This is a genomic window from Embleya sp. NPDC025285 (assembly GCF_055558835.1).
In genome coordinates, this window is record NZ_JBVHLU010000012.1 from 1 (window position 1) to 55822 (window position 55822).

At 71.3% G+C, this 55822-nt stretch carries 54 protein-coding genes and 2 pseudogenes; 27 read left to right on the forward strand and 29 right to left on the reverse strand.

All coding sequences use genetic code 11. From position 1 onward, the window contains the following. Positions 1-97: 97 nt before the first annotated feature. Positions 98-1657: a purine-cytosine permease family protein gene (locus tag ACZ4FV_RS10195; RefSeq protein ID WP_465322376.1), complete on the reverse strand. Its 1560-nt coding sequence runs from the start codon at positions 1655-1657 to the stop codon at positions 98-100. 125 nt (positions 1658-1782) lie between these two features. Between ACZ4FV_RS10195 and ACZ4FV_RS10200 the strand changes: the two genes are divergently transcribed. The 5 genes from ACZ4FV_RS10200 to ACZ4FV_RS10220 all read left to right on the forward strand — a co-directional run bounded on the left by ACZ4FV_RS10200 (position 1783) and on the right by ACZ4FV_RS10220 (position 7140). Then, positions 1783-3348 (forward strand): PucR family transcriptional regulator, encoded by a 1566-nt coding sequence (locus ACZ4FV_RS10200; RefSeq protein ID WP_465322377.1) that lies wholly within the window; start codon positions 1783-1785, stop codon positions 3346-3348. A gap of 113 nt (positions 3349-3461) precedes the next feature. Further along, positions 3462-4130, forward strand: a complete 669-nt coding sequence (locus tag ACZ4FV_RS10205) for a DUF1989 domain-containing protein (RefSeq protein ID WP_395861345.1) — start codon at positions 3462-3464, stop codon at positions 4128-4130. A 13-nt stretch (positions 4131-4143) separates the two neighbouring features. Beyond that, positions 4144-5301 (forward strand): oxidoreductase, encoded by a 1158-nt coding sequence (locus ACZ4FV_RS10210; RefSeq protein WP_465322378.1) that lies wholly within the window; start codon positions 4144-4146, stop codon positions 5299-5301. A 161-nt stretch (positions 5302-5462) separates the two neighbouring features. After that, entirely contained in the window at positions 5463-6341 is an 879-nt protein-coding gene (locus ACZ4FV_RS10215) for a polysaccharide deacetylase family protein (protein WP_465322379.1), read from the forward strand. Positions 6342-6393: 52 nt separating this feature from the next. Beyond that, a complete protein-coding gene (locus ACZ4FV_RS10220; RefSeq protein ID WP_395861340.1) occupies positions 6394-7140 on the forward strand; it encodes a class I SAM-dependent methyltransferase in 747 nt (248 codons plus the stop codon). A 528-nt stretch (positions 7141-7668) separates the two neighbouring features. Here ACZ4FV_RS10220 and ACZ4FV_RS10225 read toward each other — a convergent pair. Both ACZ4FV_RS10225 and ACZ4FV_RS10230 read right to left on the reverse strand, forming a co-directional pair. Further along, a complete protein-coding gene (locus ACZ4FV_RS10225; protein ID WP_465322381.1) occupies positions 7669-9717 on the reverse strand; it encodes a DUF6596 domain-containing protein in 2049 nt (682 codons plus the stop codon). Beyond that, complete coding sequence (locus ACZ4FV_RS10230) at positions 9714-10043, reverse strand: YciI family protein (protein WP_465322382.1); 330 nt, start codon at positions 10041-10043, stop codon at positions 9714-9716. Before ACZ4FV_RS10230 ends, ACZ4FV_RS10225 begins: the two co-directional genes overlap by 4 nt. 179 nt (positions 10044-10222) lie before the next feature. Between ACZ4FV_RS10230 and ACZ4FV_RS10235 the strand changes: the two genes are divergently transcribed. Together ACZ4FV_RS10235 and ACZ4FV_RS10240 are read left to right on the forward strand one after the other, a co-directional pair. Beyond that, on the forward strand, positions 10223-10819 hold the full coding sequence (locus tag ACZ4FV_RS10235) for a dihydrofolate reductase family protein (protein ID WP_395861334.1): 597 nt from the start codon (positions 10223-10225) through the stop codon (positions 10817-10819). A gap of 317 nt (positions 10820-11136) precedes the next feature. Then, complete coding sequence (locus tag ACZ4FV_RS10240) at positions 11137-11481, forward strand: STAS domain-containing protein (RefSeq protein WP_465322384.1); 345 nt, start codon at positions 11137-11139, stop codon at positions 11479-11481. Positions 11482-12092: 611 nt separating this feature from the next. On the opposite strand, the gene ACZ4FV_RS10245 is transcribed toward ACZ4FV_RS10240, so the two are convergent. Beyond that, positions 12093-13097 (reverse strand): SDR family NAD(P)-dependent oxidoreductase, encoded by a 1005-nt coding sequence (locus ACZ4FV_RS10245; RefSeq protein WP_465322385.1) that lies wholly within the window; start codon positions 13095-13097, stop codon positions 12093-12095. 404 nt (positions 13098-13501) lie between these two features. Between ACZ4FV_RS10245 and ACZ4FV_RS10250 the strand changes: the two genes are divergently transcribed. Then, positions 13502-13912, forward strand: a complete 411-nt coding sequence (locus ACZ4FV_RS10250) for a hypothetical protein (RefSeq protein WP_402236404.1) — start codon at positions 13502-13504, stop codon at positions 13910-13912. 66 nt (positions 13913-13978) lie between these two features. Here ACZ4FV_RS10250 and ACZ4FV_RS10255 read toward each other — a convergent pair whose 3' ends face one another. Beyond that, positions 13979-14293, reverse strand: coding sequence for a DUF6479 family protein (locus ACZ4FV_RS10255; protein WP_402236403.1), 315 nt, complete (start codon positions 14291-14293; stop codon positions 13979-13981). A gap of 348 nt (positions 14294-14641) precedes the next feature. On the opposite strand from ACZ4FV_RS10255, the gene ACZ4FV_RS10260 reads away from it, so the two are divergent. The 3 genes from ACZ4FV_RS10260 (at position 14642) to ACZ4FV_RS10270 (ending at position 16927) form a co-directional block, all read left to right on the forward strand. Further along, positions 14642-15823, forward strand: a complete 1182-nt coding sequence (locus tag ACZ4FV_RS10260) for a zinc-dependent alcohol dehydrogenase (protein WP_465322479.1) — start codon at positions 14642-14644, stop codon at positions 15821-15823. A gap of 257 nt (positions 15824-16080) precedes the next feature. Beyond that, a complete protein-coding gene (locus ACZ4FV_RS10265) occupies positions 16081-16449 on the forward strand; it encodes a hypothetical protein (RefSeq protein ID WP_395861326.1) in 369 nt (122 codons plus the stop codon). 145 nt (positions 16450-16594) lie between these two features. Beyond that, a complete protein-coding gene (locus ACZ4FV_RS10270; protein WP_465322388.1) occupies positions 16595-16927 on the forward strand; it encodes a hypothetical protein in 333 nt (110 codons plus the stop codon). A gap of 120 nt (positions 16928-17047) precedes the next feature. On the opposite strand, the gene ACZ4FV_RS10275 is transcribed toward ACZ4FV_RS10270, so the two are convergent. Continuing rightward, positions 17048-19696: a serine/threonine-protein kinase gene (locus ACZ4FV_RS10275; RefSeq protein WP_465322390.1), complete on the reverse strand. Its 2649-nt coding sequence runs from the start codon at positions 19694-19696 to the stop codon at positions 17048-17050. A 294-nt stretch (positions 19697-19990) separates the two neighbouring features. Here ACZ4FV_RS10275 and ACZ4FV_RS10280 point away from each other — a divergent pair, with 294 nt between their 5' ends. Both ACZ4FV_RS10280 and ACZ4FV_RS10285 read left to right on the forward strand, forming a co-directional pair. Next, positions 19991-20485, forward strand: a complete 495-nt coding sequence (locus ACZ4FV_RS10280; RefSeq protein ID WP_465322392.1) for a hypothetical protein — start codon at positions 19991-19993, stop codon at positions 20483-20485. A 297-nt stretch (positions 20486-20782) separates the two neighbouring features. Beyond that, a complete protein-coding gene (locus ACZ4FV_RS10285) occupies positions 20783-21097 on the forward strand; it encodes a GNAT family N-acetyltransferase (protein ID WP_465322394.1) in 315 nt (104 codons plus the stop codon). A gap of 326 nt (positions 21098-21423) precedes the next feature. Here the strand turns inward: ACZ4FV_RS10285 and ACZ4FV_RS10290 are convergent, their stop codons facing one another. Beyond that, positions 21424-21702, reverse strand: coding sequence for a hypothetical protein (locus tag ACZ4FV_RS10290; protein ID WP_465322395.1), 279 nt, complete (start codon positions 21700-21702; stop codon positions 21424-21426). A gap of 260 nt (positions 21703-21962) precedes the next feature. On the opposite strand from ACZ4FV_RS10290, the gene ACZ4FV_RS10295 reads away from it, so the two are divergent. After that, positions 21963-22451: a hypothetical protein gene (locus tag ACZ4FV_RS10295; protein WP_395861312.1), complete on the forward strand. Its 489-nt coding sequence runs from the start codon at positions 21963-21965 to the stop codon at positions 22449-22451. Between the two features lie 424 nt (positions 22452-22875). Here the strand turns inward: ACZ4FV_RS10295 and ACZ4FV_RS10300 are convergent, their stop codons facing one another. After that, on the reverse strand, positions 22876-23538 hold the full coding sequence (locus tag ACZ4FV_RS10300) for a response regulator (protein WP_465322396.1): 663 nt from the start codon (positions 23536-23538) through the stop codon (positions 22876-22878). Next, positions 23535-24659, reverse strand: coding sequence for a sensor histidine kinase (locus tag ACZ4FV_RS10305; RefSeq protein WP_402236386.1), 1125 nt, complete (start codon positions 24657-24659; stop codon positions 23535-23537). Before ACZ4FV_RS10305 ends, ACZ4FV_RS10300 begins: the two co-directional genes overlap by 4 nt. Positions 24660-24924: 265 nt before the next feature. On the opposite strand from ACZ4FV_RS10305, the gene ACZ4FV_RS10310 reads away from it, so the two are divergent. Next, the gene (locus tag ACZ4FV_RS10310; protein ID WP_465322397.1) at positions 24925-25323 is read left to right on the forward strand and encodes a DUF6223 family protein; all 399 of its coding nucleotides are present in this window, start codon (positions 24925-24927) and stop codon (positions 25321-25323) included. Between the two features lie 717 nt (positions 25324-26040). Here the strand turns inward: ACZ4FV_RS10310 and ACZ4FV_RS10315 are convergent. The 11 genes and pseudogenes from ACZ4FV_RS10315 to ACZ4FV_RS10365 all read right to left on the reverse strand — a co-directional run. Continuing rightward, the gene (locus ACZ4FV_RS10315) at positions 26041-26544 is read right to left on the reverse strand and encodes a dihydrofolate reductase (RefSeq protein WP_395861305.1); all 504 of its coding nucleotides are present in this window, start codon (positions 26542-26544) and stop codon (positions 26041-26043) included. Beyond that, positions 26541-27338, reverse strand: coding sequence for a thymidylate synthase (locus ACZ4FV_RS10320; protein WP_465322399.1), 798 nt, complete (start codon positions 27336-27338; stop codon positions 26541-26543). Before ACZ4FV_RS10320 ends, ACZ4FV_RS10315 begins: the two co-directional genes overlap by 4 nt. A gap of 11 nt (positions 27339-27349) precedes the next feature. Continuing rightward, positions 27350-27640, reverse strand: coding sequence for a hypothetical protein (locus ACZ4FV_RS10325; protein WP_465322400.1), 291 nt, complete (start codon positions 27638-27640; stop codon positions 27350-27352). Positions 27641-27697: 57 nt separating this feature from the next. Further along, positions 27698-27943 carry a TauD/TfdA family dioxygenase gene (locus ACZ4FV_RS10330; RefSeq protein WP_465322402.1) on the reverse strand — a complete coding sequence of 82 codons (246 nt, stop codon included), beginning with the start codon at positions 27941-27943 and terminating at the stop codon, positions 27698-27700. A gap of 214 nt (positions 27944-28157) precedes the next feature. After that, entirely contained in the window at positions 28158-28652 is a 495-nt protein-coding gene (locus ACZ4FV_RS10335; protein WP_465322403.1) for a type II toxin-antitoxin system RatA family toxin, read from the reverse strand. 235 nt (positions 28653-28887) lie between these two features. Further along, positions 28888-29841 (reverse strand): SDR family NAD(P)-dependent oxidoreductase, encoded by a 954-nt coding sequence (locus ACZ4FV_RS10340; RefSeq protein WP_465322404.1) that lies wholly within the window; start codon positions 29839-29841, stop codon positions 28888-28890. Between the two features lie 69 nt (positions 29842-29910). Continuing rightward, positions 29911-30666: an SDR family NAD(P)-dependent oxidoreductase gene (locus ACZ4FV_RS10345; RefSeq protein WP_395861296.1), complete on the reverse strand. Its 756-nt coding sequence runs from the start codon at positions 30664-30666 to the stop codon at positions 29911-29913. Continuing rightward, a complete protein-coding gene (locus tag ACZ4FV_RS10350; RefSeq protein WP_395861294.1) occupies positions 30663-31178 on the reverse strand; it encodes a MarR family winged helix-turn-helix transcriptional regulator in 516 nt (171 codons plus the stop codon). Before ACZ4FV_RS10350 ends, ACZ4FV_RS10345 begins: the two co-directional genes overlap by 4 nt. A 628-nt stretch (positions 31179-31806) precedes the next feature. Next, entirely contained in the window at positions 31807-32631 is an 825-nt protein-coding gene (locus ACZ4FV_RS10355) for an alpha/beta fold hydrolase (RefSeq protein WP_395861829.1), read from the reverse strand. A 445-nt stretch (positions 32632-33076) separates the two neighbouring features. Next, a complete protein-coding gene (locus ACZ4FV_RS10360) occupies positions 33077-34000 on the reverse strand; it encodes an MFS transporter (protein ID WP_465322406.1) in 924 nt (307 codons plus the stop codon). Positions 34001-34061: 61 nt separating this feature from the next. Then, positions 34062-34538 (reverse strand): annotated as a pseudogene (locus ACZ4FV_RS10365) (MFS transporter); the annotation flags it as partial. Positions 34539-34771: 233 nt separating this feature from the next. Here ACZ4FV_RS10365 and ACZ4FV_RS10370 point away from each other — a divergent pair. Beyond that, entirely contained in the window at positions 34772-35713 is a 942-nt protein-coding gene (locus tag ACZ4FV_RS10370) for a helix-turn-helix domain-containing protein (protein WP_465322407.1), read from the forward strand. Between the two features lie 271 nt (positions 35714-35984). Here the strand turns inward: ACZ4FV_RS10370 and ACZ4FV_RS10375 are convergent. The 3 genes and pseudogenes from ACZ4FV_RS10375 to ACZ4FV_RS10385 all read right to left on the reverse strand — a co-directional run. Next, a pseudogene (locus ACZ4FV_RS10375) lies at positions 35985-36143 on the reverse strand (alpha/beta hydrolase); the annotation flags it as partial. A 231-nt stretch (positions 36144-36374) separates the two neighbouring features. Further along, a complete protein-coding gene (locus ACZ4FV_RS10380) occupies positions 36375-36596 on the reverse strand; it encodes an NAD(P)-dependent oxidoreductase (RefSeq protein ID WP_465322409.1) in 222 nt (73 codons plus the stop codon). Beyond that, complete coding sequence (locus ACZ4FV_RS10385; protein ID WP_465322411.1) at positions 36587-37183, reverse strand: MFS transporter; 597 nt, start codon at positions 37181-37183, stop codon at positions 36587-36589. The genes ACZ4FV_RS10380 and ACZ4FV_RS10385 overlap by 10 nt, the downstream gene beginning before the upstream one ends. Here ACZ4FV_RS10385 and ACZ4FV_RS10390 point away from each other — a divergent pair. Next, positions 37164-37865 (forward strand): TetR/AcrR family transcriptional regulator C-terminal domain-containing protein, encoded by a 702-nt coding sequence (locus ACZ4FV_RS10390; protein WP_465322412.1) that lies wholly within the window; start codon positions 37164-37166, stop codon positions 37863-37865. The genes ACZ4FV_RS10385 and ACZ4FV_RS10390 overlap by 20 nt on opposite strands. Before the next feature lie 72 nt (positions 37866-37937). Then, positions 37938-38573, forward strand: coding sequence for an MmyB family transcriptional regulator (locus ACZ4FV_RS10395; protein WP_465322413.1), 636 nt, complete (start codon positions 37938-37940; stop codon positions 38571-38573). A gap of 55 nt (positions 38574-38628) precedes the next feature. Here ACZ4FV_RS10395 and ACZ4FV_RS10400 read toward each other — a convergent pair whose 3' ends face one another. Then, complete coding sequence (locus tag ACZ4FV_RS10400; protein ID WP_465322414.1) at positions 38629-39264, reverse strand: hypothetical protein; 636 nt, start codon at positions 39262-39264, stop codon at positions 38629-38631. A gap of 591 nt (positions 39265-39855) precedes the next feature. Between ACZ4FV_RS10400 and argJ the strand changes: the two genes are divergently transcribed. The 3 genes from argJ (at position 39856) to ACZ4FV_RS10415 (ending at position 42342) form a co-directional block, all read left to right on the forward strand. Further along, the gene (argJ, locus tag ACZ4FV_RS10405; RefSeq protein ID WP_465322416.1) at positions 39856-41052 is read left to right on the forward strand and encodes a bifunctional glutamate N-acetyltransferase/amino-acid acetyltransferase ArgJ; all 1197 of its coding nucleotides are present in this window, start codon (positions 39856-39858) and stop codon (positions 41050-41052) included. Positions 41053-41197: 145 nt separating this feature from the next. After that, complete coding sequence (locus ACZ4FV_RS10410; RefSeq protein ID WP_465322418.1) at positions 41198-41344, forward strand: hypothetical protein; 147 nt, start codon at positions 41198-41200, stop codon at positions 41342-41344. Positions 41345-41499: 155 nt separating this feature from the next. Continuing rightward, a complete protein-coding gene (locus ACZ4FV_RS10415) occupies positions 41500-42342 on the forward strand; it encodes an alpha/beta fold hydrolase (RefSeq protein WP_465322419.1) in 843 nt (280 codons plus the stop codon). Between the two features lie 147 nt (positions 42343-42489). On the opposite strand, the gene ACZ4FV_RS10420 is transcribed toward ACZ4FV_RS10415, so the two are convergent. After that, positions 42490-43311, reverse strand: a complete 822-nt coding sequence (locus tag ACZ4FV_RS10420; protein WP_465322421.1) for a MerR family transcriptional regulator — start codon at positions 43309-43311, stop codon at positions 42490-42492. A 100-nt stretch (positions 43312-43411) separates the two neighbouring features. Between ACZ4FV_RS10420 and ACZ4FV_RS10425 the strand changes: the two genes are divergently transcribed. The 3 genes from ACZ4FV_RS10425 (at position 43412) to ACZ4FV_RS10435 (ending at position 47503) form a co-directional block, all read left to right on the forward strand. Further along, positions 43412-43552 carry a hypothetical protein gene (locus ACZ4FV_RS10425; protein WP_465322422.1) on the forward strand — a complete coding sequence of 47 codons (141 nt, stop codon included), beginning with the start codon at positions 43412-43414 and terminating at the stop codon, positions 43550-43552. Between the two features lie 98 nt (positions 43553-43650). Further along, complete coding sequence (locus ACZ4FV_RS10430; RefSeq protein WP_465322423.1) at positions 43651-44685, forward strand: hypothetical protein; 1035 nt, start codon at positions 43651-43653, stop codon at positions 44683-44685. A gap of 556 nt (positions 44686-45241) precedes the next feature. Beyond that, the gene (locus tag ACZ4FV_RS10435; protein ID WP_402236354.1) at positions 45242-47503 is read left to right on the forward strand and encodes a catalase; all 2262 of its coding nucleotides are present in this window, start codon (positions 45242-45244) and stop codon (positions 47501-47503) included. Positions 47504-47650: 147 nt separating this feature from the next. Here the strand turns inward: ACZ4FV_RS10435 and ACZ4FV_RS10440 are convergent, their stop codons facing one another. Next, positions 47651-48616: an LLM class F420-dependent oxidoreductase gene (locus tag ACZ4FV_RS10440; RefSeq protein WP_395861263.1), complete on the reverse strand. Its 966-nt coding sequence runs from the start codon at positions 48614-48616 to the stop codon at positions 47651-47653. Between the two features lie 157 nt (positions 48617-48773). Continuing rightward, positions 48774-50510, reverse strand: coding sequence for an amidase (locus tag ACZ4FV_RS10445; RefSeq protein ID WP_465322425.1), 1737 nt, complete (start codon positions 50508-50510; stop codon positions 48774-48776). 222 nt (positions 50511-50732) lie between these two features. Between ACZ4FV_RS10445 and ACZ4FV_RS10450 the strand changes: the two genes are divergently transcribed. Beyond that, positions 50733-51734: a LacI family DNA-binding transcriptional regulator gene (locus ACZ4FV_RS10450; RefSeq protein WP_402236347.1), complete on the forward strand. Its 1002-nt coding sequence runs from the start codon at positions 50733-50735 to the stop codon at positions 51732-51734. A 353-nt stretch (positions 51735-52087) separates the two neighbouring features. On the opposite strand, the gene ACZ4FV_RS10455 is transcribed toward ACZ4FV_RS10450, so the two are convergent. Further along, positions 52088-53464 carry a phosphoribosyltransferase family protein gene (locus ACZ4FV_RS10455; RefSeq protein ID WP_402236345.1) on the reverse strand — a complete coding sequence of 459 codons (1377 nt, stop codon included), beginning with the start codon at positions 53462-53464 and terminating at the stop codon, positions 52088-52090. A gap of 337 nt (positions 53465-53801) precedes the next feature. Continuing rightward, on the reverse strand, positions 53802-54293 hold the full coding sequence (locus tag ACZ4FV_RS10460; protein ID WP_402236342.1) for a MarR family transcriptional regulator: 492 nt from the start codon (positions 54291-54293) through the stop codon (positions 53802-53804). A gap of 85 nt (positions 54294-54378) precedes the next feature. Between ACZ4FV_RS10460 and ACZ4FV_RS10465 the strand changes: the two genes are divergently transcribed. Together ACZ4FV_RS10465 and ACZ4FV_RS10470 are read left to right on the forward strand one after the other, a co-directional pair. Beyond that, entirely contained in the window at positions 54379-55260 is an 882-nt protein-coding gene (locus ACZ4FV_RS10465; protein ID WP_465322426.1) for an NAD(P)H-binding protein, read from the forward strand. Beyond that, positions 55257-55757: an anthrone oxygenase family protein gene (locus tag ACZ4FV_RS10470; RefSeq protein ID WP_395861252.1), complete on the forward strand. Its 501-nt coding sequence runs from the start codon at positions 55257-55259 to the stop codon at positions 55755-55757. The genes ACZ4FV_RS10465 and ACZ4FV_RS10470 overlap by 4 nt, the downstream gene beginning before the upstream one ends. The last annotated feature ends 65 nt before the right edge of the window (positions 55758-55822 follow it).

Sequence of the window (55822 nt, forward strand, 5' to 3'; positions counted from 1 at the left end):
TTGTTTTTTGTGGTCTTTGTGTGGTTTTTTCCCCCCCCTTCCCCCCCCCCCCCGTCCCCCCCCCCCCCCCCCCCCCCCCCCCCCCCGGGACGGTCGATCACCGGACGGTCGCCACGTTCGGCGTGTCCGTGCTCCCATCCGCCGGCGTGGCGGACGCGGCCGAGCCCGTGGCCGGCCCACCGTCCCCGACGGGTTCCCCCGCGCTCGGAGCCGGGTCCATCCGAGCGGGAGCGGTGGACTCTTCGACCTTTCGCCCCGCCGCCGCGCGCGAGAGCAGATAGTAGAACCCGCCGGCCACGCCGAGTCCGGCGAGCCAGGACAGGTCGATGTCGCCGAGCGCCCGGGCGACGGGCCCGCGCATGACCGGAACCAGACCGTACTGGCAACTCCACGCCGCGACGACGCCGAGTCCCAGGCTGATCAGACCGGGCCGGTTGAACGCGGGGTAACGCGAGGCGGGCCCGGTCTCGTACAGCGAGACGACGTCCGGCCGGCCGCGGCGCACCACGAAGAAGTCGACGACGACCACGCCTGCCCAGGGGCTGATCCACACCAGGATCGATGTCATCCAGTTGTCGAAGGCGTGCGCGAAACTGTCGGAGCGCAGGAAGACCAGCAGCACCAGCGTGGCCACGGCACCGGACGCCAGGGTGATCTTCCATCGGGCCGCTCGCAGACCCACCGACAGTGCGGCCAGCGAACACGAGTACAGGTTGAGGATGTTGGTGGCGATCGGGCCGTGCATGACGAGCAACAGCACCGGCAGCGCCAATCCTCCGAAGGCGCCGATCACCAGTTGCGACGGGTCACCACTTTCACCGGAACTCGCCAGACAGGCGCCCAGCGCGGCCAGCCACACCGTGGGCACGTACATCCCCAGCGCCGTGGCCCACACGACCTTGCGACCGGACGTACCGGGTCTGACGAAGCGGCTGTAGTCGCCCGAGTACGGGAGCCAGCTGACCGCCCAGCCGACGCCGATCGCGGTGACCAACTGGGTCACGGCGGTGAACTTGGCACCGGGGGACGTGGCCGTCGATCCGGTCCAGTCCAGGTCGACCTGGGTCAGCGCGACCACCGTCATGACGGCCATGACCACCACCGTCAGGGGCACGGTCCACTTCTCGAAGGTGCGGATCGCGTAGAACCCGAACAGGGCCAGCCCCAGTTGCACGGCCATGATGACGGCGGCCACCAGGTATTGCAGACCGGCCCCGCCGGTGATGCCGAGTTCGTCCAGCATCGCGATGGCGAGGTCCAGCACCACCCAGGTGTTCACGCCCACCCAGCCCATCGCGAGCAGTCCCTGCATCACGCCGGGCAGGATCGCGCCGCGACGGCCGAACGCGGAGCGGCCGAGCACCATCTGGTTGACGCCGGTGCGGTGTCCCATCAGGTTGAACACGCCGAAGACCGCGCACCCGACGATGTTGGCCACCACGACCACGAGCAGCGTCTCGACCAGGCTCAGGCCCAGCGTCACCCCCAGAGCCCCGAGCACCCAGTTGATCGGCGCGATGTTGGCGCCGGCCCAGATCCAGAACTGCTCCCACGCGGTCGAATCGCGACCCGACGCCGGAATCGGATCGATCCCGTGCGGGTCGAAGACCGCCTTCGTCGGGGTCCCGTCTGTCTCGTGTGGTGCGTTGGGCGACATGACTTCCTCCGGGGGTCGGCGACATACGTCGGCTGTGAGTGACTTCACGGAACCACCGGAGCGCCACTGCCGGAGAGTGGAGAGAAAGTGCCTTTTCGGGGTCGATCGATGGTTGAATCCACACCATGTTCACGTTGCGTTCGCTGGCCGAGTCGGAAGAGTTGCGGCTGACGGTCCTCGTGGCCGGCGCGCCGGGGGCACTGGACGCGGACGTGGCCTGGGTGCACAACACCGAGCTGCCCGACCCCTCGCCATACGTCGGCCACAGCGAATTGGTGATGACCAACGGCCTGTGGGCCGAGCACGCCGAGGCCGCGGACTTCGTCGCGAACGTGCGTCGGTCGCACGCCGCCGGGGTGGTGTTCGGACTGCGCAGGTCGGTTCGCCGGACACCGTCCGACCTGGTCGCCGCGTGCCGCGAGGCAGACCTGCCGCTGCTCGAACTGGCGGTCGAGGTGCCTTTCACCGCGCTCTCCCACGCCGCGGCCGCCGCCTACGCGCGCCGGCGGCACGACAGCCTGGAGGCGTCCGTACGCAGAGGCGACGCGCTGGCCGAGGCCATCTCCCGGGGAGCGGGCACCGAGGGGGCGCTGCACGTCCTGCGCCGGGAGGTGGATCTGCCGCTGGCGGTGGTCGAGCGCTCGGGACGGCGTCTCGCCGAGGCCGGCATGCACTTGGGCGACGACGAGGCGACCGCCGTCGCCGCGGCTCTGTCCCGACGTCCGCCCCCGCTGGAGGTGAACATCGGGAACGACCGGACCGTGACCCTGTTCCTGGTCGGCGCCTTCGGCGAACCCGACGCCGCACTCGTGTGCCCGGGCCCGCCGTCGGCGATCGGCGAGTTCGAGCAGACGGCCCTCCAGCAGTGCGCGCACTTCCTGAGCCTGGAGACCGCCCGGCGGCGCGCCGAACGGGCCATCGAGTCGCGGTTCGCCGCCGAACTCGTCGACATGATCATGTCGGGCCTCGGCGCCTCCCGGGAACTCGCGCACCGACTCGAGGGGTTCGGCCTCGACACGGGCGGGCCGACCGCGATGTGTGCCATCGCCCCCGCGCACGGCGACCATGCCGTCCTCGACGAACTCGCCGAGGCCGCACAGGTGGCATTCGCGGCCGCCGGCCTCCCGGCAGTCATCGCGCCGGGGGGCCGCGACATCATCTGCCTGTTCACCTGGCGGGACGACGAGGAGGATCTCGGCGCCTGGCTCGCCGGCCTCGTCGCGCGACTGGGCGGACGCGTCCCCGATCGCCGCGTCGTCCTCGGCTACAGCGGCGTCACCACGCCCGGCGCGCCCTTGCGTACCCCGCTGGTGGAGGCACGCGAGGCCTGTCGCATCCTGGCCCGACAGGCTTCCGGGCCGAGCGTCGCGACGTTCGCCGAACTGCCCTCGTACTCCGCGTTGTTGGGCCAGATCGACCCCGCCGTTCTGCGCCGCATGGCCGACACGCTACTCGGCCCGTTGCGCGAGCAGGACGCCTCCCGCAATACCCAGTTGGAGATCACGCTGCGCACGTTCCTGGATCGCGGTGCGCAGTTCTCCGCGACCGCGGAGGCTCTGTTCATCCACGTCAACACGCTGCGCAAACGACTGGCCCGAATCCGTGAGTTGACCGGTCGCGACCCGCTCCTCATCGACGGCCGGGTGGACCTCTTTCTCGCGCTGCAGGCGGACGCGATGACGGGGCCGTGAGCACCCTCGGAGGGGTCCTCTCCAGAGGGGGGGATGATCCGACACCGTATGGCCCCATCCAGTGTCGAATCCTCCCCTGTCGTGCGCGCACCGTGCGTGTTTGAGTAGGCGACATGGAACTCACCTTCCGGGTACACCGGATCGAGGTGCCGGCCCGCGAGGGGCGCGCACTACGCGTCGCCGCCGGACAGCGGCTGCGGGTGGTCGACGTCGAAGGCCGCCAGGTCGGAGACGTATTCGCGTTCACCGACGACGACTCCGGCGAACATCTGAGCGCGTCGCACACCCGCGCGCACCTGAGCAAACTCTTCCCCGACGTCGGCGAGCACTTCGTCACCAACCATCGCCGCCCGATCCTGCGTCTCGCCGCGGACACCTCCCCCGGACGCCACGACATGCTCATCGCGGCGTGCGACGCCGCGCGATACGCGGCACTCGGGGCACCCGATCACGCGTCCTGCGCGGACAACCTGCGCACCGCCATGGCCGAGATCGGCCGCCCGGTGTCCCACATCCCACAGCCGGTCAACGTCTTCATGGACATCCCGGTGCGCGTGGGCGGCGGACTCGACTGGGTCAGCGCCTCCACCGGCGCCGGCGACAGCATCACCTTCGAAGCTCTCATCGACTGCGTCGTCGCGGTCTCCGCCTGCCCACAGGACCTCGTCGACATCAACGACGGGACACCCACCGCGCTCGAACTGCAATTGATCGACCACTCCCCCGGCATCACCGACCCGTTCGGCGAAACACCCGCCGACCCGGCCGACACCCGACTCTAGAACGGAACTTGCGATGACCACGCCTGCTACGACCACGCCTGCCGCAACCACCCCTGTCGCGGGCCATCCGGCCACCGAGCCCCTCTCGTTCGCCGGGCTACGCCTGACCAACCGCTTCGCGGTCGCGCCGATGACCCGGGTATCCGCCACCGAGGACGGCGTCCCGACCCCGGAAATGGCCGACTACTACGCCGAGTTTGCCAAGGGCGGCTTCGGACTGGTGATCACCGAGGGCACCTACACGGACACCACGTTCAGCCAGGGTTACGCCCGCCAGCCGGGCATCGTCGCCGGGCGGCACGTATCCGCCTGGACGTCGATCGTCGACCGGGTCAAGGCCGCCGGGACACCGATCGTCCTGCAACTGATGCACGCCGGGGCACTGTCCCAAGGCAACCACTACCGCACCGAGACCCTGGGGCCCTCCGCCGTCCGGCCCCGCGGGGAGAAGATGCCCGAGTACGGCGGCTCGGGACCGTGGGACGTCCCCCGCGCGATGACACCCGACGACATCGAGGAGGCCGTCGAAGGCTTCGTCGCGTCGGCGGTCAACGCCCGCAGGGCGGGGTTCCAGGGCGTCGAGGTACACGCGGCCAACGGCTACCTCCTGGACCAGTTCCTCACCGACTACACCAACGAGCGGACCGACCGGTTCGGCGGCGACGCGCACAACCGCGTCCGCCTGACCGCCACGGTGCTCAATCGCATTCGGGTGGCGCTGGGACCGGACTTCGTGGTCGGCGTACGCCTGTCGCAAACCAAGGTCAACGACTTCACACACCGCTGGTCGGGCCCCGCGGAAGCGGAGACCATCTTCCGGGCGGTGGCCGAGGCGGGAGCGTCGTACCTGCACGTGGCCAGTGAGGGACGCGACTGGCTGGAGACCGCGAAGCTGGAGGGCGGGGAGACGATCACCGCGTTGGCCCGCCGCGTGACCGGCCTCCCGGTGATCGCCAACGGCGGCATGCACAAGCTCGACCAGGCCGGACGACTGCTCACCGAGGGACACGCGGACGTCCTGTCCATCGGCCGCAGTGCGCTGGCCAACCCGGACCTGCCGTACCGCGTCACCAAGGGCGAAGCGCTGGACCGCTTCGACCACACGATGGTGCAGCCGATGGCCACTCTGGAGAACGCGCGCCTATGGCGAGAGAAGCGCGACGCCGTGTGATCTCCTGGCGATCTCCTTCCCGACAGCACCTGCGATGCGGTGGCGCGGGTACGATTCCCGCGCCGCCGCGGGACCCGTCGAGGCGCGAACGCGGCGACCGCACACCGCGACGCAACTCGCGCGACAACGACACGACATCAACACGACCAGCCGAGGTACACATGAGCGACAAGTGGCGAAACGGTGCCGGGGCTGTGGCCACCCTCACCTTCGATGTGGACGCCGAGGCACCGATCCTGGCGCACGGACGCCATTACGCCGCGCACGCGTCCACCATGTCGCACCAGGCATACGGACCCGACGTGGGCGTACCGCGCATCCTCGACCTGCTCGACGAGACGGGTGTGCCGGCGACGTTCTTCATCCCCGGTTGGGTCGCCGAACGCCGCCCGGGCCTGGCCGCCCGGATCGTCGACCGCGGTCACGAGGTCGCCCACCACTCCTACAGCCACCGCCCGCCGACGAGCCTGGCGCCGGGTGAGGAACGCGCCGACTTCGAGCGCGGCATGGAGGTCTTCGCGGCGCAGGGCATCGAGATCAGCGGCCACCGGGCGGCGAACTGGGAGGCGACCTACGAGACCACCGAACTGGTCGCCGACCACGGGCTCCTGTACGACTCGTCGCTGATGGGCGACGACCGCCCCTACCGCATCCCCACGGCAAGGGGCGTCGTCACCGAACTACCCGTGCACTGGTCGCTCGACGACTGGGAGCAGTACGCCTTCCTCCCGGCCCCACACGTGGGATCCGTCATCGAATCCCCCCGCAAGGTCCTGCAGATGTGGACCGACGAGATCGACGCGATGGCCCACTACGGAAGTCTGTTCAACCTGACGAACCATCCCTTCCTCACCGGGCGTCCGTCGCGCGCGATGGCACTGCGCAAGCTGATCGAACACGCGCTCTCCCGAGGTGACGTGACATTCCTGCGCTGCCGTGACGTGGCGAAACTTGCCGCCGAAGACGCCGATCTCCCCACCCGCCCCTCGGCACCGCCGCCCGCGGACTCGCTGGGCGTGTTTTCCCCTGGGCCCGCGTGACGTCGGAGACACTCGGCCCCTGCCCGCCGGCGGCGCTCGCATACTGGACCGCATGGACGTCTACGACACGATCGGGATCTCGTACACGCGGACTCGCCGGCCGGATCCGCGGATCGCGGCACAAATCGTCGCGGCACTCGCGGACGCGGCGGACGTGGTCAACGTGGGGGCCGGAACCGGCTCCTACGAACCGCCGCACACGGTCCTGGCGATAGAGCCCAGCCGCGTCATGATCACCCAGCGGCCGCCCGGATCCGCGCCCGCGGTGCAAGCGGTCGCCGAACACCTGCCTCTGCCCGATCGGGCCGTCGACGCGGCCATGGCCCTGCTCACCGTCCACCACTGGACCGACCCGGCGGCGGGGATCGCCGAACTGCGCCGCGTCGCCCGCCGCCGCATCGTCATCATGACCTGGGATCAGAAGATCTTCCGCGAAAGTTTCTGGCTCGTGCGCGACTACCTGCCCCAGGCCGCCGAGTTCGACGACGCGCGGGCGATGGACCTGGACCGATTGACCGAGTTGCTCGGCGGAGCCCGCCGGGAACCGGTCCCGATACCCCACGACTGCACCGACGGATTCGGCGCCGCATACTGGCGCCGGCCGCACGCCTACCTCGACCCCCGCGTACGCGCGGGCATCTCCATGCTCGCCCAGACCGGCGAGCACGCCCTCGCCCCGGGCCTGGCCCGACTCGCCGACGACCTGAACACCGGTCGCTGGCACACCCGTTACGCCGACCTGCTCTCCCACGACAGCATCGACGTCGGCTACCGCCTCGTCGTCGCCGACCTGACCTGATGTCCGAAGCCCGGTTGAAGTGGCCGGTCCGTAGTGCCCTCGATCCGCTCGATCGCCTGAAGTGCGGTTCGCCCACACGTCATTGATGAAGTTCCCGTGCACCGAGGCGAGTTCCGTGGAGTCGATCATGCCGTTGCCCTGGAACACGTCGACGGCCGCGCCGCCGCGTCAGCGAACTTTCGCCGCGGCGCCGCGAAGAAGTCCGGGGACAAGGCGGCGGTGAACGGCGGACAGCGCGGGCCAGACCAGACGATCCCGTCGTCGCACTCGTGGAGGGCTCGGCCGCACCGGCGGTCGACATTCCGGTGGCGAGGGTTCCAGCGGCAAGAGCCACCGCCAACCCCATCTTCATGCTTCGCAAGGTGTTCCCCCTGTGCAGTCACGAATCGTGCGGTCGATACGAGAAACTACGCGTCAGGCTCGGGGCGGCGCGTCCCGTAGTGGGTTGACCTATCTCCCGTCACGCGATGGACCGAGGCCGTACGTCAGCGTGGATTCTCCAACCGGCGTGGTACGCGGAGCCTCGCCTCAGGACTCGTCGCCGTCCTTGCCCCAGTCCCGCAGTCGGCGCAGCGAGTGGCCGGTTGCCGACTTGCACAGGAACTCGGCGCGCTCGTAGGACAGTCGTCCCCGGCCGGTCTGCGGGCAGACGTCCTCCGCGCCCAGGATGCCCGCCCGCGCCGGGCCCGGGCGTCGGTCGGCGAGGAACACCGGGCCGCGGGTGCGGCCGGCCAGGAGTTCGGGCAGGAGCGCGGCGGTCCCCGACCGCCAGGTGATCCACGCGCCACGCCGATTCGGCCGCTGGTCCGCCTGCCGGTCCGCGCGGCGGGCTCGTCGCTCCGGCAGGTCGAGGTCCTGGACGTTGAGTGCCAGCACGGCGGTGACGGTGGCGCCCGACTCACGCAGCAGCGTCCACAACGTGCGTTCCCGCAACGGGGCTTCCGCGTCCCCCGGCCACGCCGTTCCGGGCCTGACCGGGGCGGGCGTCGGCGCGGGGCGGTGTTCGGGCGTCCGCTGGGGGATGGCCGCGTCGAGGCCCGGGGTGTGCGTCCACGCCCCGAACGCCCGTACGGCGGACCGGTGTCGGTTCCAGGTGGCCGCCGCCACGCCACCCCACGACACGCGGAAGGCGTCGGCGATCTGCTCGGCCGTCAGCGACGCGAGCGGCAACCCGACGCCCAGAGACAGCCGCAGGCGCCACAACGTCTGTCCGTAGGAGCGGGCCGTCGCCGGCGCGAGCCGGTCCTGGGCCAGAAACGCGTCGATGGCCTCGCCGAACGTCCGCGTGGACGCGTCCCCGATCGGGATCGCCTCGGCACGACGCGTCAGGTAGGCGCGTTCCGCGGCGTTCTTGGTCAGCAGCGCCGCGCGCTCGAACTCGCGGCGGGCCTCCTCGCCGCGCCCCAGGCGCAGCAGCAGGTCGCCGCGCACCCCGGGGAGCAGGTGGTAGGCGCGGAGTGCGGGGTCCGAGGTGAGCGTGTCGACGAGGGCGAGGCCGGCCGCGGGGCCGTCCGCCATCCCCACCGCGACCGCCTGGTTGAGCCGCACCACGGCAGTGGGCAGGAGTCGGGCGAGGGCGGCGTACAGTCCGGCGATCCGCACCCAGTCGGTCTCCTCGGCGGTGCGCGCCTGGGCGTGGCAGACGGCGATCGCGGCCTGCAACACGTAGGGGCCGGGCCGGCCGGGCGTACCGACCGTGCGGGCCCGCAACATCGCCGCGAAGCCGCGGCGGATGAGCAGCCGGTCCCAGCGTCCCCGGTTCTGCGTGTCCAGCGGGACGGGTTCGCCGGCGGGGCCGGTGCGCGCCGCCGTACGGGATGCCTGGATCTCCATCAGCGCCACCAGGCCGTGCACTTCCGCCTCGTCGGGCACCGACTCGGCGAGCAGGCGCCCCAACCGGAGCGCCTCCAGGCACAGGCCGGGCCGGATCAGGTCGTCGCCGGAGGTCGCCGAGTAGCCCTCGTTGAAGATCAGGTAGACGACCTCCAGGACGGAGGGCAGGCGTTCGGACAATTCGGCGCCGTCCGGGAGTTCGAACGGCACCCGCTCCTCGGCGAGCGTGCGCTTGGCCGTCGCGATGCGGCGGGCGATCAGCGGTTCGACGGAGAGGAACGCGCGGGCGATCTCGGAGGCGGTGAGTCCACCGAGCAGCCGCAGGGTCAGGGCGACGCGCGCCTCGGTCGGCAGGACGGGGTGGCAGGAGACGAACATCAGCCGCAGCACGTCGTCCTGCTCGGACGCCGGCTCGGCGGCCCCGAGGTCGTATGCGGGGCCGCCGACACCGTCGTCCATCCGCCGCCGCTCGGCCAGGTCGTGCGCGAGCGTCTCGCCGTGTTCCGCGAACCGCCGGTCGCGGCGGATGTGGTCGACGGCGCGGCGCTTGGCGACAGTGGTGAGCCAGGCACCCGGATTGTCCGGGACTCCCGACTGCGGCCACTGCTCCAGCGCCGCGACCAGCGCGTCCTGCGCCAGTTCCTCGGCCACGCCAACGTCGCGCACCATGCGGGTGAGCGCGGCGACGATCCGGGCCGACTCCATCTTCCAGATCGCGTCGACCGTGCGGTGGACGTCCGTCACGGACCGAAGACCTGCTGGATCACGCTCTCGCCGTCACCGACGATCCTGCGGAACCGGCGGCCCAGTTCGACCGCCTCCTCCTTGGAGCGGACCTCGACCAGGGCGAAGCCGACGACCGCCTCCTTGGACTCGGCGAAGGGACCGTCCGTGACGGTGATGTCGCCGCCCTCGGAAACCAGCCGGACGCCGCCCGGCTCGAGCCCGCCGGTGGCCAACAGCACGCCCGCGGCGCTGAGCTCGTCGATGAAGGCGCCCATCTCGGCGAACAGCTTCGCGTCGGGGGCCTTCGCGTTCTCCGAGGCCTTGGACGTCATCAGGTAGCGCATGGTGTTCCTCCGGTTTCGTCTCGCCCGGCCGGATCGCCGGGCACACCGACACGTCGCGCCGGCTCTGTGACAGGGAATCGCATTATTCCCTGTCGCATCGGCGGATCGACGAAGGTGCGAGCCACGGGGAGAAAATCCGAGGGTCACCCGCCCAACCAACGAGGAAACGAGACAGTTCGATGCGCATTGTGATGGGTGAATTCGTCAGCTTGGACGGCGTCATGCAGGCTCCGGGCCATCCGGACGAGGACACCGAGGGCGGGTTCGCCCACGGTGGCTGGACACACCCGTTCTTCGATCCGCGGGTGATGGGCGGCGCCCTCGCCGAGTGGGCCGCCGACACCGACGCGCTGCTGTTCGGACGCCGCACGTGGCAGGTCATGGCCGCGGCGTGGCCCGGGCGGGCCGGCGACCCCTTCGCCGACCACATGAACTCGGTCGCCAAGTACGTCGTCTCCGGCACCCTGGGCGACGACGACCTGACATGGAACAACACCACCCGCATACCCGGCGAACAGGCACTCGACCGGATCGGGAAGTTGCGGGACACCCCGGGTCGGGACCTGGTGGTGATGGGCAGCCTCTCGCTCGCCCGCACCCTCCTGACCGAAGGACTGGTCGACGAACTGCGACTCATGATCATGCCGGTGCTCCTCGGCGGCGGAAAGACGATCTACCCGACCGACGGCACACTACGCACGCTCGAACTGGTCTCGACCACGGTCAGCGACACAGGCGTGCACGTGTGCAGCTACCGACCGGTGACCGCGGCGTAGTTCGCGCCCGGGACCGGGTTCCCGCAGCGCGGCCGGGCACGCACCCGGCCGCGCCTGCACGGTGATGAATCCGCGAAAGGCTCGCGCGCGGCCCGCACCGAAGGTCATCGCCTTCCGAACCCGGCAAGCACCCACCCCACGACGGGGCGAGGCGCTGTGGGCGATTCCCGCCGTACGGGCGGACCAGTCTCGTCCATCCGCCGATCGCGCGAGGGGAATCGCCACAAACAGTGGGGAACGTGTTCGGTGCGCCTATCGTCGGCGTGTCGACCCGAACCCTGTCGATGTCCTCGCACATCGACCCCGAAAGGGTTGGCATGTCCATCGCGGGCGCCCGTCCCTTGTATTCCACTCGCGCACACGGAGACGCGGTCGTGGTCGCGTTGCGGGGCGAGATCGATATCCTCTCTGCCCCCGACATCGGATTCCATCTGGACCGCCTCACCCGGGTCCGAGGCACGCGACTGTTCATCGACCTGAATGCGGTCACCTTCATCGGGGCCTGCGGCATCGCGCTGCTGGTGCGCGCTCGCGAACGAGTCCTCGCCCGGGCGGGAACACTGTCCCTTGTCTGCGTCAGCCCATTCGTCCTCCGGCTGTTGTCCCTGCCCGGCTTGTGCGGACCGCCCTTCGTCGTCCTGGCCCAACCACCCGCCCCCTGACCGCGCCTCGAGAACAGACGCAACGGGGTGACCAAACTTGGGATCGCCCTCGCCGACTCCCGCCGACGACGGGCCACATACTCACCGGGCGTCGGGATCCGCTCGTCGCGCTCGACATGCGATGGACATCGGAACGGGCACGGAACCCGGACGAGGCCGACGCCACGTGCGGCCGAATGCGGGGTAATCCGGCGCGGGCGAGCTGTGTCGGCAAGGGAGAGTGGGCGCCCCGATCGCATCTTCCTCGATCGGGACGTCCGTGCCGCACGCTACCGGGTCGGTGACCGAAATCGATCATTCCCAGCCGCCAAAAGATAGGTTGCCCCGTGATGTCCGGGCGGCGGCGACGCACCGAGAACACGCGCAGACCGCGGCCGCGTTCGCCGGCCGGCTTGAACCCGATCGGCACGCCGTCAACGCGGCGCTCTCGGCTTCCGCCCGGTACGGCGAGGCGACCTAAGGTTGCCTGCCCGTGATCGCCCGACCTCGACCAAGTCGTGTGCTCCGTCGGGTTCACCGTGACGCGGCCCGCGACCGACGCCAACTCGCTTTCACTCGCCGGGGCGGCGACTATCTGGATCGCGAGCGAGCGATGCCGCCTCGTTGTCGGGTCAGGGGGTGCCGGGTTCGTTCCAGCGACGGGCCGCTCGTTCGCCCAGTGTCGATACGCGGTCCGTCCACGGGGTTCCCTTCGCATGCTCGCTCGCGCCCGACGCTTCTCGGGAATTCGCGCGGGAGCCGGGCGAGGGCAACAACCGGGCGGTGAGCGAGAGCGCGCGGGTCATGGTCGCGGGGGCGAGTCCATGAGCCCGGACGGCAACCTTGGCCACCGCCGTGAGCACGAGCTCCGGCTTGCGCCGAATCCCGGCGCGCACGATCAACCGGGCCGCTCGCTCCGCGTCCATGGACACCAGAGGCAGCGACGCGGCGGCGGCGAACCAGGCGTACTCAAGCGAACGGCGCCCCGTGAAGCGCGCGGCCCGATGGGAGCCGGTACGCATGAGTCCGGGCACCGCCGTGGTCACGCTCACTCCCGAACCCGCGAGCTCGGCGCGCAGCCCTTCGGAGAACCCGGTCGCGGCGAACTTCGCGCACGCGTAGGGCAGCAGGTGCGGCGGAGCGATCCGGCCGCCGATCGAGGTCACGTTGATCACCCTGCCCTCGCCGCGCTCGCGCATGCCCGGCAGCACCGCCAGGGTCAGGCGCACCGGAGCCATGAACATGACCTCGACCGCCCGGCGGAACGCGTCGACGTCCAGGGATTCGAGAGGTCCCACCGTGATGATCCCGGCGTTGTTGACGAGGATCTCCACCGACCCGTGCCGCTTCGTCACCTCCGCGACGAGCGCGTCGATGTCGTCCGGATCGCCGAGGTCGCAGCACTCCCAGGAAACCGGGCGACCGGTGTCGCGGCGGATGAGCATCGCGGCGCGGGCGAGTTCCTCCTCGTCCCGGGCACAGATCGTCACCCGTGCTCCCAGCCGGGCCAACTCGCGTGCGATCAGTAGACCCAGACCGCGCGAGCCACCCGTGACCAGCGCGACCCGTCCTTCGACGTCTTTCCGCGAACGCGACCGGACCCGTCCTTGGGTACGGGCATGCGAGGTGTCGATCACGGCGTTTCCCTTTCTCCGATGCCAACCGCCCGGTGCCGGCTTCATGTGACGTCGTTCCCGAAGGCACCCCGAAGCCGATGCCCTCGCAGGGGCATGGCAATCACACCGGACCAGGCCCTTAGGGTCGCCCGGCGCTCCCCGGCCGCAGCCGGGTGGCACTCCACATCGAGGGCGGCGGGAGAGGGTCGGGGAATTCGCCGATGTTGCAACTCATCCGGGTTGGCGTGAGCGCCGTCGTTGCTCGGTCGTGGGTGACGCCGCGCGCGATCGCGCATGGGTTGGTGATCGGTGGACAGCCGTAGGGCATGGCTGTTCACACACGTTCCGTCCACATTGCGGCGTCCGGCGATCGGGTCTATCTCACGCTCGTCGACCCGGCGCGATTGCTCCGATACTTCCCGCCGGTGACGGAGGTCCATTCGGTGGCCGAAGGGTCCTGGGAGGTCACCGTCGGAGAGGGTACGACTGCCGTGCGGGCCTCGATCGTGCTGGAGCCGGACGGGCCCGCGACCCGGATCGGCTGGGCCGTGCGCGATACGCCGTATCGCGGCACCGTCGTCGTTCGGGGCGGCCCCAGTGACGTCGACAGCATCGTCACCGCGAGCGTCAAGGACGCGGACGACCCGCCGGATCTCGATGGCGAACTGGCCCAGACCCATGACCCGGGCGACTTCGGCGGGTCGCACGGCCGGGAAGCACTGCCCGTGGACGCCCTCACCGGCGACACCGATTCCGGCCTGGCCACCGGGGACGTGCTGGAGCGGGCTCTCGACCATTTGCGCGCGTACATCGAATCGGATGCCGGCCGGCGCTGACTGGTCGTCCGGCGCCGGCCGCTGCCCGTCCGCCGCACCTGCTCGGCGACTCGGTCCCGGTGTGGCTCAGGCGTCCTTGTCGTGCTCGTGCGCATCGGAGCCCGCCGGTCGGGAACCGAGGTTGCCGTAGCCGGGCATCTCGTGCGGTCCGCGCAGGCGACCGTCCCGAGGGATCGGCGCGGGCTCGCGGTTTTCGCCACCGGGGTCCGGGGCCGAGGCGGTGGGCAGATCCCGCGGCGGGGCCGGAGGCGGGCGGCGCCTGCGACGCACGCCGCTCACCACCGGAATGATGAGCAGTACGGCGATCAGCAGGACGGCCACAATCGCCACCCCCGCGACGGTTCCGGGCGATGCCGATGCGAACTGTGCCAGAGCAACCATGTCGGCACGGCTACCCCGCCTCACCGAGGCGATGCCTCACGGCCGGACGGAGGACACCGGTGGGGTACCAGGGCCCGACCGGGCATGGTCGGCATGTCGGGGCGATCCTCCCCTGGAGGTCCTCGTTGGAGATCCTTGTGGACGTAGTCCGCCCGCGGCGAGCGGGCCTACCGGGATGTGGCCCGACGGCGACCGGCGCCCCGGTGTTTGATCGGACGCCGACCGGTCAGTCGGTTCGGTAGCAGGACGTCACGGCCCGGCCGGCCCCGCCGCCGGGTGCGGCCTCCCTGCACGGCGGCCCCACGGATCGCCGCTTCGAACGAGCACTCGCCTCCGGAGATGATCGCGATGAAGGCACTGACCTGGCACGGTAAGCGCGACGTACGCGTGGACACCGTCCCCGACCCGACGTTGAAGGACCCGGACGATGTGATCGTCAAGGTCACCTCCTCCGGGATCTGCGGCTCGGATCTACACCTGTACGAGGTCCTGGGTCCGTTCCTGAGCGAGGGCGACATCCTGGGCCACGAGCCGATGGGCGTCGTCGAGGAGGTCGGCGCCGAGGTCACCCACGTACGGCCCGGTGATCGTGTGGTGATCCCGTTCAACGTCTCGTGCGGGGTGTGCCATACCTGCACGCACGGGCTGCACTCGCAGTGCGAGACCTCACGCGTGCGCGAACAGGGCATGGGCGGCGCGCTGTTCGGCTACACCAAACTCTACGGACAGGTCCCGGGCGGGCAAGCCGAATACCTGCGGGTGCCGTTCGGCAACAAACTCCCGATCAAGGTCCCCGACGGGCCGCCGGACGATCGCTACGTCTACCTCTCGGACGTGCTGCCGACCGCGTGGCAGGCCGTCGAGTACGCCGCCGTACCGCCCGGCGGCAGCGTCGCCGTCCTCGGTCTGGGCCCCATCGGCGACATGGCGTGTCGCATCGCGCTGCACCGGGGCGCCGAGCGCGTGTTCGGCGTCGACCTGGTACCCGAGCGCCTGGCTCGGGCCCGCGGGCGCGGTGTCGAGGTCTTCGACCTCACCGCCCACCACGACATCGCCGAAACCATCCGTGCCCTCACCGACGGTCGCGGACCGGATGCGGTGATCGACGCGGTGGGCATGGAAGCCCACGGCGCGCCGGTGGGCAAGCTCGCTCAGCAGATCGCCGGCCTGCTGCCCGACGCGGTCGCCGAGAAGATGATGCGCAAGGCGGGCGTCGATCGGCTCAGCGCCCTGTACACCGCGATCGACCTGGTCCGTCGCGGCGGCACCATCTCGCTCTCCGGCGTCTACGGCGGCATGACCGACCCGCTCCCGCTGCTCACCATGTTCGACAAGCAGATCCAACTGCGCATGGGCCAGGCCAACGTGCACCGGTGGGTGGACGACATCCTCCCGCTGTTGGAGGACGACGACCCGCTGGGCACCGAGGGCTTCGCCACCCACCACGTCCCCCTGGCCGAGGCGCCGCAGGCGTACGAACGGTTCCAGAAGAAGCAGGACGGCACCGTCAAGGTCCTGCTGCGCCCGTGAGCACTCCGCGGCGCGGCCTCGGCCGAGACCGAGGCCGTGGCCGTGGACTCGGGAGGCTGTGGACCCCCGACCGGCCTTACGCTGGAATCGCCGACGGAAGTGGCGCACGAGCGTGTGGACGCTGCTCGTTCACGAGAACGCCAAGTGGCCCGGTAATGAGAGGGATCGGCGGGCGGAGGCCCGTCGCCCCGTCGCACGGAAGCGAGTGCGGCCGGCGGCCACGAGCGGCGCGCCCGGGTCGAACGGAGTGATTTGTCATGGACATCACCAACCGAACCGTGACCGCCAGGCGCGCGGCCGGATCAAGGTGGGCCTTCGAAGTCCGTTGGACGGTGACGCTCACGCCCTCGGAAGCGAGCAGCGGCACCCTGTTCCAGGATGCCTACCGGATGTGGGAATGGGATGTCTCGGACCACGACGCGCTGACGAACTGGTCCACGTCCGATCCTTTCGATCCCCCTTCGACCACGGTCAAGCGCATAGCCCGGCTGAACATGCCCGCAGACGCGCTGGACACCGAATCGGGTGAAGAGGAGATCCGCGCACAGATTGGCGTGCGCAACGTATCGGCGGGCGGACCGTGGCTGATCGACAGGTTCACCCCCATCGTTCACATCTCGCCGTGAGCCCTCCGCGGGCAGGTAGGCCGCCCGCAAACGGCGGACGCCGATCCTGCTCGGCACCGCGATCACCGGAGCCGGGTTCCTGTGGCAGAGCCGTTCCGACGCCGCCGGCGGCTACGCGCTGGGCGTTCCGGGGCCCGGGATCGTGATGTCCGCGGGGGTCGGCCTGCTGGTCACCCCGATCACCGCCACCGTCACCTCCGGCATCGACACCCGCGACGCGGGCGCCGCGTCGGGGCTGATGAACACCACCCGCCAACTGGGCGGCGCCCTGGGCCTGGCCGTGTTGGTCGCCGTCGCCGGAGCCTCCGACGCGGGCCGAGTCCCGGCCGACCCGGCAGCCGATCACGGCCGCGTCTTTCTCGTGATGACCGCGAGTCTTCTCGCCGTCGTCGCCGCCACCTTCGCCCTCCCTCGTCGGGCCGAGGGCGTCGAAGCGGGCCCGGCACCGCGGGAGGTACGGTCCGAACAGGGCGGCTGAACCGCCGTGCGGGTCGGGAGGGCGGGACGCGGGCGGTGCGCACGACCAGGCCGCTTGCGTCCGTGAGCCCGTTCCCGCGGTTGTCCGGTGCCGGGTGTGCGGGTGTCGGCAAAGTGGCTGTCAGGTCATCGGGTTGTTGTACGTCGAATTGACGACACCGTTCGCTTTCTGCCCAGCGGTCGCCGGATTCATCTCGTTGAGAATCTCGGTGGCGTAGGTGCGCAGCGGTGCGATGGCGAACCCCGGTGCCTGCGGCAGCATGCGCGCCGCCTCGGTCGCGATGTCCTGGGCGGTCTTGAGCATCGGGTTGTCCGCCGCCCGCTTGGGGACGACCCCGGTGCGCGCCGGCATGCTCTGGCTCGCGTCGGACCACTTCGACTGCCAGTCGGCGGTGGTCGTCATCGCCAGCAGCCGTGCGGCGCCCGATACCAGGCGGCTCGCCTTGGCCACCACGAGCACCGTTCCGACCAGCGGGACGGGCGCGGGGCGGTCGGCGACCGGGCTCGGCAGCGGGAACACGCCCAGCTTGCCCTTGAGGTCGGGGTGCGCGGCGATGAGCGAGTCGTAGATCCAGTCACCGCCCACGATCATCGCCGTGTCGCCCGCTCCCAGCACGTCGTACGGGCTGCCGGTGTCCGCGGTGTAGTCGCCGACGTTCTTGGGGGCGGTCGAGAACGCCTGGAGTTTCTTGAAGTACACCATCCCCGCCTGCGCGGCCGGCTGGTCCAGGCGACCGCGCCAGGTCGTCCCCTCCTTCTCGGCGATCCGGCCGCCCGCAGCCCAGATCGACGACGCGATCACCTGCCAGGCCTGGCCTGGCAGGTGGACGGCCTGGAACTTGGGGTTGCCCGCGTGGAAGGCCTTCAGCCTCGCCAGTTCGGCGAGCCAGGCGTCCTGGGTCCGAGGCACCGTGAAGCCGGCCGGATCGCACAGGTCCTTGCGGTAGAGCACCACGGACAGCGCGGCGTTCTGTGGTACCGCGACCAGTTGCCCGTCGATCTCGCAGGCCTTCCGCATGGCCAGGGTCCACGAGTCGACGTCGAACAGGCCCCGGTACGCCGTCAGGTCGGCCAGGTGGCCGCGTGCGTGGTACCTGGCCAACTCGCTGACCTCCACCTCGAACACGTCGGGCGGGCTGCCCGCCGCCAGCGCGGTCGCGAGCTTCTGGTCCTCGGCGAACGTCACGACCGTGGGTCTGACGGTTGCCTGCGGCTGCTGCTCGCTGAAGCCGGTGCCGAGTTCGGTGAGCAGCACCCGCTGCGCGGTGTTGTTGTCGGCGCCGAATTCCGTGCACCACATGGTCAGTGTGTACGAACCGGTCGGCGCGCCGGGTACCTGCGCCGGTACCGACGGGGCCACGGGCTGCGAGCCGGTGGGCCCGCTCGGACTCGCCGGCTTGGCGGCCGGATCGTCGTCCCTGCCGAGCAACCACGCGGCGACGCCGCCGCCGACCGCGGCGGTCGCCGCAGCGGCGCCCAGCGCGATGAACCGCCTTCGATCGGGCGGGGTTTCCGGCTTGGGCAGCGGGAACACCGGGGCGTAACCGGGGCGCTGCACCGGCGGCGGCATTCCGGCCGGAACAGGCGAGTGCGCGGCACCGGGCGAGTGCACGGGCGCGTGTTCCGGAACGGGCGCGTGTGCGGGAACGGGCGGCGGCGCGAGCGGCCGGGGCGGGGCCGGGGCGCCCTGCGGAGCGGCCGCGGCCGGTGGCTGCCGCGGGTACTGCGGGGGCGGACCGTAGGGCGGGCCGTAAGGCTCCGGGACGTTCCCTGATCCGGGTGGCCCGGGGACACCCGGTCCAGCGGCACCCATCCCTGCGGCACCTGCCGCCGGGATGCCGGCCGGTGGCCCAGGAAAACCCTTCGGCGGTATGTCGGGCAGCGCGGACGGGTCGCCCGACTGTGCCGCGACCTGCCGGGCGAGCGGGTCGGGAAGCCAGTTGTCCAGGGAGAGTTCGCCGGTCTGCCCGGCCTGCGGCAGCGCGCGGTGCAGGACTTGGTCGGTCGTCGGGCGGGAGACCGCGTCCTTGGTCAGGCAGTCGGCGATCAGGGCGTGCAACGAGGCGGGCACCCCGTCCAGGACCGGGTCCGCGTGCACCACCCGGTACAATAACCCCGGAACCGACCCCCCGCCGAACGGCCCGTTGCCGGTGGCCGCGAAGACCAGCACGGAACCGAGCGAGAACACGTCGGACGCCGGGGCGACTTCCTCGCCGCGTGCCTGCTCGGGTGAGAGGTAGCCGGGCGAACCGACCACGAGGTCCGTCGCGGTCACCGAGGTGTCGTCGGCGGCCCTGGCGATCCCGAAGTCGATCACCCGGGGACCGTCCAGGGCGAGCAGCACGTTGGACGGCTTGAGGTCGCGGTGGATCGTGCCGGACGCGTGGATCGACTGCAGCGCCTCGGCGAGCCCCGCCGCCAGCGCGCGCAACGACCGCTCGGGGAGCGGTCCGTGCTCGCGGACCGCGTCCTGCAGGCTCGGCCCGGCGATGTACGCGGTGGCCAGCCACGGCATCGGACCCTCGGTGTCCGCGTCGACGACGGGGGCGGTGTAGAAGCCGCCCACCCGCCGCGCGACGGCCACCTCGCGGGCGAACCGCCGCCGGAAGTCCGGGTCTTCGGCCAGGTCGGGCCGGATCACCTTGAGTGCGACGGAGCGCCCGCTCGGCGAACGGCCCAGGAACACCCGGCCCATCCCGCCCGAGCCGAGTCGCCCGGTGAGCCGGTACGCCCCGAGCTGTACGGGGTCGTGCTCCTGCAGCGGCTCCATCGGCCCTCCCCCGACCCGCGCACCCCATGATCCGCGTGGGACGGCAGTCTGCCAGAGCCACCCGCCGGACGGGACTGCCGGGCGTTCTCGGGTCCACGGCCCGCCACCCGATCCGCACGTCGCCGACCCCGCCACATACGAACGGGTACGAAGGTCGGGGCCGCGCCTGGCGCAGGCGGTGGTCTCCGGACGTGGTGGCCGCGGATGAAGGTACGCAAGAAGTCGGATGTGCCGACGCCGGCCCCGGCGTCAGACTGGGCGTCGGTTTGTCGTCGAGGGCGGGGAGACGAGCACGTGGGTATGGTGCGAACGACGGTCGGGGCACGAGCGGCGGCCATGGCGCTCACCGTGTTGGCCGGTGCGCTCGCTGCCGCGTGCGGCACCGGGAACCAGGCGGACGACGCGAAGGGCGAACCGGCGGCACGTCGCTGTGAACCGGTGCGTTCCACTACGTCCGGCCTGTCGGAGGTGTTCCCGGAGTTGGCCCGGTTGGGTCCTGTGGTTTCCGCCGGCTGGTGTGGCCAGGCTCACGGCTCGCTCGACACGGGACGTGTGCAGGTGCCGGGGCCGTCGGACTGGGTCTACTACGGTGTCGTCCGTCTCGCCGACGGCGCCGCCGCGGAAGCATGGGGGCCGTGGAAGCCGGCCGCCGGGCCTCCGGCAGGGATACCGACCGCCTTGAGTTCGTTCATACCCGCGGATGGCCAGTGGTCGTCCAACGAGGCGGGTGCCTACCTGAACCGCTCCTCCGCGACGGTCGTCCTGGGTTCGGTGCCCCTGCGGAATTGAAAGCCGCGGCAGGCCCGCCGGCGCCTCCTGGGGTAACCGGAGCCGGGCACCCTCGCGAGCCCCCAACTACCGGCGGACGTCCTCGCCGAGGCGGCCGCGATATCGGCCCTCACCTGCTCCCGCCCGGGCGCCGACCCTCCCACGGCGGAGGAGGTACGGGCGTTTCGCCGATAGCGGAGCGTTCGGCCCCGCCGGAAAGGCCCCGGCAGGACCGCCGCCTCCACGCGGCAACAGTGGGGCCGGTGCGGCCGCGTACGATGCGATTTCGCCGGATCGGTCATGAGCACAGGAGTACGTATGGGGACCAAGGTCGTCGACAATCCCGAGAAGTCGCGATACGAGATTCTCGCGGGTGAGGACGCTCTCGAACTCGCGGGCTTCACCGAGTACTTCCTGCACGACGAGGAGATCGCCATCATTCACACGGAGATCGATCCCCGGTTCGAAGGGCAGGGGCTCGGCGGGACGCTCGCCCGTGCGGCGCTCGACGCGGTGCGTGAACGCGGGCTCGCCGTGCTCCCGTACTGCCCCTTCATCCGTGGTTGGATGCGTAAGCACCCGGAGTATGCCGACTTGGTCCCCGAGTCCCGCCGCGCGGCCTTCGAGCTCTGACCTCGGCTGCCGAAGCGCTGCCATCCGAGAGGTGGTCGGCGTGCCGGCCATCGACCGTCACGGTGTGTCCGCTCGCCCGAAGCAGCACGCCGACGGCGCCGGGTGAAACGTCATCGGCCGCCGGTCACCGCTCCGGCCCAAGCTCCATGGCGGACCGAGTCGTGACCTCGACGAGATTTCGGCGGGCCGCCTGCGTAGGGAACGGCCGCGGCCGGCATGCGACTTCGGGCGTTGGTCGCGCCGCTCGATGACACGCCGTTCTTCGCGCGAATGCCGGCCGCCCCGGGCGGTGGCGGCTGGACCCGAGGCCGCGGATTGCGAACCGTTCAATCAGCTCTGTGATTCGCCGCGTCCAGGGCTGTGCGGACCAGGTCGATATCGACGGTCGGCACTGCGAGTTCCCAGAGTTGGTCGTCCGCTCGCGTGGTGAGCAGGTGGAAGAGGCCCCGCTTGATGGACCGGGACCCGGGGCCCGTCACGGGTCCGACCGTCGGCACCGAGTGGGGCTGGAGCAGCGGGATGCCGTGGCCATGCCCCCGGAAGGGACGGTAGGGCCGCCAGACGACGGGGACGGGGGCGACCGCGTATCGGCGCAGCTCGCTCACGTCTCGTCGGTGGAGGCTTCCCCGCTCTTCATGTCGCGCGCTGCGGAACCCCTATCGCCATGCCCATGGACGGCTTCTCCCGGTGGTCGCGGATGCGGCAGTCGGGAAGGGCGAGTTTCGGGTTCGTCCCCGACTCCCGATCACGTCTCGCCGATCCGGTCCGGCGGGTTTGCGAGGGTTTACCTGTTCCGTCGGGTGGACACTCGGGTGTTCGTCCGTGGGCGCTTTCGTCCTGCGGTTTCACGCGAGGAGCGACGAACATGACAAGCAGGTGCGGGCGTGCCGCGGGAGCGATTTCGATCGCCGCGGTCCTGGTCCTGACCGCGGCGGCCTGCGGTGACGACGACGACGGGGGCAGCGACACGTCGACGCCCAGCGCGATCGCCTCCGCGCTCGAATCCGCGGGCAAGGAAGCCAAGGACGCCGTCGCGTCGGCGAGCGCGTCCGCGGCGTCCAAGCTGGACGAGATCAAGGACGGCGTGGACGCCAAGGCGGACGCGAGCGTCGGCCCGACCGCTGTCGACGGGGACCGGACCACGGCCGAGGTGACCGTCAGCAACGGGACCGACAAGAGCGCCGACTACACGCTCAGCGTCGATTTCCGCGACGACGCCGGCAACATCCTGGACGTCGTCGTCGTCGATGTCGACGAGGTCGGCGCCGGCAAGCAGGCCAAGACCACCGCCCGCAGCCACCGCACACTCTCGGGCCCCACCAAGGCCGACATCGGCCGTGCGATCCGACACTGACCACGCCGGGCACGGCAGAGCCCGGACCGCACGGCCGGTTCCGGGCCGACACACCGGTCAGGGCTGCTCAAGCCTCACGCGGCCGATCAGCGCAGGACACCCGCCGCGACGGTGCGGCCCCACCGTGGTCGACGGCCGCCGGGACAACGCCGCACAGTCGATGCCGTAGAGGGTGGTGCCGAGGCTCTCCGAAACACGGTCGAGTCGGCCCGACACGACACGGCTCGGCCGGGTCGAGGCCGGCAACCTCGTGCCGGGTCGCGGCCGCCACAAGGCAATTCATGGCGTCGTGTCCGAGCCGAGCCGACACGCGTCGCCGTTGACGGCGAACAGGCCGGAAAAGCAGCGCCTTCTTCCAGGCCGGCCTCCGAGGAGTGGGTCCTCGTGTCGGTGCCGGACAGCGGCTGACGCTCGGATGGCGGAGCTAGGGGGTGCGTGGGGTGACCAGACCGGATTCGTAGGCGAGGACGACGAGTTGGGCGCGGTCGCGGGCGTGGAGCTTGCTCATGGCCCGGTTGATGTGGGTCTTCGCGGTCATCGGGCTGATCACCATGCGGGCGGCGATCTCGTCGTTGGACAGGCCCTGCGCAACCAGGGCGACCGCCTCGCGTTCGCGGTTCGTCAGCTCCTCCAAGCCTGTGACGGCGCCGGGGTGACGCGGCTGGGCGACGTATCGGTCGATCAGCTTGCGGGTGATGGAGGGGGCGAGCAGGGCGTCGCCGCGCGCGGCCACCCGTACGGCGTGCAGGAAGTCCTCCGGCACGATGTCCTTGACGAGGAACCCCGCGGCGCCCGCGCGCAACGCGTCGAACACGTATTCGTCGAAGCCGTAGTTGGTCAGGATGACCACGTGCACCCCGGCCAGCGCCGGGTCCGCCGCGATGCGCCGCGTCGTCTCGATGCCGTCGAGGACCGGCATCCGGATGTCGACGAGCGCGACGTCGGGCAGGTGCCGGCGGGCGAGTTCCAGGCCCGTCCGCCCGTCGGCGGCCTCGGCCACCACCTCGATGTCGTCCTCGATGTCCAAAAGCGCGCGGAATCCGCTGCGCAGCAGCGGCTGATCGTCGACCAGCAGGACGCGGATCACGGCGTGCGCTCCACCGGGAGTTCGGCCTGGACGGTGAAGCCGCCCTCGCGGCGGGGTTCGGCGCGCAACCGGCCGCCCAGGGCGGTGACTCGTTCGCGCATCCCGAGCAGTCCGACGCCGGGTTGCGGGGGGCTGTGCGGAGTGGCGGCGCCGTCGTCGTCGACGCGGATGGCCAGGATGTCGGGGCGGTAGTCGATGCGGACCGACGCGGACGCGGCGGCGGCGTGCCGGGCGACGTTGGTCAGCGACTCCTGGACGATCCGGTACGCGGTCCGTTCAACCGCTGCCGGCACAACCTGCCGTCGGCCCTCGATCGTCAGCGTCGCGTCCAGGCCGCGACTGCGGGCCCGGTCCACCAGGTCCGGGACGTGGTCGAGCCCGGGCGGCGGGGCCTTCGCGTCATCGCGCAGCGCCTCCAGGGTGGACCGCAGGTCCCGACTCGCCTCACGGCCGGCCTCCCTGATGGCCAGCAGCGCCTGTGGGACCTCCTCGCCGCGCTTGCGGGCCAGGTGGACGGCGACCTCGGCCTGCACCTTGATCACCGAGATCTGGTGGGTGAGCGAGTCGTGCAGCTCCCGCGCGATGTGCAGCCGCTCCTCGTCGGCGCGGCGCCGCGCGGTCTCCTCCCGGGTGCGCTCGGCCTCGTCGGCGCGCCGTTCGGCCTGCCGCAGCGCCTCACCCGCGGCTCCGGCGGCGATCAGCCAGGCGATCTCCAAGGCGCCGCGGGCCTGCGCGTACGCCGCGCCCACCTCGCGCAGATCCACCAGCGCCGCGAGCGGGAGGACGGCCAGCAGGACTACGGACGCCGCCACCGCGACCGTGCGGTGCCCCGCCCGCACCGCGGCGTACACCGCGAACAGGTAGGCGACGACCGGCACATCGAACCCGGCCGCCTGATAACCCAGCGCGCACAGCCCGGTGACGGCCAGCACCGCGACCGGGGCCCGCCGCCCGGCGGCCAAAGCCAGGCCCCCGGCCACCAGCAACACGTAGCCGAGCAGGTCGAGCGGAGCGGCGGAGCGCTCCGCGGACAACCCGGTGGCCAGCAGCGCCCCCGCCACACCGACGGCGACCGCCCCGTCCCTGACCCCCGCCGCGACAACGAACCGTCCTGTGCCCATGCGCGCACCCTAGCCCGGCGTGGCGGGCGGACGGATCCCGCTCGCGGATGAGCGGCCCGCTACCGCAGCCGCGGTAGCGGCACGGCGTTTGCGGCGTGCACGGTAGTCGGCTGCGGCCCCGGTGGCAGCGCGAAGTGTCCGCGCCCGGCGGACGACCGGAAGCGGGGCGAGCGGACAAGCTCGGGCGGTACCCAGTCGTCAGACGAGGTCGCCAGACGAGGTCGTCAGACGTCAGAGAACGTCGTCAGAGATAGAAGGAGCACCCATGTCCGTCGGATCCGTGCTTGCCGCACCGGCAGCCGCCTACGTCTCCGCCCAGCCCGCCGCCGCCGGTGTCACCGACATGGGCGCGGGGCGCGTCGGAGCGATCACCGCCGCGCTGCTGGGGCTGACCGCCGTAGCCGTCGGCGCCCTGGCACTGGCCCGCGCCACCGGCCGCACCCGCGCCGGCCGCATCGGCCACGGCCGCGGCGGTGCCGTGGCCGTGGCCGCAGGACTCGCCGCCCTCGCCCTCGGCGGACTGGTCGCGGCCACCGCCGACGGCGGCCTCGGCAGCGGCAACGGACTGGGCGGCGCTTACGTGGCCCTGATCGTGGGTCTCACCGGCACCACCCTGGGCGCCCTCTCCCTCGCCCGCTCCCGCCGCACCCACCCGAGCGTCTGACCCACCCTCCAACCGCGCGTGTTCGCAGTTGTTCGCGGTTCTCCCGGTGGGGCTGCCGGCGAAGGTCGACGTTGCCGAGCGAGAGCCCGCCGAAGGCCGAAGTGCGCGGGTGCGCAGCAGAATCCGGTCCTCGGACAACGCACAACAACCCGCACGCGGCACTGTGGTCAGGTGCGGTGCCGCGTGCGGGGTTCTGTGGCAGTGCGACCTGTGGGGCGGCGGCTTGGGCGGTGCCGGCCTCAGGGAACGGTGAGGATGATCTTTCCGTGGGCCTGGTGGGAGCGGAGCCGTTCGGCGGCCTCGTCGGCGGTGTCGAAGGACAGGGTGGTGTCGATCCACTCCCACCCCCAAGCCGACACCGTCCCAGCACAAGCGATATGCCCCGAGCTTCCGTCCGGGCGGTCGGCGCCCTCGGCTGCTCGGCTGCGGATGCGGTCTCGGCGCAGGCCCGAGCGGAGCGTCAGCCCCCGGCGGGGGGGCTCCGCTCGGCGAACCGATGCTGACGGGCGGGCGAATACCGTGACATGGACCGTCGGAGGGGACGGGTAGCCTCCGATCTCCCGGATAGCCGTCGACGACCGTAGGAGGGCTCGACGGGAGGGCGCAACCACGGAGCGGACCCGATCGCATCAGCGCCCTGATTTGCCTTCATATGGCGGGCGGGCCATCGGATTCGGCGGTGGAGAATCGGCGCGGGTCAGGGTGGCGAGTCGACGGTCACCGGGTGTAGCTGCGGATGCGGTAGCGCAGCCCGGACGTCGAGCACTGCCAGCCCTTGTCCTCGGCAACTGTCCACGTCGGGTCCGGTGTCGGGGCGTAGGTGTCGCCGTCCACCGTCGATTCGACTTCGGTCACCGAAAGCATCGTGGCGTATGCCAAGGCGGCACGATAGATCTCCCCGCCGCCGATCACCCATGCGGCACCAGGGACGCCCGGTTCCGACGATTCGGCTGCGAGTTCCAGAGCTTCGGTGATGGACCCGGCACGTTCCGCGCCTTCGGCCGCCCATCGTGGATTGCGAGTCACCACGATGTTGCGCCTGCCGGGCAGCGGCCGGAATCGCGAAGGCAGCGAATCCCACGTCTTGCGCCCCATCACCACTGGATGGCCCAGGGTGGTTGCCTTGAAATGGGCCAAGTCCTCGGGTAGTCGCCACGGAATCGCGTTGTCCGCGCCGATGACGCCGTCGAGGGTCTGCGCCCAGATGAGCCCGACGTTCACACCGCTACCGGGGCTTTGATGGCCTGGTGGTGCCGGTAGTCGAGCACCTCCACATCGGCGTAGGCGTAGTCGAAGAGCGAGTCGGCTCGGCGCAGGCGCAACTCGGGAAACTCGAACGGGGTGCGGGAGAGCTGCTCGGTCACCTGCTCGACGTGGTTGTCGTAGATGTGGCAGTCGCCGCCGGTCCAGATGAAGTCGCCGGGTTCGAGGCCGGCCTGCTGCGCCACCATGTGCGTGAGCAGGGCATAGCCGGCGATGTTGAAAGGGACACCGAGGAACATGTCCGCGCTGCGCTGGTACAGCTGGCAGGAGAGCTTGCCGTCGGCAACGTAGAACTGGAAGAGGGCGTGACACGGCGCGAGTGCCATATTGGTCAGCTCGGCGACGTTCCAGGCGGAGACGATCATCCGGCGGGAGTCCGGGTCGCGGCGCAGAGTGTCGAGAACATCGCTGATCTGGTCGATGTGCCTGCCGTCCGGGGTGGGCCAGGAGCGCCACTGTGCGCCGTACACCGGACCGAGGTCGCCGTTCACGTCGGCCCATTCGTCCCAGATGGTGACCCCGTGCTCACGCAGCCAGCCGACGTTGGAGTCGCCGCGCAGGAACCACAGGAGCTCGTACACGATGGACCTGAGATGCACCTTTTTGGTGGTGACCAGCGGGAACCCCCGCGAGAGGTCGTAGCGTAGTTGGTGCCCGAAGACACTTCGAGTCCCGGTGCCCGTCCGGTCGGCTTTGGCCGTCCCGGAGGTGAGCACCAACCGCAACAGGTCTTCGTACTGGGTGTCCGCCACGGCCGTCGAGTCTACCGGCTTGCCACAGCCGCACTCGACGGCCGTGCCTCCCCCGCACGCCGCGACGCACCGGACACCGGCGGCCCGATCCGGTCAGCGGCTGACGGCTCGGAGTGCGGCGTGGCCGGCGGCGGTGCAGATGGCGGAACGCTGTCCACATGCGCGCCGAACACGTGTCTGGCGGCCGTGGCGTCCGGGGGCTCGGTGAGCACGCTGAAGGTTTCCGCCCGCCGCTGTCGCAGCTCCAGTTCGATCCGCACCGTCGTGCCGCCGGCGTTCATGTCCTCGCGCAGCGCGGGCATCGCGGGAGAAGACGACACCCGCCGGCGGCAGTTCGGCATCCTCGGGAGCGTCGAACGTCAGGCCGATCGGGATGTCGGCCTGATCGCGGTGGAACGGGCCAGGCAGCGGCGCCGGAGGGGGTCGGGGTGGTCGACGAAGGAGGTGCGACCGTGCAGGACGGTGGTGTTGTCCAGCACGAGGAGGTCTCCGCGGCGTAGGGGTAGGCGCAGGAACAGGCTCTCGTCGCCGAGTACTTCGTCGACGGCGTCGAGGGCTTCGATCTGGGCCGGTGTCAGTGGCTCGCCGGCCGCGTGCGATCCCACAGGTACGGTCGTTCGGCGGTGAACCGCTCTTTCACCAACGCTCCCTGCGTTTCGAGTACGGCCTCTCCCCCGCGAACACACGAACCGGAGCGGGGCCGACGCCACATCGACATCGGTGACGGTTCCTCGCCCGATGAGCACGTAGCGGCTTGGGTCGGTGCGCGCTGCCGGGGCGGCCGGCGCCGTCCCGGCGCGGCGACATGTTCCCCCGCGATCAGGACGTGCGGGCTCGGGCTCCCGCGTGGACCCGCTCGGCCTCGGCCTTGATCGCCACCAAATGGGCGGGGGCCAGCTGGTCCAGCGCCCGGTTCAGCAGACCGCCGAGGTCTCGGGCCGCGGAAAGTTCGGCGACCGGCGCTGCTGGGGCGGCCGGTTCGAAGTCGTGGGTGATGGTGAGCTCCGTCGTGGTGTCCGACGTGGACACCGCCCGCCATTGCCCGGCCATCCGCTTCATCATGGGCGCGGTCTCCACCTGGCGGTAGTTGATGACGCGGCCCACTTCGTCGATGTCGCGCCGCGAGACCCACGACTGGCTGCGGCCGCCGATGTCCCCGGTGAGGGCGACGATCTGATGCGTGGGCGAACTCTCGGTGACCCGCGCGGCACTGGTCGAGGGGAACAGGCGGACCCATCCCTCCACGTCCAGCAGGACTTTCCACACGTCCGTGATCGGGGCGCCGATGGTGACGGTGTGCTCGAGGTGGCGCATGGCGGTCCCTTCGAAGCGATCGCCGGGCGATCGCGCGGCCCGCGAGGTGTGCGCTCCCGCGATCGACGTGCCGGCCGACGCGTCGGCGGGAACGCGAGGTGGTGTGGCGCGACCAATTTCGCGTACGACCCACCTTTGAGCAAAAACACGGTTGGGCCATTCGGGAGTCCGCCAAGCGCCCACGGGCCGGCGACCCCGCCACCGAGCCTGGGATCGGGAAGGCCGGAGCCCGGCTTTACGTGCCGACGGTCGGGGTGCCCGCGTCGATGCCGAGCATTTTGGCGGAGAGCACCACTTCGTCCATGGCGCTGGTCGCCACGATGTGGCCCTCGGTCGCGAGGATCCGGTCGAAGTTGGCGAGGTATTCGCCCGGAGTCGCGCCGCCGGGATCGGCGGAGAGGTAGCCCGGCGCCACTCCCAGGAAGACCCGCGCGGCGCGGCCCGCGCCCACGCTGAACGTCTCGCCGGTGCACGGGGCGTTCTCGTCCGCGAGCACCGCGACGAACGGCGCGACGTATTCGGCCTTGAAGAAATGTTCGAGGAGGGCCCGCAGTCCGTCGTCGGGGATCTCGGCGGTCAGCCGGGTGTACGCGGTCGGCATGATCGCGTTGACCTTGATCCCATGGGCCGCGCCGTCCTGCGCGAGGGCTCGGGTCAGACCGAGGACGCCGGCCTTGGCCGAGATGTAGTGGCTGGTGTGGGGGATGCCCAGCACCGATGTGGAGGACGAGTTGATGACGCGTCCGTACCTCTGCGCCCGCATGACCGGCCACGCGGCGCGGATCATCTCGACGGTGCCCCAGTAGTGCACGTCGACCATGCGGCGGAACTCGGCGTCAAGGATGGCGTCGATCTCCCCACCGCCGGAGATGCCCGCGTTGTTGACCAGGATGTCGACGCGACCCCAGGTCTCGACCGCGGCACCGATGACGCCCGCCGCGTCGGTGCTGATGTCGCGCGTGTCCGCGCGCGCTGTGCCGCCCGCCGCGCGGATCTCGGCGACCACCTGCTCGGCCGCGCCGAGTTCGCCCGCCCCGGCCGGATCGTCGGCGGGCGGCTCGCCGTGGCTGCCGCCGCCGAGGTCGTTGACCAGGACGCGGGCGCCGAGTCGGGCGAGTTCCAGGGCGTAGCCGCGGCCGAGCCCACCTCCGGCGCCGGTGACCACCGCGACGCGGTTCTCGAAGGTCATACCGTCTCTTCCTTTGTCGGCGGGCCTGCCGGTGGGTCGGTGTGCGGTTGCGCCGGGTGGCGCGACGGCTCAGTGGACCGTGAGGCCGCCGTCGATGCTGACGATCTGGCCGGTCATGAAGCTGCCCGCGTCGGAGGCGAGCAGCAGTGCCAGGCCGGTCATCTCCTCGGGGTCGGCCATGCGCTTGAGCGGGGCCGCTTTGGTCATGCGTTCCTGCATGTCGGGTGTCGTCTTGAGGACCATGTCGGTCTTGACGGTGCCGGGCGCCATCGCGTTGACGCGGATGTTGTGGACGGCGAGTTCACCGGCCATCGTGCGGGTGAAGGCCACCAGCGCGGACTTGCCCGCCGCGTACAGGCCCTTGCCTTCGGCGCGCGTGAACACGGCTGCGCTCACCACGTTGACGACCGACGCGCGGCCACTGGCGATCAGGTGCGGGAGCGCGTACTGGACCAGGAAGACCGGGCCGCGCAGGTTGACCGCGAACGACTTGTCCCAGGCTTCGGGGGTGATGTGCCCAACGGGCTGGGCGAGTTCGTTGGCGGCGTTGTTGACGACGATGTCGAGGCGCCCGAAGCGCGCCACGGTGGCGTCGACGAGGGCCTCCAGCTGGTCGAGTTCGCCCAGGTGGGTGGCGACGGCGAGGGCCTGCCCGCCGGCCGCCTCGATCTCCTCGGCCACGGCCTTGCAGGCGTCGGCCTTGCGGCTGGCGATCACGACCGCGGCACCGGCGCGGGCGTAGGCATGGGCGATGGCGCGGCCGATGCCGCGGCTGCCGCCGGTCACGATGGCCACGCGGCCGGTGAGGTCGAATCGGTCGGTCACGAGGTCACCTGTTCGTCGGTCGGTTCGGAGTCGGTGCGGGGTGCGGCGTCGAGGCCGGCCCGGGCGGCGGCATCGCGCCAGCGTGCGGCGAACCGCTCGAGGAGCTCACCCAATTGCTCGCGTTCGGCGGGGTCCCAGTCGCGGACCGCCCAGGCGATGTCGGCGAGCCATGTGCCGCGCACCCGGGCGCGCAGGAGCAGACCTGCCTCGGTGACGCGGACCAGGCTGGCCCTGCGGTCGTCGGGGTCCGGATCACGCGCGACCAGTCCGGCGACCTCGAGCGGCCGGACCTGGCGGCTGGCCGTGGACTGGTCGACGCCGAGGCGTACCCCCAGTTCGCTGACGCCGAGGGGGCCTTCGCGTTCGAGGACGGACAGGATCGACAGGCCGGACGGGTGCAACTCGACGCCGGCGACCGCCAGCAGCCGGTTGCGGTAGCCCGGCAGCCGCGCCATGTCGGCCACCTGGCCGACGAACGCTTCGATCCGGCGCACGGCCCATTCGTCTGACATGGCGTCACCTTTGCATGCATCAATACATGGATACAAGACCTTCGCGAGCAGCGTTTGTCGGGGCGGTGGGGCGTGAAGCCGGTGTCGCTGTGGCACCCGGCGCCGCCGACTCCCGATGTTCGAAGTCGGGGTACACGGCGAAGCAGCCGGCGCGCGGCAGACTCCGACGCCCCCGTGTCATCGGCGGGCGACAGCGGATGCCCCTGTCGGTCCGTCTCGGATCCCATCGAACGCGTGGGCGCGCCGCCCGACGCGCGGCCGAACGCGGTGCAGCGCCCCCTACCGGGCCGCGAACCCGGGAACCTCCGGCCGACCGAACACGCCCGCGCCCCGGAGCGCCCTGGTGGAGGCGATTGTCCACGGCCCCCGGCAGGCCGCGGATTCTCCGGCGGAGCCGTGCTCGTCCAACGGGTCGTGTCACCGATGGCACGGCAGGTTTCGTGGGTGCTCGGTGACGAGGTACGGGCCGCCGTCCGCTCGCGGGTCCCGCGCGCCGCACGGTCACCGTCTCCCGACTGCTTGCGAGTCGTGGGCCGCCACCCGGAACCCCGCGGGTGTGCTTCGCACACCGGCCACCGGCGCCAGGACGGGGCGCCGGGCCCGCTCGGGAGCGACGCCCGGCCCCTCCTCACCCGTCCGAGGGGAAGCCTGCCGTCAGGAGGGCCGACAGTTGCCCGGCTGCGTCTTCCTGGAGGAGGTGGCCCGCCTCCTCGATCCAGTGCAGCTCGGCGTGCGGGATGCGCGCGTGCAGCCACTCGGCGTACTCCGGAGGAAGGATGCGGTCCTCGCGGCCCCAGATGATGCGCACGGGAAGCGAGATCCCGCCCAGCAGGTCTTCGTACGCCGCGGTGTCCGCCTGCCTGATCTGGCTGTACTGGCGGTAGAACGCGGCCTGCCCCGCGGCCCCCCGCCACGGTGCGAGAAACGCGTCGAGGACTCCCGGTCGGAAGCCGACGTGTGTGGCGTGCCGCATGTGGGCGGCGACGAGCGCTTCGTGAGCGTAGTCCGGAAGCTCGCGGAAGACGTCCGCGTGCTCGAGGATGAGCCGGAAGAGCCCTCGCTCCCATTCACCGCCGGTCACCGCGTCGAAGAGGGTCAGGTCCCGGTAGTCCCTCTCCTCCAGCAGCAACGTCCGCAGTGCCACCGCCCCGCCGATGTCGTGGGCGACGACGCTGGGACGGGACAGCTCCCAGTGGTCGAGAAGCCGGGCGAAGTTCCTCGCGTGAGCCGCCAGGCTGAGGTCCTGGCCCTCGCGCTGGTCCGACCGGCCGAAGCCGAGATGGTCGAAGACATAGACCGCGCGGGTACGCGCGAGCGCCGGAGCGATGTCCCGCCACAGAACGGAGGAGTACGGGGTGCCGTGCACCAACACGACCGGGTCCCCGCTGCCGAGAACCCTCCACCGCACCACCCCCTCGGGCGTCTCGAACTCCTCGACCGGCGTCCAGCTCATCCTCGGCCTCCTCTTTTGCGCATGATCGGCACGTTTCTCCCGGCTCATGCCCGATTCCACCCCGGGCATGAGGCCCAGTGCCTCTCGAAATGATCAACAACACCGTCCATGGTTCCTGGCGCCTCCCGATCCGAAGCCTCCCTTCAGGACGAAGACTTCGGATCAGCACCAAGACTTCGCAGGCGCGGGCAGGTCAGGGTCGGCCGGCGGGTGCTCGGTGGTGTTCGCCTTCGCCGGCAGGGGCGATGCCACCGGCCAGGGCGAACAGTTCCCTGACGATCGGTGCGTCGACTCCGGTCACCGGGAAACAGACACCGCGATGTCGAACGCGGGTCCCGGCACGCAACGGCAGCTTCAACCCGGAGCAGTCGCGGAACCGGATCCGGCCGAGGTCGACCACGATCCGATGGCCCCGGTCGGGGCGCCGACGCGGACCCGGTCACGCTCAGCGCTTCGTGTCGCGTGGCAGCAGCCACCACGCCACGGCCGCGGTCACGGCCAGGAGCACCGCCTCGGCCAGCACGCCCGTACGCATGCCGGACAACGAGAAGCCGCTGCCGTCGGACCTTGTGGCCAGCGACCCGAACAGGGCCACCGCCAGCGCGCCGCCGGTCTGCCGCAGCGCGTTCAGCAGCCCGGACGCCGCTCCGACACGCTCGCCGGGCACGCTGTCCATGAGTTGGGCGGTGAACGCCGGGACGGAGAGGGCACCGCCGATGCCCATCGGAACCAGCAGGACGATCACGAGCCAGATCGGCGTGTGCGCGTCGAGCGGCAGCATGGCCAGCATCGCGCCCGCCATGATGAGCTGCCCGGCCGCGATGACCGGCCGCCGCCCGATGCGTTCCGCCAGGCGCGGCGACACCAGGTTGGTGGAGGTGATGACCGCCGCCATCGGTACGAACATCAGGCCGGCCTCGGTGCCCGACATGCCGCGCAGCTCCTGGTAGTACAGGCCGAGCAGGAAGATCCCGCCGTAGAACGCCGCGTTGATCACGAAACCGACGGTGAGTGGGATGACCACCAAACGCTGCCGCAGCATCTCCAGCGGGACCATCGGCGCGCGGTGCCGCCGCTCGGCGAGGTGGAAGCCCACACCGCCCGCGACCGCGATCGCCAGGGCACTGAGCACTCCCGGCTGTGTCCAGCCCGCGTGGCCGCCCTCGATGACCGCGTACGCGACCCCCGCCAGCGCCACTATCGCGGTCGCCTGGCCCATCAGGTCGAGCGGCGCCGGCCGCTTCGGGGACGGCGCGATGCGAGTCAGCAGGACCAGAATCAGCACCCCGATCGGCAGGTTGAGCAGGAACACCGCCCGCCAGCCCGGACCTTCCGTCAGCACCCCGCCCAGCACCGGGCCGGCGGCCATCCACCGAGCCGCCCACGGTCCACAACGCGATCGCGCGGGCCCGTTGCCGGGGCTCGTCATAGGTTTGCCGGATCAACGCGAGCGATGCCGGAATCACGATCGCCGCCGCGGCGCCCTGCGCGACGCGCGCCCCGATGAGCGTGCCGATTCCGGGAGCCAGCGCGCAGGCGAGCGACGCCAGGGTGAACAGCGTCACGCCCCAGGCGTAGGCACGTCGCGCACCGGTCCGGTCGGCGAGCGCGCCCGCCGACAACATCAGGGCCGCGAGCATGAGCGTGTACGCGTCGACGACCCATTGCAGGCCGGTCATCCCGCTGTGCAGTGACGAGCGAATCGACGGCAGCGCGATGTTCACCGCGGACACGTCGATCGAGATCACGGTGAATCCGAGCAGCGCGGCGACCAACGCGAATGGCGACGGTCGCTGCTCCGCGCCGACGTCGGACGAGGCGCGGGCGGACCTCGCGGCGGACGGGTCGGCCGTCGGCTCGGCGCGGGTGTGCTGGTCACCGGTGTCGGTGAGCGTGCTGGTCGACATGCGCGGGGCCTCCGTCGGTGGTGCCGTGGGACTGGATCGTGCGGGCGGTCCGGCCTCCGGGTCCGCGGCCCGGTGTCGCGCACCCCCTGGGATCCCCGAAGACGGGCCGCCCGCAACGAGCACAACTCTCCCGGCCCCGGGCGAACCGTGGCAGGACGCGTTTCACCGGGGCGGGGCGTTCCGGGGTGTGACACGGCCCCCCACCTCCGAACGCCACCTGAGACAATGGTTCGATGGCTGAGGTCACCGAGCTGGGCAGGTACTTGCGGGCGAGGCGTGCACTCGTGCGCCCCCAGGATGTCGGGCTGCCCGCGGGCAATGGGCTGCGGCGCACCCCCGGGCTGCGCCGTGAGGAGTTGGCGACGCTGTCCGGCGTGAGCGTCGACTACTACACACGGCTCGAACGTGGGCGCGAGAGCAACCCGTCGCCGGCCGTCATCGACGCCGTGGCCCGCGCCCTCGGGTTGTGCGGCGACGCGCACGCGCGCCTCCACGAACTGGCCGACCTCGCGGCGGGCCGGGCCTCCGATATCCCGGGGGCCACGGACCGCACGGTGCGTGATTCGGTACTGCGCGTGCTGGAGGCGGTGCGCCCGCTCCCGGCGTACGTCGTCAACCGGTTCAACTACGTGTTGGCCGCGAATCCGCCCGGGCGGCGCCTCACCCCCGGACTGTGGGACCTCCCCCCGGAGCAGCGCAACATCACGCGCTACCTTTTCCTGCACCCCACCGGCCGAACGCTGTACCAGCCGTGGGAGGAGACCGTCGCGGCGTCCGTCGCGCACTTGCGCGCGGTGGCCGGCGCCGACCCCGACTCGCCGCAACTCGCCGCCCTGGTCGGCGAGCTCCTGCTCAAGTCGACGGATTTCGCACGGCTTTGGGAACGCTACGAGGTCTTCGAGCGCGGCGGTGGCCGCAAGACGTTCGATCATCCCAAGGTCGGCGTCATGACCTTGACCTTCGAAGTGATGCAGTTGTCGCGCACCGGCGGACTGCGGATGGTCGTCTACAACGCCGAGCCGGGCACGGCGGACGAGGCGGCGATGCTGCGCCTCGAATCGGCATCTGGTACCCGTACGCCGGAGGCTCCTGCGTCCGACGCCGCATCGTCCGACACCTCGCCGTCCGACGCCTCCACTTCGGACGCCTCCGTGTCGTCCTGCGCGAACGCGTAGGTCGCGGCACCGGCGCCGCCGAGAAGTACCGGTGTTCGACGGCGCGACGACCGGCGCGGCGTGGAACCCGGTTCCGGCGCGGGCCGGTTCGGCCGAGTGCGACGGGATGCGCCGGACGACGTCGTTCACCGTTTCCGCCGCGCACGCGACTGCGCACCGTCGGCCGCGGCGGTGACCAGTCCGTGCCACAGCAGGCGTCCGGGGTGCCGCCAGTCCGGGAACGCCGACCGGAACGGGCTCCGGCCGGCGCACCGGGTACTGCGATCTCGTGTCAGCTCAGATGCCGGGCGAAGAACCTCGGCGAGCTGTCTACTTCGAACGACGGCACATTCCCGTGCCTGCCGGGGTTGGCGTGCAGCGTCTTCTCGGCCGAGGCCAGGGCGTCGAACAACGCCAGGCTCTGGTCCCGCGGCGGCCGCTCGACACGCCAAGGTGCCGGTCCCGCCCGCCGACCGGGGCACCCGGAGGTTCGTCGCCGACGCCTGCGAGCAGCGGTTCCTCTGCGCCGCCGAGCCTGACTGGGACGACGTCGCCGCCGCGCATCGGCACCTCGGCCTCGGCCGTCGTCTCCTCCCGTTGGTTCGGCGCAACCGCGTGTGCACGGCCGGATGGCGGTCGAACGTTCAGCGGACAGTCGGCCGGAGCACCCAAGCCTCGCGGATCATTCGGCGAGGGTCGGGGCAGCGCGGGACCAGCGGTGCTCGTCGAGTTCGCGGGCGATGAAGCGGGCGAGGTCGGTGCGCGTCACCTTCCGGCCGCCCTTGGGGTTGCTCGCGTCGAGGACGCGGTAGTTGCCGGTGGGGGGTTCGTCCTGCAACCGGGCGGGGCGAACGAAGGTCCAGTCGACGGCACTTCGGCGGACGATCGTTTCCATCAACCGCATGTCGTCGAGCGTACGCCGGCGGCGTCGCGCCCGTCGGCCCGCACGACGTTCGCGATGACCAGGCCGTCCGCTCCCGGGTCGGGCGCACCGGGGTCGTGGGCGGCGAAGTACACGGTGCCCAGCACCGCGACGCCCAGGGCCGTGGAGAGTTGTTGGAGTGCGTTGAGGGCGCCCGACGCACTGCCCGTCTCGGCGGGTTCGGCTGCCGCCAGGATCGATTGGACCAAGGTGCCCGACACCAGTCCCACGCCCGAACCCACGACCAGGGTGGGTATCGACAGCGCCCAGGCCGGAGATCCCGACGCGGCCACCGCGGCCAGGCCGAGCGTGCCGAGCGCCTCGACCCCCAGCCCCACGTGCAGGAGCGAGCGGCCGAGCCGGACGGCCGCCGCCGGGGCGACGAGTGAGGCGAGCCCGATGCCCACGGCGAGCGGAGACAGGGAGAGCGCGGTCTCCCACGCGGACCGACCGAGATCGAGTTGGAGGTGGAGGGAGAGGACGAGCAGCAGTCCGCCGAGGCCGCTGAAGAACGCGGCGGTGACCGCGAGGCCGCCGACGAACGCGGGTTTGCGCAGCAGGCTCGGCACCAGGACCGGCGAGCGGCTGGTGCCTTGCGAAGCGGTGAGCCTGCGGCGCGTTGCCCAGGCCCTCGAGACCGGCCCCGCCTCGCTCTACGTCTATGTCCGCGATCGGCAGGAGTTGATGGCGCTCGTCCTCGACCACGCGGTGGCCGACGTGGTCGTGCCCGACGAGGGCGCCGGGGACTGGCCTACCCGCCTCGAACTGCTAGTCGGGCGCATCGTCGCCGCCCTGGCCGGCCACAACGACATCGCCTCCGTCGGCCTGCGGGACGCCCTCCCCGGGCCGCACGGCCTGCGCCTGACCGAGGAGACGGCGCGCCTGCTCCGCGCGGGCGGACTCGACGACGACGCCTGCTCCTGGGCCATCGACCTGCTCGGCCAGTACATCTACTCGACCGCCCTGGAGCACGCCGGCGACCCACAACCCCGGCGGGCCCCCACACAACCCTCGTCCGACGCCGACTCGACCGGGCCCGAGACGTTCACCACCCGACTCGACGCCACCTTCCGGGCATTGCCCGCCGAGCGTTATCCCACGCTGCGAGCCCTGGCGCCCAGGCTCACCGGCGGCGACCCGAACGCCAGGGCCGCATGGAAACTTCGCGTGATCATCGACGGCCTCCTCGCCCAACCCCCTCGCCGGCCCACAGCCCACCAAGACGACACCGCCGCACCCACGCCGACCTGACCGAGCGCCATTCGCACACCCAACTCCCCCTTCGACGGCACCACTTGCGGTGTACGCCGGACGAGCACCGCGGTGCGGCCCCGGGCGGAGAAGGGATGGGCACTCCCGTACGAACCGGCCTGCGCCGTACGGCGCCGCCACTCCGTCGACGTCGCGGCCCGGATCACCGGCCCGAGCCGAGGACCGCCGCCCTCGTGCGAGGGCGGCGGCCTGCGGCGTCGCACCAGTCAGCCGGCCTGCCCGGTGGGCTTGGAGGCCAGGACGTCGGTGCGGCGGCCGAGAATGAAGGCGGGCACGTGCTCCAACATCTCGTCGATCGCGGCGCAACATCTTCCCGACCTTCGCGGTCTACTCCGGTACGAAGGCGTACGTCACGCACCTGTCCCGGCCCCTGCGAGCCGATTTGCCGACCTCGTCGGCGAACTCGCCCTGAAATCAGGCGAGTTCTTCATTTGGTGGAACGGCCACCGCGTCCGGCGCCGCACCCACGGCGCCAAGTCCTACCACCGCCCCCTCGTCGGAGACCTCCACTTCTCCTACGAGTCCTTCCCCGCGCCCGGCGAAAGCGACCAGACCCTGTGGGTCTACAACGTCGACCCCGGCTCCGAAACCGCCCCTTCCCTCCCACTCCTCGGCAACTGGACGGCACCACAGCGGGACACGCTCCCCCGACCCGATCCGACCATCGCACCCGAGGCAACCCCGTAACGATGTCGCCGGACGGCACCGAACCGGATTTCCCAACCAACCGGGCGTCGGCCCGTCATGCCTCGCCCGCAGGCGCCGCGCGCAGGTCCCGTCCGGTGGCCGCGAAGGCGAACCACATCTCCTCGTACCGGACGCCGTCGTAAGCGAGTTCGTCGGGAACGCGCACGGTGCCGCGCCGGTCGCGCGTCGCCGGCCGCACCGTGAGCGGGAACGCCCGCGCCTCGTCCGCCTCCCCGGGGTGCGCGCTCAGCACCCGAAACTCCCACGTCCGGGGACCGGCCGACGTCGGATCCGGCTCGTCGCGACACAGGATGTAGTGCTCGTGTCGGTGGTGGACGCGCGAGCGAGCCCGTATCGCCACGGGCCTTTCCGCGCCGGGCAGTTCGCTGCGGATGCGGCCGATCGCACGCCACGGCGCCTCGGGCCGGTGCAACCCGAGCCCGTCCGCGGCCAGTTCGCGGCGCAGCTCGGCGTACAGCGGTGCGATCGCGGTGAGCCCGTCGACGGCGTGTACGACGTCGCTGTCGCTGTCACACCACATCATGCTGTGCTCCCAGCACGCGATGCGCTCGCGCACCCACGGCTTCAGCACCGCGTCGATCCCGACGCCGAGCCGATCGCCGCGCTCCGCCCACTCCACGGCGAACAGCGCCCCGTCATACGCCTTGCGGAAGTCCTCGAGCAGCCCCATCGCATCCCCCTGCACGGTCCCAACCGTCGTAACCATGGCCGACGGTACGCGAACGCGCCCGGCCCGGGGCGACCCCGGCCGTGCGTCGCGCCGTCGGATCGTCGGACCTGTGTGGCGGTGCCGTCCTCCGCGACCCTGATCCGGGCCACGTAATCGCTTCCGCAATGGGGCCCGTTGGGATGGGTGGCCTCGGGGACCAGCGTGAGTCGCGCGGGTGGCGGGGAACCACCCGAGACGGTCGTCACCCGCACCAAGGCTTCGACGGGCCGTGCCGTCACTCGACTCCGACACGCCGTACTCCGGCGGGATCCTGGACCTGCGCGAGAGCGGCCCGACGGTGATCGAGCCGCCGCCCGGGCCGCTGTCGGATCGGTCGGGGTCACCATCACCCGCACGCGCCTTGCTTCCGCCGGTGGGCCGAGGGCGTCGACCGGAAGAACGCCTTCGCGCAGACGCCGACCTGGGGGTGGGGCGCGCGGGACGAGGCCCTGCACGGTCGCGTGGTCGGCTCGGCGCGCGGGTTCCGGTGACCGGCCGGCAGGGCGCGAAAACCCTGGACGCAGCGACGATCAAGATGCAAACATATGCCTCATGACACATATTCATGCAACGCATGAGGAGGGCGCGGCGTTGACGTGGCCCACCGGCTTCCGGGCGTACGCCGGTCATGGCGGGCTGCGCGATCGGGGGGACGACATCTCGATCGTGGCGTCGGACCGGCCGGCCGTCAGCGCGGCGATGTTCACTCGCAGTCGCTTCGCGGGGCCGGCCGTGCTGCTCAGCCGCGCGCACGCCGCCGGGCAACACCTCCGGGCTCTCTGCACGTTGGCGAAGAACGCCAACGTCGCCACCGGGCGCCAGGGCGAGGAGAACGCCGCCGAGGTCGTCCATCGGGTCGCCGGGATTCTCGACATCCCGGAGAACGAAGTGCTCATCGGCTCCACCGGGGTCATCGGACGCCCGCTGCCGATGGACACCATCCGCACCCACCTCGACGAGACCGCGCAGCGCGGTCCGGCGGCCTTCGAGGCGGGACCGCTGGAGGTGGCTCGCGCGATGATGACCACCGACACGCGGCCGAAGACGGCCGTACGGACCGTCGGTCCGGCCCGCATCGTCGGTGTGGCCAAGGGCGTCGGCATGCTGGAACCCGACATGGCCACCATGCTCGCCTACCTGTTCACCGACGCGGCCCTTTCCCCGGCCGATCTGGACACCGCGCTTCGCGGTGTCGTGGAGAAGACCTTCAACTGTCTGAGCGTGGACACCGACACCTCCACCTCCGACACCGTGGCCGTGATCGCCAACGGCGCGGCCGGCCCGGTCGACTTCGCGGCGTTCTCCCTCGCACTCGCCGACCTGTGTCTGGACCTGACCACGCAACTGGCGGGCGACGGCGAAGGCGCGACCAAGCTTCTGCGCGTCACCGTCGGCCGGGCCGGGGACTACGAGCAGGCCAAGCGCGTCGCGAAGACCGTGGTGAACTCGCCCCTGGTCAAGACCGCGGTCCACGGAGCCGACCCGAACTGGGGCAGGGTCGTCATGGCCATCGGCAAGAACACCGACGACACGGACATCGACCCGAACAAGGTGACCGTGCGGTTCGGCGCGATCGAGGTCTACCCCAGGGAGCCCGAACCGGACACCCTCGACCAACTCGTCGACATCATGGGGCGGGACGAGGTCGACATCACCATCACCCTCGGCCTCGGTGACGCCACCGCCACCGTCTACGGCTGCGACCTCTCCGAGGGCTACATCCGCGTCAACGCGGACTACACCTCATGACGGCCGCCGATCGCGGACAAGCGGCCCCTGGCGATGGCCGCCACCCACGGTTCCACCGAACGGCGGACCGACCTGTTCGACCGCCGGCACGACAGTCTCCGCCACCGCGAAACCGCTCCCGGTCCGAGCTCAAGCCAACGGCTCGGTGCGTCGAGATCTCACCACGGACGACCTGCTCGCGGTAGCCGCGGGCCTGTGCATCGCGGGAGGCGGCGCCGACCAGGGCCGCCGCCTGCTGCACCTCGCACGCCGAGGCATCCAAGAACCGGCGAACACAACCGAGATCCTCTGACCCACTGCCCGCAGGGCGGCACGACCGGACCGGACCGACACCCCTCGGCGCACCCCCGCACACGGGGACGCTCAATCCTGCTCCACGCCCTCGCCGCGGCTGGGCGATGACTTTTGTACAAGACCGACGGCCGGTGGCCCACTCATCATCGCCGCATGAGTGAGTACGACGTCGAGCACAGTTCACACGGCATGCACGTGATCCGCGACGGCCCGCGGCAGGCGCCGCCGGTGTTGCTCATCCACGGATCGGGGGCCGCAAGCGCCTCGTGGCGCCCCTTGGTCCCGGCGCTCGCCGCCCACCACCACGTCATCCGGGTCGACCTCCCCGGATGCGGCCGGTCCCCGTCCGCGACGTCCTACCGGGTCCCCGTACAGGCGGGCAGGATCGCGGCGCTGCTCGACGACCTCCAACTGGGCTCCGTCACCGTGGTCGGGCACTCCAGCGGCGGTTACGCGGCCACCGCGCTCGCGGAGCAGCGCCCCGACCTGGTGGGCTCGCTCGCACTGATCAGCACCGGACCGAGTCTCGACGCGCTGCTTCCGCAACCGGTCGTCCTACGGGTCCTGCTGGGCCCGCCGTTCGGGCCGCTCCTGTGGTCGCGACGTTCGGACGCCATGATCCGCAAGGGGATCAACGCGACGGCCGCCCGCCCCGTGGACATCCCGGACGGTGTGGTCGCCGAGCTGCGAGGCACCACGTACGGCGCCTTCAGGGCCGTGATGCGCGAGAACACCGCGTACGTCGCCGAGCGGAGCGTGCCCGAGCGTCTCGCCTCCCTCGGGGTTCCCGTGCTGGTGGTCTTCGGCGCCGCCGATCCCCGCTGGGATCCGGCCTCGGCGCGCCGGTACGAGACGGTGCCGGGCGCGCGGGTCGAACTCCTGCCGGACGTGGGGCACATACCCCTGTGGGAGGCGTCCGAGAGGACCGCGCAGCTGCTGCTGGAGTTCGCGGCACGAGGCACCGGCACCCCGCCGGTGCGGCCCCGACAGTCTTGAGCTCGGCGCGTCGGCGGAACTCGGCAGGATGATCGACGACATCGCCTGGCCGGATGCATCGCCGACCCGGCCGGGGCCGGGCATCGGGAGGCCACGACACTCTCCCGATGCCCGAAGGTGCCGAACGCTCGGACTCGGCGCGATTGGTCAGCACGGGTTCACCGGTGCCTGCAACTCCGTCACCCAGTCGTCACGGTTGTCCGGGCACTCGAGGTTGACCTCGCGGGGGTATGCGGTCGACCGGTAGCCGTTGGCGTCGATCCAGCGGGCGAGGGTCTGCGCGGTGGGGAGCACGGCGTCCATCGAACCGTGGTGCACGATGGTCGCGGCCTGGTCGAGGGATGGCAGGTCCAGGACGCGGAAGGCGCCGTCCTGGAGAGGAGCGGAGACCTGAACGGCGGCGTGGATGCTGATTCTGCCGCCGCCCTCCGGGGCGTCCTCGTAGTAGGCGACACCGGGGCCCGTGACGGCTATGCCCGCCGAGCCCAGGTACCGGAACAGCTCTTCGTAGAGCGGCCCGACGACCGGCCCGATGTCCTCGGGCTCGAAACTCGCGGCGGTCGCGGTCAGCTCCGCCACCCGGACGGTGGGAACGCTCTTGATGACAACGTCGTTCGTGGGCATGTGCCCCTCGCTCTCGATCGCTCGGAGCCTCGCCTCGACGTGGACCAACCGTGCTCCTGCGGCAGCCATGGCGGCCTCCAGTTCGGCCCGCCGCAACCGCAGCATGCCGCGCAGTTCCTCGACGCCGACCTTCTCGTCCACGATGCCCCGGACCTGCTGGAGGGTGAATCCGAGGTCCTTGAGCGCGATGATCCGGTTGAGGCGGGCGAGTTGACCGGCGGTGTAGTGGCGATAGCCGCTGGCAGGGTCGACGTGAGCCGGGCGCAGCAGGCCGGTCGCGTCGTAGTGACGCAGCATCCGGACCGAGACGCGGCCGTGCCGGGCGAAGTCTCCGATGGTGAACATGATGTCTCCAAGCCGACCGCCTGACACGGTGTGAGGGTCAAGAAGCTACCCCGCGGCCGAGGGACGGCGAGAGCGCGGGGAGCTTCATCGACGCGGCTCCGTGAAGTCACCGACAGGGGAGCCGGCGCTGTCCATCGCGGTGCAGCCGGAGTTCGAGGCGGTCGAGGTGGCGCGGACGTGCGGCAGGGCCGTGTGGAAGCCGTTGACGAAAGAGATCAAGATGGCAACCCACCGTGACTGATCGGTAGCGCATACGGGTACACGCTCCTCGTCCGGCGACCGGGAGCGCGTCCGGTACAGGTGCGGCCCGGCCGTGTTTCCACGCGCAGGGAGAACGCCTTGACCTTCGCATCCGACCCCCAATCGCCCACGCCCACACCGACGCCGGGACATCGCCAACCCCCCGCGCCCACCGGCTACTTCGAGACTCGGGCGGCCCCACCCGGCGAGCCCCCGCGATTCGCTGCGCCGCCGACCCACCCCGGCGAGCCGGCGCTCGCGCGACCCGCCGGCACACCGGACGAACCGTATGGCGAGCACCTCACGCGCCCGACACCGGACGACCGCGTCGAGGCAAACTCCGACAACCCGGCCGAGACATTGCTGCGTTTGGCGACCACCCATCGCACCGTCCCCGAGGTCGCACGGATGATCGCGATCCTGAAGGACTGCTCCGGATTGGCCGCCGACGACGCCCTGCGCGAAGCCGCGCTGACACGACCGGTGAGCGAACTCGTGCTCCTGGCGAACCTGCTGAGCAATCCCACCCACGCCAGACAAGGCCGGCGCCCCGCCGAGCAACCCGACCCACGCGATGCGCGCATGCCGGTCGGCCCGACGCACACCGGCGCGTACCCACCCCCACCGCCGGCGTTCATCGCCGAGAAGTCACCGGTGAGAGCGCCGTCGAGGGTCGCGGAAAAGGGGGCGGGGGCTGGTCTGCGGTGGGCCACCGCGGTGGGCCTGGCGGTATCCGGGCTGGCGCTGGGCAGCGCGATTCCCGCGAGTGTCCGCACGCCCCCGTACGCAGCGGGGTGGTTCGCGCTGCTGGGCCTGACAACCCTGTTCCTCGCCGGGATCACGGCCGTACGCGCCGGTCGCGGCATGCGCCTGGCGGCGTTGGCGGCGGGGTGCGCGACGATCGCCACCGCGCTCGTACCGCCGCTGCTCGCCGACTCGGGTGCGGCGTTCGAGGCGTGGGGTCCCGTCGCCCTGGGCGCGGGCACACTCACCGCGTTGTGCGCCGCCGCGTTCCTCACCCGATCCACCGCGCCGCCCGACCCCGGTGACCCGCACTGGGAGATCGACTTCGAGCCCTGGGAGGCCACGATGCTCGAGCACCGCCCGGCGAGCACCACCCGCATGTTCGGCTGAACCCGAACCCTGGCCGACCGGTCGTTCGACACCCATTTCACCACCATTGAGAACCGGAACCGGAACCGGCACCGGAACCGGGCGCGGAGCCGGGGCTGGGACCGGACGGCGCGAACCGGCCGAGATCAGCCGTCCGTCGGCTTGACGATGGCCATCCCGGCCGCCGGGAGGTGGCACCGCCCCGGGGGGATCCGTGGGTTCGGGTTCGGCGGTACGCGGGAGCGGGCCGCGTGGTGGCGCGGCGCTGTCGGAGCCACCCCTGGGCGGTGGGGCGAGTCACGATGTCACCCACGTCGACGCCGTCCGGCTCGGCAAGACCGACCCTCGGCCGCGCCGCCGGAGCGCGAACCGAACCCGGGCCGTGCCTGACGCATGCCGCGTGATGTCGACGGCTCACCGCGAGCGCTGTCGGAAGATCTCGATTCGATCCCGGCAGCGCGGGTAGCTCTGACCCCCGCGATCGGTTCGGAGGCACCCGACCCTCGGCACGCGGCCGTGGGGGTTCCGCCGGTTCGAGCCCGGTCGGCACCCGCGAACCCTGGTACCCGGAGGAAAAATGGCAAAGCCCAAGTCCAAGCGCGCGAGCCGCAAGCCCGACCCCGCCGGCGTGATCCCCGGCCGTCCCGGCAGCGAGCACGCCCCGCTGGAGGAGCCCACGCGGCCGCGCGAACCGCTCCCGCCGAAGCCTGATCAGAGCGGCCCGGACCCGGTGAGCCCGACCGGGCAGCCCACCGGCACCGACCAGGCGGCGGTGGCGCAGGGCGGCGCCTACCTGACCACCGCCCAGGGCTTGCGTCTGCCGGACACCGACCACTCGCTCAAGGCGGGACCGCGCGGGCCGGTCCTGCTCCAGGACCACCATCTGCGTGAGAAGATCACCCATTTCGACCACGAGCGCATCCCCGAGCGGGTCGTGCACGCCCGGGGCGCGGCGGCCCACGGTGTCTTCGTCGGCTACGGCAGCGCGGCGGGCGTGAGCAAGGCGGCGTTCCTCGGCAAGGACGTCGAGACGCCGGTGTTCGTGCGCTTCTCCACCGTGCTGGGATCGCGGGGATCGGCCGACACGGTGCGGGACACCCGCGGGTTCGCCACCAAGTTCTACACCGCCGAGGGCGTCTTCGACCTGGTCGGCAACAACATCCCGGTGTTCTTCATCCAGGACGCGATCAAGTTCCCGGACATCATCCACGCCGGGAAGCCGCACCCCGACCGCGAGATCCCGCAGGCGCAGAGCGCGCACGACACCTTCTGGGACTTCGTCTCGCTGCACACCGAGGCCACCCACCACACCATCTGGAACATGTCGGACCGCGCGATCCCGCGCTCGTTCCGCACGATGGAGGGCTTCGGGATCCACACCTTCCGGCTCGTGGCCGCCGACGGCACCACCACACTGGTGAAGTTCCACTGGAAGCCGAAGGCGGGCGTGCACTCGCTGGTATGGGAGGAAGCACAGATCATCAGCGGCATGGACCCCGACTTCCACCGCCGCGACCTCGCCGACGCGATCGAGGCCGGGGCGTTCCCGCAGTGGGAACTGGGCATCCAAACCTTCCCGGACACCGCCGACCAGACCTTCGAGGGCATCGACCTCCTCGACCCCACCAAGATCGTTCCCGAGGAACTCGCCCCCGTACAGCCGATCGGCCTGCTCACGCTCAACGCCAACCCGAGCAATTACTTCGCCGAGACCGAACAGGTCGCCTTCCACCCCGGCCACCTGGTCCCCGGCATCGACATCACCGACGACCCACTGCTGGCGGGCCGACTGTTCTCCTACCTCGACACGCAGATCAGCCGACTCGGCGGCCCCAACTTCGCGCAGATCCCCATCAACCGCCCACACGCGCCGGTCAACGACATGCTCCGGGACGGCCTGCACCAGGACGCCGTGCACAGCGGCGTGGCCCCCTACCGACCGAACTCGCTCGATGGCGGCTGCCCCTTCACCGCCGGGGCCGACCACGGCGGGTACGTCGAGGTACCGGTCCCCCTCCCGCCCGCGGCCAAGGTGCGCGAGGCCCCGGCCTCCTTCGCGGACCACACGAGCCAACCCCGACTGTTCTGGCTCAGCCTGACCCCCATCGAGCGCGAACACGTCATCGCCGCCTACACGTTCGAACTCGGCAAGTGCCACGAACAGGCGATCAAGGAACGCACCCTGCGGGTCCTGGCCGACATCGACCCGTTGTTGTGCGCACGCGTGGCCGAGGGCCTGGGGCTGCCGGCGCCCTCGCCCGCGGCCCCCCTGGCCTCGGTCGAACCGAGCCCCGCGCTGTCCCAGATCGGCGGGACGTGGCCGGTCACCGGCCGCGTGATCGGCATCGTCGCCGACCCCGCAGCCGACTTGGACGCCGTTCGCGAGGTGCGACGGGCGGTGTTCGACGCGGGCATGGTGCCGCTGGTCATCGCGCCCACCGGCGGCATGCTCGGGGCGGACGGCGACGCACCCGTCCCCGTGCAACGCACCTTCGCCACCGCGCGCTCGATCGAGTTCGACGCGATCCTGCTCGCCGGCTCACCGGCGCCGGGCAAGGACGCGTACGGGGCACGGGACGCCAAGGCAGGCAACGGGACGTCGCTGTCCGCCACCGATCCGCGGATCCTGCTCATGCTCGCCGAGGCATACCGCCACGCCAAGGCCATCGGTGGTTGGGCCGACAGCGAGGACTGCCTGGTCGCAGCCGGCATCCCGACCAACGCCCCCGGCGTGGTCGTCGCCGAGAACGCGTCCGCCGTGCTGTCCGAAATCACCGGCCTCCTCGGCACCCACCGGGTATGGGACCGCTTCCCCGCGGCGGACGCCGACACCGTCTGAGCCCCACCCAAACCCCCCTTCCCCGACGCGGGCCGATGGCGACGCGTCGGGGAAGCGGGGAAGGGACCTCGCTCGAAGCGCTGGTGACGTGCCCGGAGGGGCGGCCGCCTCGGCCGCGATCGGAGGCCCGCCCCCAGTCCCTCGCGGTCACAGCTCGCGCAGTGCCGCCAGGAGGTTGTCCCGCGCCCAGTCCAGGAACGCGTGCTGGGTCTCGCCACCGATCTGGATCAGCGCGACCTCGGTGAACCCGGCCTCTACGAATGGGCGAACCGCGTCCACGAACGCGTCCACGTCGTCACCGCAAGGGATCGACTCGGCGACGTCCTCCGGTCGCACGAACTGTGTCGCGCCCGCGAATCCCGCGGTGCCCGGAAGCTCGGAGTTGACCTTCCAGCCGCCCCCGAACCAGCGGAACTGCTCGTGTGCCCGCGCGATGGCGACACTCCGGTCGGGGTCGTAGCTCACCGGCAACTGGCCCACCCGGGGCTTCCCCGTGCCGCCGTGTCGGTCGAACTCGGTCAACAGCCCGCCCTCGGGCTCGGTCGCGATGACCAGGTCCGCCAGCCGACCCGCCAGGGCACAGCTCTGCCGTCCGGAGACCGCGATGCCGATCGGCGGCGGCCGATCCGGCAGGTCCCACAACTTGGCGGACTCGACGTCGAAGTGGGTGCCGTGATGGTCGACGTACCCGCCCGCGAACAGCGCCCGGATGATCTCCACCGCCTCGCCGAGCATCTCCTGGCGCACGTCCGCCGCCGGCCAGCCGCCGCCGACCACGTGCTCGTTCAGGTTCTCCCCGGAGCCGAGCCCGAGCCGGAACCGGCCGTCCGACAACAACTGCACGGTCGCGGCCTTCTGCGCCACCACCGCCGGGTGGTAGCGCATCGTCGGACAGGTCACGTACGTCATCAGCGGGATCCGCGAGGTGGCCTGCGCCGCCGCGCCCAGCACGCTCCACGCGTACGGCGCGTGGCCCTGCGCGTCCAACCACGGAAAGTAGTGGTCCGAGGTCACCGAGAAGTCGAACCCGGCCTCCTCCGCGTGCACCACGTGCGCGACCAGATCCTTGGGCCCGGCCTGCTCGGTCATCATCGTGTAGCCGATCTTCACCATGGAACCCGGGTGCCCGGACAAGCCGGTGGAAAACCGGACCATCGACACCGACAGCCGGCGCCCCGCTCGGGCCTTCGCGGGCGCATCCGTCTCCGCGTGCCCGCCAGGGACTGCGTCGTGACCGCACCCGGCGGCGCGGCGCCCCGACGCCGGCGGGTCAGCTCGTCGTCAGCCGTGGTGTGCGCGGCGGTGCGGTGCGGCGGTTTCCGGTGGCCTCGAAGGCCGCCGCGACGGCGAGCAGGGCGTTGTCGTCGTAGGCACGGCCCGCGAAGGTCAGCCCGACCGGCATGCCGATGTCGGCCATGGTGCCCATCGGCACGGTGACGGTCGGGATGCCCAGGTGTCGGGGCACCAGATTGCCGTTCGCGACCCACACGCCGTTGCGCCAGCCGAGGTCGGCGGACGCCTCGGAGACGTCCATGTCCGCCGGGCCCACGTCGGCGACGGCGGGGAACACCACCGCGTCCAGGCCCAGTTCGTCCATCCACAGCTCCAGGTCCACCCTGCGCGTCTCCTCGAGCCCGCGCAGCCCCTGCTCGAGGTGTGGCATTTCGGTGATCGACGCGTACGGACGCTCGCGCACGAACCGCGGATAGTCGCCGATCGTGTCGTCGAAACCGGCGTAGCGGTCCGGCAGTTCGCCGGAACGCCTGGGCCAGATCCGGTCGCCGTCGACGTCGGCCAGGCCGGCGAACGCCGGGTCGCCGTTCGCCCGCAGGAAGTCGTCCCACGCCCAGGCCGACAGGTCCTCGATCTCGACCGTGAGGAAGTCACGTCCGACCAGGCCCCGGGTCGGCAGGGAAGGCGCGCCCGGGCGGTCGGCCTCGTAGTTCGACACCACGGGGAAGTCGACCTCGACCACCTCGACGCCCGCTGTCTCCAGATCGCGGCGGGCGGCCTCCCACAGGGCGATCACCGAGGCGCGCGTCTCGATGCGCTGTCCGGTCTGGCCGCCGATGCCCCCGTCCGGGTTCGTCCCGGCGTCGGGGTCGGCATTGATGTACATCTTCGGCACGCCGACGCGCTTGCCGGCGAGCGAGACCCGTGCCGTCGTCGCGTCCGCGGGGGCCAGCGCCGGGTACGAGGCCGGGCGTACCTGTGACGGCGCGGGCAGCGGCACCCACGGCTGGGATCGCCAGAGGTCGCCGCGGGTGTCCGGGTCGTCGGCGACGATGACGTCGAGCAGCTCGAACAGGTCGGCCATGGTGCGGGTGTGCGGCACCACGACGTCCATGGTCGGCACCAGCGGCCAGTTCCCGCGCACCGAGATCACGCCGCGGCTGGGCGTGTACGCGCACAGCGCGTTGTTCGAGGCGGGCGCCCGGCCCGACGACCAGGTCTCCTCGCCGAGGCCGAACGCGCCGAACGACGCCGCCGTCGCGGTGCCCGAGCCGTTGGACGAGCCGGAGCCGAAGGCGCTGGTCAGCCAGTCGGCGCTGTACGGGCTTTCGGCGCGCCCGTACACGCCGCGCTGCATGCCGCCGTTCGCCATCGGCGGCATGTTGGTCAGGCCGATGAGCACCGCCCCGGCCGCGCGCAGCCGCTCGACGGCGAAGGCGTCCCGCTGGGCGACGAGGTGTTCGAACGCCGGTGAACCGGCCGCCGCCGTCAGGCCCTTCGCAAGGTAGCTGTCCTTGGCGGTGTACGGGATGCCGTCCAGCGGACCGAGCGTTTCGCCACGCGCGCGACGTGCGTCCGAGGCTTCGGCATCGGCGCGAGCGTCCGGGTTCATCACGACCATCGCGTTGAGCGCGGTGGCGGTGCCGGGCCGGTCGTAGGCCTCGATGCGCGCCAGATAGGCGTCGAGCAGCCCGACCGCAGTGACCTCGCCCTTCTCCAGCGCCGCGCGCAGGTCGGCGATGCTCGTCTCCACGACGTCGAATCCGCGCGTCATGCGGGGGTCCTCCTGGATGGTTCGGTCGAACGGGGCCACGGGCTCGGAACGGCGTCGCGGGGAACCGCCTCGAGTGGCGGGGCCTACGGGTCGATGCCACACCCCGAATCGCGCGGGCAGACCTCACGACAAGGTGTGCCGGATCGATCCGGCAGAACCGAATCTAGACTCTGCCGGATCGATCCGGCAAGTGCCCGTCCGGGTGATCTAGACTCCGTGGCTGTGACCGCCCGCATCGTGACCCTGCTCGACGTGGCCCGCGCCGCCGGAGTCTCCCGGAGTACCGCCTCGGACGCCCTCCAGGGCTCCGGGCGGGTGGCGGCGGCCACCCGCGCACGGGTCCGCGAGACGGCCGACGCCCTGGGCTACCGCCCCAACAGCGCGGCCCGCCACCTACGCCGCGCCGGCACCGGAGCCATCGGCCTGTACCTCCCCCGGACCGCGACCCGGCTCGACTACTACATGAACCTCGCCTTCGGGTCCGTCGCCCGGGCCCAGGAAGAAGGATTCGATCTGGTCCTGCTCGCCGGATCCGCGGGCACCGGAGGACCGGTCGCCTCGCGGGTCGACGGCCTGCTGCTCATCGACCCCGACACCGAGGACGAGACGGCGACCGAGATGCTCGCAGCCGGGGTCCCCGTCGTCACCGGCGAGCGGTTCCCCGGTCCCTCCGCCGCCCCCAGCGGCGCCGTGGTCTGCGACACCGCCGCCTCCCTCACCGCGCTGCTGGACCACCTGGCCGACCGCGGCGCCCGCCGCCCGGCCCTGCTGGCCCCCGGCGGCGAGTCCACCTGGGCCCGGGCTCTACGAACGACCGCCCGCACCTGGGGCAAGGCGCACCGCACCCCTGTCGCCGTGCGCCACGTCCCGTTCGCGGCCACTCCCGCCGACGCCGCCGACGCGGTGCGCGGCCTGCTCGAAACCGAACCGGCGGTCGACGCGGTGATCTGCGGCCCGGACGGCGCCGCCCCGGGCGTCCTCCACGGCGCCGCCGCCTTCGGCCGTACCGCCGGCCGGGACCTGCTGGTCGCGTCCTGCGTGGACGGCACCGCCACCCGCACCAGCAGCCCACCGATCACGGCGGTCGACCTCAGGCCCGCCGACTACGGACGCGCCTGCGCCGAACTGCTCTGCGACATCATGGCCGACCGCACTCCACCCGACACCGTTCGCCCGCACGACTGGGCTTTGCGTACCCGGGCCTCGACACAACCCGAGAGCTGAGATTCCACAACCCTCCGCCGGTATCGCCCGCCTGCTCCGCACCCCGACCCGTCGGGCCCGGCTGACGACGAGCTCGCTCACCCTCCCGGTTGCGGTCCACGGACGTGCGCTCCACGAGCAGCACGACCGCACACCTCGACGCCGAAGCCATCACGAACGCGCCCCGGCCACAAGGGAGCAGCGTCGTGATCGTCTCCGTCCTCACTCGCTGCTTCCAGCAACAGCGGGATTCCTGAGGCCACTTCCTTCCTCATCGAAACCGCGCCGCGACAAGGTCATCTCGCGTGCGGCGGTCCGCGTGCCGGTGGTCCGCGTGCCGGCGCTTCTGCTCGCGACGCCATCGTCGGCCGCGCTCAATGTCCGTTCGCGCCGGCGGCCGGTCGGCCGAGGAACCAGTCCCGGGCCAGGTCGGCCACCGCGTCGAGGGTGCCCGGTTCCTCGAACAGGTGGCCGGCGCCGGGGACGACCTCGAGACGGCTCTCGCACCGGAGGAAGGTACGCGCGCGGTTGTTGAGCTCCAGTACCACGTGGTCGTTGCCGCCGACGATGAGCAACGTCCGGGCCGTGACGGCGGGCAGATGTGCTTCCGCCAGATCGGGCCTGCCGCCCCGGGAGACGACCGCCCCCACGTCGTCACCGAGTTCGGCCGCCGCCCACAATGCGGCTGCGGCGCCGGTGCTCGCCCCGAAGTACCCCACCGTCCGCCCTTTGCCTTCGGGTCGCTCCCGGAGCCCGCGTGTGACGTCGATCAGGCGCCGGGCCAACAGTTCGATGTCGAAGACGTTCGACCGGCCGCGTGCCTCGCTCTCGGTCAGGAGATCGAACAACAACGTGCCCAGGCCGGCCCGGTTCAGCGCGGTCGCCACGAAGCGGTTGCGCGGGCTGTGTCGACTGCTGCCGCTGCCGTGCGCGAAGACGACGATCCGTTCCGCTCCCGCGGGCAGACTCAGGTGCCCCGGTAGCCGCGCGGTTTCGACCGGTAGGTCGATGTCGCTGTGCGTGGGCACGGATTCCGCGGAGCGCGTCGATCCGCTACCCGGTCTCGTCCCCGCCGTCCCCGCTTCCGCTGTCGGCGGCGGCTCCGACCGGCGAGCGACGGCCCGATCGAGACACTCGACGACCTCCTCGTCGGTGGTCTGGGAGAAGTTCGCGTAGAACTGCCCCACCGCCATGAATCCGACCGGGTTGTGCAGGCAGATCACCTCGTCGGCGTCCGGATCCGGCTCCTTCCCCCAGCCGGCCGGCGCCACCGGTACGGCGAGCACCACGCGCGCCGCGCCTCGATCTCGGGCGGCGCGACAGGCCGCGCGGGCGGTGGATCCGGTCGCGATGCCGTCATCGACGACCACGACCGTTCGGCCGCCGAGTTCCACCGGTGGCCGCTCGCCCCGGTAGCGGCGGGCACGCCGTTCCAACAGCTCCCGTTCTCGCCGTTCGATCCCTTCCAACGCGGCGCGGGAAATGCCCGAGGCTCGCACGACGTGGTCGTTGAGGACGACGACCCCCTCTTCGGCGACGGCACCCATTCCCAGTTCCGGTTGGGAGGGAACGCCCAGTTTCCGCACCAGGCATACGTCCAGTGGAGCGCGGAGGGCATCGGCCACCTGGGCGGCCACCGGCATTCCGCCCCGGGCCAGGCCGAGCACGATCACGTCCTGGTTCGCCACGGGCAAGGGCGCCAGGTACTCGGCCAGTTTCCGTCCCGCGTCGACACGATCGGTGAAGAGCACGACTTCATCCCCTTCCGGGCACGACCCGGTCTCCTACCGGCCGCCCGGGACATCGACCGACCCCGTACGAGCGGGCAGCCGCACGAGCAGGCTGCGGTACGGGCGGCCACGGAATTCGGCCGCCACGCGCACCGATTCCCATCGGGCGACGACCCGCACCTCGGACGGATGGGCGGCATGGAACCGATTGTCGAATCCGTCTCCCTCGTCCCTTCGATTCTCCGACGTCCACTGCCGAAGCGCCTGCCGTCCGTTGCCCCACTCGACGTCTCCGGCACGACGTGAGGTGACCGGGGCCGCCGGGCGGTGCCGAACCGATCGGTTTGCCCGGATGCGGTCAGTTCGCCAGATCTTCGGTCGCGTCTCGCCCCGCCGCGGCGGCGCGGCGGAGGAACTCCGCGAAACGTTCGAGTTCCGCGCCTTCGTAGTCGGCGCAGATCTGCTCCACCGAGGTGTTCATGCCGGCGAAGAGCGCCAGGAGTTCGGCGTTGCGGTCACGCAGGGCCCGGATTCGGGAGCCTCGGCGGTCCGAGGGATCCGGCTCGCGGGACACCCAACCGGCGCGTTCGAGTCGGTCGAGCACCCCGGTCATCGTGGCGGCGTGCAGACCGGCTCGTCGCGCCAGTGCGCTCGGGCTCAGCGGGCCGTGGGCGTTGACGATGTCGAGGCAGTCCAAGTCGACGTCGCGGAGCGTCAGATGGGCGCTGACCTGCCGGTTGAGCAGGGACAGTTGAAGGCTCAGCGCACGCAACCCCTCTTTGACGTCGACGGTTGCCCGTCGGCGGCGCGGGTCCGCGTCGCCCGCATCGCCATGTGTTACGGATTCCATAATGTACGACTCCCAAATCAATATGCTACGGTTCTCGTATATTACGTCACGCGAAAAACCCTGACCCGGGTGAGGAGACGCACGCATGTTCCTGGTGATCGGAGCGACCGGCATCGTCGGACGCGAAACGGTGAACCTGTTGCTGGAGTCCGGCCGGGAAGTGGCGGCGGTCACGCGCGACCCCGCCACTGCCGCACTGCCCGGCGGCGCGCATGTCGTTGCCGGCGACCCGTCCCGGCCCGACACGCTGACGTCGCTGCCCGACGTGGTCGAGGCGGTCCTGCTCAGCCCACGCGCCGCCGGCAGCGCGAGTTCCGAACTGCTGTCACTGGCCGCGGCACGAGGCGCACGGCGGGTGGTGGTGCTGTCGGCCGCGACCGTGGAGCACCCGGTCGGCCACCCACGCTTCATCGAGGAGTTCAAGCGGACCGAAGCCGCCGCACGGGAGTCCGGTCTGCCCTGGACGTTTCTACGGTGTGCCGACTTCGCCGCCAACGCCCTGGCCTGGGCGCCGCAGATTCGCGCAACCGGCGTCGTGCACGGCGCCCATGGCGGCGCGGCGACCTCCCCGATCCACCACCGCGACATCGCGGAGGTGGCGGTCGCGGCACTGATCGACCCCGCGCACGCCGGACGCGCCCACCTGCTCACCGGCCCGCAGTCGATCACGCAGTACGAAAAAGTCCGCCTCATCGGAGCGGCCGTCGACCGGACACTGGCCTTCCGGGAACTCGCCCCCGAGCAGGTCCGCCAGGCGATGCTCGCTCAGGGCCTCCCCGAGGACATCCCCGACCGACTGCTCGGTTCACTGGCCGACTACGCCGACCGGCCCGGGCCGACCACGGGCACCGTGGAACGGCTCCTGGGCCGACCCGCGCTGACCTTCGCCACGTGGGCGGCCGACAACGCCGCGGCCTTCACGGCCCGGGCCGACTCCTCCGCGTCCGGCGGGGAGGACCAAGCATGACCGAGACCCCGCTCGGCACGGTTGCAAGATGGGTGAGCCTGCTGTTCTCGGGTCTCTTCGCAGGCTTCCTCGTCGCGGTCCTCGTGCTCGAAATGTCGCTGCGCGGTGAAGACCGCCACGTGTACACCCAAGTGCGGCACGTGGAACTCGATTCGCTGGACAAGCTCGCGACCGCGACGCTGCTGCCGGCACTGATCGCGACAGCGTTTCTGGTCGCCGTCACGTTCAAAACCCGAGAACGCGCGTTCCGACTGCGGTCGACCGGACTCGCGCTGCTCCTCCTGATCGTCGCCGTGACGGTCGTGGTCAACATGCCCATCAACGCGGACCAACTCGACTGGGATGTACGGCAACCCCCTTCGGACTGGGCGAGCGTTCGTGACCAGTGGCAGATCGCCCACGCCATACGCACCGGCGCGGCCGTCATCGCGTTCGCGACTCTCATCGCCGCCTCGACGCGCACGGCGCGCGGCACCCGCGAGCCGGCCCGCGCATAGCTCCCGGGCCCGGTCCCAGCGGCAGCCGATCAAGGCGAACCGGCCGCCGCTTGGGCCGGGTTCCG

What these genes read in the sequence shown, in the direction of transcription:
- ACZ4FV_RS10195 (WP_465322376.1), bottom strand. Translation starts at nt 1,657, where the DNA reads ATGTCGCCCAACGCACCACACGAGACAGACGGGACCCCGACGAAGGCG.
- ACZ4FV_RS10200 (WP_465322377.1), top strand. Translation starts at nt 1,783, where the DNA reads ATGTTCACGTTGCGTTCGCTGGCCGAGTCGGAAGAGTTGCGGCTGACG.
- ACZ4FV_RS10205 (WP_395861345.1), top strand. Translation starts at nt 3,462, where the DNA reads ATGGAACTCACCTTCCGGGTACACCGGATCGAGGTGCCGGCCCGCGAG.
- ACZ4FV_RS10210 (WP_465322378.1), top strand. Translation starts at nt 4,144, where the DNA reads ATGACCACGCCTGCTACGACCACGCCTGCCGCAACCACCCCTGTCGCG.
- ACZ4FV_RS10215 (WP_465322379.1), top strand. Translation starts at nt 5,463, where the DNA reads ATGAGCGACAAGTGGCGAAACGGTGCCGGGGCTGTGGCCACCCTCACC.
- ACZ4FV_RS10220 (WP_395861340.1), top strand. Translation starts at nt 6,394, where the DNA reads ATGGACGTCTACGACACGATCGGGATCTCGTACACGCGGACTCGCCGG.
- ACZ4FV_RS10230 (WP_465322382.1), bottom strand. Translation starts at nt 10,043, where the DNA reads ATGCGCTACCTGATGACGTCCAAGGCCTCGGAGAACGCGAAGGCCCCC.
- ACZ4FV_RS10235 (WP_395861334.1), top strand. Translation starts at nt 10,223, where the DNA reads ATGCGCATTGTGATGGGTGAATTCGTCAGCTTGGACGGCGTCATGCAG.
- ACZ4FV_RS10240 (WP_465322384.1), top strand. Translation starts at nt 11,137, where the DNA reads ATGTCCATCGCGGGCGCCCGTCCCTTGTATTCCACTCGCGCACACGGA.
- ACZ4FV_RS10255 (WP_402236403.1), bottom strand. Translation starts at nt 14,293, where the DNA reads ATGGTTGCTCTGGCACAGTTCGCATCGGCATCGCCCGGAACCGTCGCG.
- ACZ4FV_RS10260 (WP_465322479.1), top strand. Translation starts at nt 14,642, where the DNA reads ATGAAGGCACTGACCTGGCACGGTAAGCGCGACGTACGCGTGGACACC.
- ACZ4FV_RS10265 (WP_395861326.1), top strand. Translation starts at nt 16,081, where the DNA reads ATGGACATCACCAACCGAACCGTGACCGCCAGGCGCGCGGCCGGATCA.
- ACZ4FV_RS10270 (WP_465322388.1), top strand. Translation starts at nt 16,595, where the DNA reads ATGTCCGCGGGGGTCGGCCTGCTGGTCACCCCGATCACCGCCACCGTC.
- ACZ4FV_RS10275 (WP_465322390.1), bottom strand. Translation starts at nt 19,696, where the DNA reads ATGGAGCCGCTGCAGGAGCACGACCCCGTACAGCTCGGGGCGTACCGG.
- ACZ4FV_RS10285 (WP_465322394.1), top strand. Translation starts at nt 20,783, where the DNA reads ATGGGGACCAAGGTCGTCGACAATCCCGAGAAGTCGCGATACGAGATT.
- ACZ4FV_RS10295 (WP_395861312.1), top strand. Translation starts at nt 21,963, where the DNA reads ATGACAAGCAGGTGCGGGCGTGCCGCGGGAGCGATTTCGATCGCCGCG.
- ACZ4FV_RS10305 (WP_402236386.1), bottom strand. Translation starts at nt 24,659, where the DNA reads ATGGGCACAGGACGGTTCGTTGTCGCGGCGGGGGTCAGGGACGGGGCG.
- ACZ4FV_RS10310 (WP_465322397.1), top strand. Translation starts at nt 24,925, where the DNA reads ATGTCCGTCGGATCCGTGCTTGCCGCACCGGCAGCCGCCTACGTCTCC.
- ACZ4FV_RS10325 (WP_465322400.1), bottom strand. Translation starts at nt 27,640, where the DNA reads ATGCCCGCGCTGCGCGAGGACATGAACGCCGGCGGCACGACGGTGCGG.
- ACZ4FV_RS10335 (WP_465322403.1), bottom strand. Translation starts at nt 28,652, where the DNA reads ATGCGCCACCTCGAGCACACCGTCACCATCGGCGCCCCGATCACGGAC.
- ACZ4FV_RS10340 (WP_465322404.1), bottom strand. Translation starts at nt 29,841, where the DNA reads ATGACCTTCGAGAACCGCGTCGCGGTGGTCACCGGCGCCGGAGGTGGG.
- ACZ4FV_RS10350 (WP_395861294.1), bottom strand. Translation starts at nt 31,178, where the DNA reads ATGTCAGACGAATGGGCCGTGCGCCGGATCGAAGCGTTCGTCGGCCAG.
- ACZ4FV_RS10355 (WP_395861829.1), bottom strand. Translation starts at nt 32,631, where the DNA reads ATGAGCTGGACGCCGGTCGAGGAGTTCGAGACGCCCGAGGGGGTGGTG.
- ACZ4FV_RS10360 (WP_465322406.1), bottom strand. Translation starts at nt 34,000, where the DNA reads ATGGCCGCCGGCCCGGTGCTGGGCGGGGTGCTGACGGAAGGTCCGGGC.
- ACZ4FV_RS10370 (WP_465322407.1), top strand. Translation starts at nt 34,772, where the DNA reads ATGGCTGAGGTCACCGAGCTGGGCAGGTACTTGCGGGCGAGGCGTGCA.
- ACZ4FV_RS10380 (WP_465322409.1), bottom strand. Translation starts at nt 36,596, where the DNA reads ATGCGGTTGATGGAAACGATCGTCCGCCGAAGTGCCGTCGACTGGACC.
- ACZ4FV_RS10400 (WP_465322414.1), bottom strand. Translation starts at nt 39,264, where the DNA reads ATGGGGCTGCTCGAGGACTTCCGCAAGGCGTATGACGGGGCGCTGTTC.
- argJ (WP_465322416.1), top strand. Translation starts at nt 39,856, where the DNA reads ATGACACATATTCATGCAACGCATGAGGAGGGCGCGGCGTTGACGTGG.
- ACZ4FV_RS10415 (WP_465322419.1), top strand. Translation starts at nt 41,500, where the DNA reads ATGAGTGAGTACGACGTCGAGCACAGTTCACACGGCATGCACGTGATC.
- ACZ4FV_RS10420 (WP_465322421.1), bottom strand. Translation starts at nt 43,311, where the DNA reads ATGTTCACCATCGGAGACTTCGCCCGGCACGGCCGCGTCTCGGTCCGG.
- ACZ4FV_RS10435 (WP_402236354.1), top strand. Translation starts at nt 45,242, where the DNA reads ATGGCAAAGCCCAAGTCCAAGCGCGCGAGCCGCAAGCCCGACCCCGCC.
- ACZ4FV_RS10440 (WP_395861263.1), bottom strand. Translation starts at nt 48,616, where the DNA reads ATGGTGAAGATCGGCTACACGATGATGACCGAGCAGGCCGGGCCCAAG.
- ACZ4FV_RS10445 (WP_465322425.1), bottom strand. Translation starts at nt 50,510, where the DNA reads ATGACGCGCGGATTCGACGTCGTGGAGACGAGCATCGCCGACCTGCGC.
- ACZ4FV_RS10460 (WP_402236342.1), bottom strand. Translation starts at nt 54,293, where the DNA reads ATGGAATCCGTAACACATGGCGATGCGGGCGACGCGGACCCGCGCCGC.
- ACZ4FV_RS10465 (WP_465322426.1), top strand. Translation starts at nt 54,379, where the DNA reads ATGTTCCTGGTGATCGGAGCGACCGGCATCGTCGGACGCGAAACGGTG.
- ACZ4FV_RS10470 (WP_395861252.1), top strand. Translation starts at nt 55,257, where the DNA reads ATGACCGAGACCCCGCTCGGCACGGTTGCAAGATGGGTGAGCCTGCTG.